Below are 57,671 nucleotides of genomic sequence, written 5' to 3' on the forward strand. Positions count from 1 at the left end.
GAACACAGACCGATCAACGTCACATCCACACCCCGCGCCGCCGCACCCCGCGCGAACGCCACCGACAGACCCGGCGACGACGGACGCATGTCATGCCCGACCACGATCGCCCCAGCCCCCGTGACCTCGACGAACGCCGCACCGAACAGCTCCGCCAACGACTCGTCCCACTCGTCCGGCACGACACCACGCACGTCATACGCCTTGACGATGTTCGAAAGATCGGGCATTTCCACTCCTTCATGGGGTGACCGGCTGTGCTCCGGACGCTACCCGCCGCCCTGCCCGACACGGCCCGCCCACGCCCCATCCCGTTGAGGCTTTGGCAGATAGCCGTCACCCCGGTGCCGCCCCGCCCCTCTCCCGGTACCACCCCGCCGCCGGGCCGATCCGGCTCAGCGGGCCGGGCCCCGGTGTGATCCCGGCGAGTTCCCAGGCCGCGTCCGCGCGGTACCAGTGGTCCCGGGCCAGCAGCGTGAACTGACGTTCGCTCACCCAGCCCGGGGTGGCGGCCAGCGCGTCCAGGCACCTGTGCCACGGCCGGTCCTCCGCGGGCAGCGCCGGCAGTATTCGGTGCGCGGCGAGCACGTCCATGATGTCCCGGTTGCGCACCGGCTCCGGGTGGTGGGCGTGCAGGACACCCGTCGTATCGGCCGCGGCGCCGTCGCCGAGGGCGAAGGCGACGATGAGCCGCGCCAGGTCGTCGACGTCGACGAAGGAGGCCAGCCCCTCCCCTCCGTCCCACCGCGCCGGTACGCGCCGGAAGGCGTCGACGAGGGCCGGTACGGCCCACCGGTCGCCCCGTCCGAGCACCAGGCCCGCGCGCAGGACCAGGCCCCCGGCATCGAGCACGGGCCCCTCCCCCGCCAGCCGTCCGGCGCTGGCCGGCGAGACCGGGGCGGGTGTCAGCTCAGCCACGTCCTGCCCCCGGTGCGGTCCCGGTCCGTAGACGGCGCAGGTCGACAGGTGGACGATCCGCCCCACTCCGGCCCGTCGGGCCTCGGCCACCAGGGCTGCGGCACCGGCGGAGTTGACCGCGGCGCACCGGTCGGCGTCCGGTCCGATGTAGGAGGCCAGCGACAGCAGGACGTCCGCGCCCTCGCACACCCCGCGCAGGGACTGCTCGTCGGCCAGGTCCGCGTCCATCCAGCGCACGCCGTACGGGGCCGCGGGGGGCGGCGTACGCGATGTCGCGCGCACCACGGCCCGCGGGTCCTGCGCGGCCAGTCGGCGCAGCACGGCCGACCCCACGAAGCCCGTCGCGCCGGTGACGACGACATGGCGGGTGCTCAAGCCCGCTTCTCCGAACCCGACTTTGTCTCGTTCCCGGATGCGTTCTTCGGCTCGTTCCTGGGCTTCTGCTCGGCGGGCGGCAGCGTCAGGCGCAGTCCGCCGCGGATGGCGTCGGCGGCCACCGCGGGCAGCAGGTACCGCCACAGCGAGGCGATCCGCTGCGGCAGGTCCGCCCGTCCGGTGGACGCCTGGGAGAAGAGCTGAGCCCCGGTGAACGAGCTGACCAGCACCCAGGCGAGTTCGTGGTCGTCCACGTCCGGCTGGAGCTCCCCCTTGGCCCGGGCGAAGCGCAGCTGCTGGCGGAACTCCAGGACCCAGGCCTGGTAGGCGACGTCGTCGCGCAGGCCGAACTCGCCCTGCTCCACGGCCAGTCGTACGCCGGCCCGGAGCACCGGATTGTGCTGGAGCTGCTCGGCGAGGTAGAGCGTGATGTCCACCAGGTGCTGCAGGCCGTCCTCCCCTGCGGGGAACTCCAGGCCGTCCCCCTGGCCGACCATGACGGCGTAGGCGAGTTCCTCCTTCGAGCTGAAGTGGAAGTACATGCCGCCCTGCGTGACGTCCGCGCGCTTCATGATCTTGCTGATGCTGGCCCCGCTGAAACCGAACTCGTCGAAGACCTCGGCCGCGGCGCGCAGGATGGCAGCTTTGGTCTGAACTGCCCTGAGTTGGGGCGCGCGTTGCTGCTTCCGTTCTGACATGAGCACCTAACTAATCTCGACAAAAAAAACGAACATCCTTTATTTTAGGACCTGCGCCGAACAAGCACCAGCTCATGTCCGACGTCCAGGGGGGCTCAACCATGACTCTGTCAACTGATCACTCCGCCTCACCCATCGCCGCGCTCAGCAGCGCCTTACCGCGGGAGTACGTACACAAGAGCGCACACTCGGAAGTCCTACTCACCGGGTGGCGCACCGTCGCGCCGGACGAATACGTCGTCAGCGCCCAATGGCCCCGCACCCACAGCTTCTACACGCCGGACGGCGGCCACCACGATCCCCTGCTCCTCGCCGAGTCGGTCCGCCAGGCCATCCCGCTCCTGAGCCACGTCGCGTACGAAGTCCCCTTCGGTCACCGCCAGATCTGGGACACCTTCAGCTACTCGACCAACCCCGAGGCTCTCGCCGTCGGTTCGACTCCGGCCGACATCGCACTCCACATCCGCTGCTCCGGCATTTCGCGGCGCGGCCGAAGACTCGCGGGCCTCACCATGCACGTGACCGCCACCCGCGACGGAGAGTTCCTGGGCACCGCCGAGGCGGGCTTCACCAATCAGCCGGAGGCCGTCTACCAGCGGCTGCGCGGCAGGAACGCGGACCTCGACGAGGTGGCCGCCCGCACCATCCCGCTGCCGCCGCCGCTGACGCCCCGCCGGGTGGGCCGCGACCGCTTCCACGACGTGGTCCTCTCCCCCACCAGCTCCACGCGGCGCGCCCAGCTCCGGGCCGACGTCAACCACCCGATCCTCTTCGACCACCCCGTCGACCACGCCCCCGGCATGCTGCTCCTGGAGGCCGTGCGGCAGGCCGCGTACCGTTCCGCCTTCCCCCGACGGGGAGTCCTCACCGATATGGAGATCCGCTTCTTCCGCTACGCGGAGCTGACCTCGGCCTGCTGGATCGAGACCGTCCCGACCGCCGGTGAGCCGGCCACGCCGGACCGCCATCCCGTACGCGTGGTCGCCAGCCAGAACGGCGAGGTCGTCTTCACCGCCACCGCGACGATCAACGCCACGGCGCCCGCACCCCTCCGCGTCCCCGCGACGCCCTGACCGCTCGGTGAGGCACTCGGCTCATGAGCGCGCCGGCTCATGAGCCCCCGCCGCACCGGCCCGTCCGCTCCGGAAGAACGGCGAAGGCGCCTGCTCGGGTCCGTACCCGACAGGCGCCTTCGTTCCTTCACGGCCGTCGCCGTCACCGTCCCGGTCGCCACCGACGTCGCCGGTGCCGGTGCCGGTGCCGGTGCCGCTGCCGCTGCCGCTGCCGCTGCCGGTCAGACCTTCCTGACCACGCTGGACTTCAGCTGCATGGGGCCGAAGCCCTCGATCCTGCAGTCGATGTCATGGCCGTCGACACCCTCCACCAGGCGGATGTTGCGCACCTTGGTGCCCGCCTTGATGCCGCTCGGGCTGCCCTTGACCTTCAGGCCCTTGACGACCGTCACCGTGTCGCCGTCCGCCAGCACGTTGCCCACCGCGTCCTTGATCACCCGCTCCTCGGCGGCGCCGCCCGACTCACCGGACCCGCCGGAGGCGTGCGGCCACTCGTGCCCGCACTCGGGGCAGACCAGGAGCGCCCCCATCTCGTAGGTGTACGCGCCCGCGCATTCGGGGCAGGGAGGCAAGGGGTTCTCAGTCACCCCGCGAGTATATTTCAGGCCCGTCTCCGCAGGTCGGCGAGCGGTCCAGGGCCCTCAGGCCCTGCAGGAGCAGGGACAGCCCGAATTCGAAGTGCGCCGCGAAGTCCTCACTCGTGAGCGCGGGCAGCGCGGCAGCGAGCTGCGGATACCGCTCGGGATCGGCCGCCAGGCGCAGGCGCTCGAGGTCCGCCGCCCCCTCACCCCCCACCGACTGGAGCGCGGCCTGCTCCTCCAGCGTGTGGCCGATGGTCAGGTGGGCCACCGCCATCAGCGTGCGCGCCGCCTCCTGCGCGCCGAATCCGGCCGTGCGCAGCACGCCGATGACCGCCTCGGCGAAGCCGAGGGTGTGGGGCCCGGTCGCATGGGTGCCCGCGTAGACCCGTGCGCCGTCCCGGCGGGCGAGCAGCGCCGTGCGCATGCCCCGGGCGAGGGAGGCCAGCTGCTCGCTCCAGTCGCCGTCGGTCCTCGTCGCCGCGAGGTCGGCCAGCATGCGTTCCGCCATCGCGGTCAGCAGGTCGCCCTTGGTGGCGAAGTACCGGTACAGCGCGCCGGCCTGGACGTCCATCGCGTCGGCGAGGCGCCGCATCGTCAGCGCGTCGAGGCCGACTTCGTCGAGGAGTTCCAGTGCCGTGTCGACCGTCCGGGTGCGGTCGAGGCGGGCCGGGCGGCCACGGGCGGGGGTTGACGGGGAGCTCATGGTCCTCACTATAGTGAACAACGTTCACGTGAACGCTGTTCACTAATTATGGGAGGCATCACCGATGGATACCGACGTGATCGTGGTGGGTTCGGGGCCGACCGGGCTGCTGCTCGCCTGCGAGCTGGCACTGGCCGGCGTGCAGACCCTGGTCGTCGAGCGGCGCACCCGCCCGCAGCAGGACTCCCGGGCGCTGACCCTGCATCCGCGCAGCCTCGAAGTGATGGATCTGCGCGGCCTCGCCCCGCGCTTCCTCGGGCTCGGCCGGATCCTGCCCGGCTGGCACTTCGCCGCCCTCGACACCCCCCTGGACTTCGCCGCCCTGGACAGCCGCCGGGCGCACACCCTGTTCCTGACCCAGGCGCGTACCGAGGAGCTGCTGGCGCAGCGGGCGCACGAGCTGGGGGTGGAGATACGCCGCGGGCACACGCTCACCGGCCTGCGGCAGAGCGAGGACGGGGTCGAGGCGGAGGTGCACGGGCCGGACGACGGACCTGCCGGAGCCCGGCAGATCCTCCGCGCCGCGTACCTGGTGGGGTGCGACGGCGGGCGCAGCACCGTCCGGGAAGCTGCCGGAATCGACTTCCCCGGCACCGACGAGACCCTGACCGGGGTGCTCGGGGACTTCGCCACCATCACCGCCGGCCCCGAGGACCTGGCCGGCGCCCGCGGCGCGGGCGTGCTCGCCGTCCCGCTGGAGGGCGGGCTCACCCGCTTCGTGTACATCGACCCGGAGCGGATGCGGACACCGGCGCGGGTACCGGTGACGCTGGAGGAGTTCCGCGGCGCGCTGGTCCGGATCTGCGGCTCCGACTTCGGGGTCGACCGGCCCCGATGGCTCTCGCGCTTCGGCAATGCCACCCGGCTGGCGGCCTCCTACCGCTCCGGCCGCGTCCTCCTGGCCGGCGACGCCGCCCACATCCACTTCCCGGCCGCGGGCCAGGGCCTCAACACCGGGCTCCAGGACGCCATGAACCTCGGCTGGAAACTGGCCGCGGAGGTGAAGGGCTGGGCTCCTCCCGGCCTCCTCGACACCTACCACACCGAGCGCCACCCCGTCGGCCGGGCCGTCACCGAGAACACCGAGGTGCAGACGCTGCTGGCGGAGCTGCCGCTCGTGGACCGCTACCGCCGGCCGGCCGCCGCCCTGCGCGGCCTCTTCGAGGAACTGCTGAAGATGCCCGAGGTCAACCGCCGGTTCGCCGAGCAGGTCTCCGCGCTCGGCACCGCCTACCCGGCCACCGCCCCCGGCGCCGATCCGCTGGTCGGCCGCAGGATGCCCGACATCGCCCTGAGCGCGGCCGGTTCGGGCGCGACACGGGCGTACGAGCTCCTGCACCGGGGCGGCTTCGTCCTGCTCCGCCTCGCCGGTGCGCGGGACCCGCACCCGCACCCGTACGAGGCCCCCGGCCGGTACCCGCACCTCAGCGCCGTCACCGCCCACGCACGCGAGGAGCACCCGGAGCTCGACGGGGTCCGCGAGATCCTGATCCGCCCCGACGGGCACATCGCCTGGGCCACCCGGAGCGACGACGCCGGTGAACGCCGTACCGGCCGCGACGCGGCGCTCACCGCATGGACGTCGCCGACCGGGGCACCCTGCCCGTCATGACGGGCGGCCGGTGGAACCGCCGAGGAGGGTGAGGGCGCGGGCACTCGGGCTGTCCGGTTCGGCGTGGTAGACCACCAGCTGCTGGCCCGGCGCCCCGCGCACGTCGAAGGACTGGAAGGTGAGCGAGAGCCGGCCGACGTCGGGGTGGTCGAGTTCCTTGGTCTCGTAGGTCTTGCCCCGGACGCCGTGTGCGGACCACAGCGCGGCGAAGTCCTGGCTGACCGAACCGAGTTCGCGGACCAGGGCGCGCAGCCGCGGGTAGCGCGGGTCGAGGCCGGTCGCGTGGCGCAGCCCGGCCACCACCGCCTCGGCCGCGCGGTCCGGGTGGACGAAGAACCGGCGGGCCGCGGGGTCGAGGAAGGTCATCCGGGCGAGGTTGTCCCGCCGCGCGAACGGGGAGAAGAGCGCGTCGGCCATCGCGTTGGCCGCCAGGAAGTCGGTGGCGGGGTTGAGGACGAACGCCGGGGTGCCCGTGTACCCGTCCAGCAGTTGCCTCAGGGCGGCCCCGACGGCCTCCCGCGGCTGCGGCCGGTCACCGTCGGGCGCGGCACCCGCCAGCCTGAACAGGTGTTCCCGCGCGGCCTCGTCCATGCGCAGGGCGGCGCTGATCGCGTCGAGGACCTGCGAGGAGGGACCGCGCTCGCGCCCCTGCTCCAGCCGGGCGTAGTAGTCGCTGCTCATTCCGGCCAGAACGGCGACCTCCTCGCGGCGCAGCCCCGCCACGCGGCGGTGTCCGTAGGAGGCGATTCCCACGTCCCCGGGCCGCAGGTGAGCGCGCCGGGCACGCAGGAAGTCTCCGAGATCGCTGCTGGTCACACCTTCAGATTAGAAGGCGGCTCCGCGTGGCGGAACTGCCGTTCCTCATTGGCGCGTTCCCGCTCGTTCCGGCACCCCTCCGACCTGATGATCTTGCGTAGGCTCGGGTTCGACCGACCCGACCTGCCCGGCCGACCTGCCCGGCCGACCCGACCTGCCCGGCCGATCGGCACCGGCCGATCGAGACCCACGGACCGGATTCCGCCCCCCACCGGAGGAGCATCGTGCCCCAGCCCATGAACCGACGACTCGCCCTCGGCGCAGCCTTGTTGGCGGTGATGGCCGCCGTGGCTCCGGCGGCCACCGCCCATGCCGCCCCGACCACCCCCGACCTCGACGCGCTGACCCAGGCGCTGCGGAACACGACCGCTGCCGGAGCGCCGGGCGCCATGGCCCGTTTCAGCGGCCCCGACGGGGTCAGCGTCAAGACGGTCGGCGTGCGCGACAAGATCACGGGGTCGGCGATGGACGCCCGGGCCCGCTTCCGGATCGGGAGCGTCACCAAGACGTTCACCTCCGTCGTCCTGCTGCAGCTGGTGGACGAGGGCAAGGTCGATCCGGACACCTCCGTCAACCGGTACCTCCCCGGGCTGCTCCCCGACGACCGGATCACGGTGCGTCACCTGCTGAGCCACCGCAGCGGGCTGTCGGACTACACCAATGCCATGTTCGAGCACACCGTGCCGGGCTTCGAGGCCGTACGCAACCGGGTGTTCGGCTACCAGGAGCTGGTGAACCTCTCGCTCGCCGAACCGCGGACGAACGAGCCCGGCGCCGCGTACGCGTACTCGAACACCAACTTCGTCGTCCTCGGCATGCTCATCGAGAAGGCCACCGGCAACGCCGTGGCCAAGGAGTACGAGCGGCGCATCTTCAAGCCGCTGAAACTGCGCAACACCTCCTATGTGCACCCCGGGACACAGATCAGGGGTCCGCACGCGCACGGCTACCTCCACCCCGACGAGGCGGGCGCCCCGCTGGTCGACTCCACCGAGCAGACGGTGTCGTGGGCCCAGTCCGCGGGGGCGGTGATCTCCGATCCGGCCGACCTGAACACCTTCACGTCCGCGCTGCTCGGCGGCCGGCTGCTGCCCGCGCGCCTGCTGGACGCCATGCTCACCGTGACCCCGACCGACACCACGAACACCCGGTTCTACGGGCTCGGCCTGCGCCGCTACGACCTGTCGTGCGGCACTTCGGTCTACGGGCACACGGGCACCGTGCAGGGCTTCTACACCTACGCCTTCTCCACCCGCGACGGGCGCCGCAGTCTCGCGGCGATGGCGAACACCTCGAACCGGGGGCAGGCCAACACGGCCCTCGGCGGCACCCTCGAAGCCGCGTTCTGCGGGAAGCCGGCCCCGAAGGCCACGGCGCGCGGGTTCGGCATCGCCCCGGCCGAGATGGACCTGCCGGAACGCAACGCGCGCTGACCTCACGGGCGGGCGAGCGGAGGCAGCTCCCGTCTGACGAATCATCAGGTCATCTGTCCCGGACTATTGACTCTGTCGGCGGCAGTCGGGATTCTCGTCCCACCGTTGTGGGGTCCATGACAAGCCACGCCTGTGGCCGTGGCTTGTCATGACCCCCGGCGGATCCGTTCCTCGACCGCGCCATCCGGCTGACCTAAGACGTGAGTGATGACCATTTCTCGACACACGCACCACAGGCGTAGGCCCCTGGCGGTCCTGTCATTGCTCCTCGCCGTGGTGGCCATGGTGCTCGGCCCCGTACCCAGTTCCGCCGCCGACCCCGGCTGGTGGAACCCGAGCGCGCGGCCAGCACCCGACTCCGACATCAACGTCACGGGCGAGCCCTTCAAGGGGACCGACGCCCAGGGACGGGTCCGGGGCTTCGTCGACGCGCACGACCACATCATGTCCAACGAGGGCTTCGGCGGCCGTCTCATCTGCGGCAAGCCGTTCTCCGAGGCGGGGGTGGCCGACGCGCTCAAGGACTGTCCCGAGCACTACCCCGACGGCACGCTCGCCATCTTCGACTTCATCACCAAGGGCGGGGACGGCAAGCACGACCCGAACGGCTGGCCGACCTTCAAGGACTGGCCCGCCCACGACTCGCTGACCCACCAGCAGAACTACTACGCCTGGGTCGAGCGCGCCTGGCGCGGCGGCCAGCGCGTACTCGTGAACGACCTCGTGACCAACGGGGTCATCTGCTCGGTCTACTTCTTCAAGGACCGCGGCTGCGACGAGATGACCGCCATCCGGCTCGAAGCGCAGAAGACGTACGACATGCAGGCCTACATCGACAAGATGTACGGCGGCCCGGGCAAGGGCTGGTTCCGGATCGTCACGGACTCCGCGCAGGCCCGCGACGTCATCCAGCAGGGCAAGCTGGCCGTGGTCCTCGGGGTCGAGACCTCCGAACCCTTCGGCTGCAAGCAGATCCTGGACATCTCGCAGTGCAGCAAGCAGGACATCGACCGCGGGCTGGACGAGCTGTACCGCCTCGGCGTGCGCAGCATGTTCCTGTGCCACAAGTTCGACAACGCCCTGTGCGGGGTGCGCTTCGACGAGGGCGCCCTCGGCACCGCCATCAACGTGGGCCAGTTCCTTTCCACCGGGACCTTCTGGAAGACGGAGAAGTGCACCGGCCCGCAGCACGACAACCCCATCGGACTCGCGGCGGCCGCACCCGCGGTGCAGAGCAAACTCCCCGCGGGGGTGGCGGTCCCCTCCTACGCCGGCGACGCCCAGTGCAACACGCGCGGGCTCACGGAACTCGGTGAGTACGCGGTGCGCGGCATGATGAAGCGCAAGATGATGCTCGAGGTCGACCACATGAGCGTGAAGGCCGCGGGCCGGGCCTTCGACATCCTGGAGTCCGAGTCGTACCCGGGTGTGATCTCCTCGCACAGCTGGATGGACATGGACTGGACCGAGCGGGTCTACAAGCTCGGCGGTTTCATCGCCTCGTACATGAGCGGAGCCGAGGGCTTCAGTGCCGAGGCGAAGCGGACGGACGCGCTGCGCGACAAGTACAACGTCGGCTACGGGTACGGCACCGACATGAACGGCGTCGGCGGCTGGCCCGGACCGCGCGGGGCCGACACGCCCAACCCGGTGCGCTACCCGTTCCGCAGCACCGACGGCGGCTCGGTCATCGACAAGCAGACCACCGGTTCGCGCACCTGGGACCTCAACACCGACGGCGCCGCGCACTACGGTCTGGTCCCCGACTGGATCGAGGACATCCGGCTCGTCGGCGGCCAGGGCGTGGTGGACGACCTGTTCAAGGGCGCCGAGTCCTACCTGACCACCTGGGGGAACTCCGAGAAGCACAGGTCCGGCGTGAACCTGGCCGCGGGCTCCTCGGCGTCGGCGTCGAGCGCGGAGTGGTGGAACCCCTTCGTGAACTTCTCGCCGGGCCGGGCCGTGGACGGGGACTCGGGCAGCCGCTGGGCGAGCGAATGGAACGACAACCAGTGGCTGCGCATCGACCTCGGGTCCGCGAACCGGGTGGGGCGCATCACCCTGGACTGGGAGGCCGCGTACGGCAAGGCGTACCGCATCGAGGTCTCCACGGACGATACGAACTGGCAGACGGTCTGGTCCACGACCGCCAGTGACGGCGGCCTGGACACGGCCCGCTTCTCCGGGGTGCCGGCGCGCTACGTCCGCGTCCAGGGACTCCAGCGGGCCACCCAGTGGGGGTACTCGCTCCACGAGGTCGGCGTCTACAGCGGCTGACGCCGCCGGGGCGGGTGCACGAGTGGCCGGGGCCGGCCGGATCTGCTGATCCGGCCGGCCCTCCCGCCTTCCCCGGCCCCGGCCCCGGATCCACCGCGCACCATCAGCCACACCGCACAGCACGACCGAAAGGAAGAACCATGGCACGGATGCCCTCGGCCGAGCGGCGCAGACAGTTGACCGAGGCCGCGATCCGCGCCATGACCCGCGACGGCGTCGCCGCGACGACGACCAGGTCGATCTGCGCCGAGGCGGGGGTGTCCCTGAGCGTCTTCCACTACTGCTTCGACTCCAAGCAGGCCCTGCTCGAATCCGTCATCGCGGCGATCACCGAACACAGCGTCACGCTGGTACGGGAGGCGATCCAGCCGAGGGCCACCCTCCGGGAGACCGTCCGAGCGGGTTTCCAGGCGTACTGGGACCACGTGTCCGACCACCCCGGCGAGCACATGCTCACCTACGAACTCACCCAGTACGCGCTGCGCCGGCCGGGCTTCGAGCACCTGTCGCGGCGACAGTACGAGCGGTACTGCGACACCTACACCGAGCTGATCGAACAGCTCCGCCACCACATGGCCCTCGAACTCCGCGTACCCGTGATCGTGTTGGCCCGCTATCTGGCCGCCATGACCGACGGGCTGACGCTGAACCACCTCGTCCTCGGCGACGACCGGATCTCGGCGGACATCCTCGACATGATCACCGACCATGTCGCGGGCCTCATCGGTGAGCGGCCAGATTCAGCCATGGCGTGAATTGCATCACTACCGGCCGAGTTGTGTCCTGCTTGTCCGTTTGCGAGATCGAACTGCCTGGTCAGGGCGCTACGTTGCAGCTCTCTGTATCGAGATCACTCGATGATCCACCGAAAGACCGAGGAAGTATGGCTACTCGTTTCTCCGCGGCACGACGCCGTGGGAGAGGGCCCTGGGGTACCTCGCACTGGATAGCGGGCGGGGCGGCCCTCATCGTGACCGCCACCCTGCTCCAGAGCTCGAACACGGCGGGCGCGGCTCCGGCCGGGTCCGCGGCCAAGACCGGCAAGGTGACCGAAGAACTCAATCTCCCGCGTGCCCGGGTGGCCGCGCGCACGGCCGGCCACCGCGTGGAGGCCGTCTCGGAGCGGTCCGAGACCGCCACGACGTGGGTGAACCCGAACGGCACGCTCACGACCGAAGTGGCCGCCGGGCCGATTCGGTTCTACGACCAGCAGGCGCGCGGCTGGCGAAGCGTCGATGTGAACCTGGGCCGCGGCTCGGACGGTTCCGTGGCGTCCAAGGCCCACCCGCAGGGCCTGAAGCTGGCCGCGGGCAGCCTGCCGCGCATGGCCAAGGCCGCTCCCTCGGCCGCACCGTCGGCGAGCTTCATCAGCACCGACCTGGTCACCCTCGGCGAGGGCGACCAGCAGATCACCCTCCAGTGGAAGGGCGCCCTGCCGACCCCGAAGCTCGACGGGGCCCGCGCCGAATACACCGACGCCGTCCCCGGCGGTGACGTCGTCATCGAGGCCACCCGCAGCGGCTTCGAGCAGTTCGTCGAGCTGAAGCAGCGGCCGGCCGGCGGGAACTACTCGTACACCCTGCCGCTGGTGGCCAAGGGCCTGAAGGTGGAACAGCAGGCCGACGGAGGCGTGCAGTTCACCGACCGCAGGAGCAAGCGGACCGCCGTCATGCCGGCGCCGGTGATGTGGGACTCCACGGTCGACCCGGTCTCCGGCGAGCACACCCGCAAGGTGCCCGTGGCGATGAAGGTCGTCCAGGGCAGGGGCACGGTCGACCTGGTCGTCACCCCGGACGCGAAGTTCCTCGCGGACCCGGCCACCAAGTACCCCGTGACGGTGGACCCCTCCACTTCGTCGCTGGGCAGCGTCTTCGACACCTACGTCCAGCAGGGCGAGACCGTCGACTGGTCGAACGACACCGAGCTCGACCTCGGCAACCCGGGCACGAAGAACGGCGACGGCACCTTCCGTACGGCGCGTTCCTTCATCACCTGGAACACCGCGCCCATCGCGGACGCGCTGGTCTCCGAAGCCAAGCTGTCGCTGTTCAACTTCCACTCCGGGAACACCGACTGCGTCGCGCAACCGTGGGAGGTCTGGAGCTCCGGAGCCCCGAGCACGGCGTCCCGCTGGACGAACCAGCCCGCCATGGGCACCAAGTACGCCACCTCCACCGAGACCCGGGGCAACCCCGGCTGCGCCTCGGCACCGGACGGCTGGATCAACGCGGACGTGACCACCCTCGTGCAGACGTGGGCCTCCGCGAAGGCGCCGCTGTCCAGCATGGGTCTGCGGGCCACCTCGGAGTCGGTCGTCGGGCAGTGGAAGCGCGTCAACTCCGCGAACGCCACGGCCAATCCGCCGAAGCTGACGGTGACCTACAACTACCGTCCGCAGACCGGCACCAAGCAGGAGGCCGGCCCTCCGTTCATCCAGGACAAGACCCCCGCCTGGCGTGTCGAGACGACGACGCCGACCCTGCGCGACACGTTCGCGGACAAGGACGGCGACACGGTCAACGGCACCTTCCAGATCTTCGACGCGGCCACCAACACCCAGGTCGGCAACACCCTGGTCTCGCCGTACGTACCCGCCGGCACCCCGGCATCGGTCGTCGTACCCGCGGGCGTGCTCCAGCACGGGCGCATGTACCGCTTCCGCACCTCGCCGTACGACGGCACGCACTACAGCAACAGCTGGTCCCCCTGGTCCAACTGGACCACCTTCACGGTCAGCCCGCTGCCCGACGCCCCGCAGGACCTCCAGGCCGGCGCCCAGCAGACGCTGACGCCGATCCTGTCCGCGGTCACCATGTCCCCCGCGCAGACCCGGGTGAAGGCCGAGTTCTCGCTGAAGGACGCGGCCGGAAACCCGGTCCCCGGTCTTGCGATGCCCGCCGTGAGTGTGGAGAGCGGGAGCCGGGCCGCGCTGGAGATCCCGGAGGGCAAGCTCACGGACGGCGCGACGTACCGTTGGTCCGTACGGGCCTGTGACACCGTCGGGTGCTCGCCCTGGTCGGCCGAACAGAGCCTGACGGTCCGCCTCCAGCCGCTGCCCCAGATGCCCGCCACGCAGTCCCTGACCCTCACCGGCGCCGCCCTCGCGGGCACGTCCGCCCCGACCGACTGCGACACGCCCGGCTGCGCCACGCCCCCGGCCGACCAGCTGCGGATCGGTACCGCGGACGGACACCTCTGGGCAACGCACCTGAAGGCGGACCTCTCCGCGCTCCCGGCGGGGGCCCGGGTCACCTCGGCCAAGCTGTCACTGACCCGGTCCGACTGCGCCACGCAGTGCGTGGCGCAGAAGCCGAGCGTGTACGAGCTCTCCACCGCCTGGACCGCGGCGCAGAGCGGCAAGGACCTCCTCGCCGCGGCCGGCGACGAGAGCTACGTCACGGACACCGCCCTGGCGGAGGTCGACTTCGGCATGCTGGTGCAGTCATGGATCGATCGAGGCACCAACCAGGGCATAGCCCTTACGGTTCCCGGTACCGCGGCGGCGGCCTCGTACCACTCGGGTACGGTCACGGACACCGCCAAGCGGCCCGGGCTGACCATCGAGTACCTGCCGCCGATCGCCCCCGGCGCGGTCAACGACGTCGTCGCCACCGCCGGTGACGCGGGCCTGCTCGCCACGTGGAACCCGCCCACCGACACCGGCTCGAACGGCGAGACCACGTACGTGGCGAAGGCCGAGAAGAGCGACGGCACCGTGGTCGCCACCTCGGAGGGCACCGTACCGCGCGCCGTCTTCACCGGCCTGGACAACGCCCTCTCCTACCGGGTCGCCGTGACGGCGAAGAACGCCGTGGGCAGCAGCCCGGTGTCCCGCAGTGCGCCGGTTCAGGGCTCCTCCGTGCCCGGGGGAACCGCGCGCTACAAGGACTACGTCCAGGCGTACCTGAGCGCCCGCAACAAGGTCATGACGGGGGTGAGTCTCACCGCGGAGGAAGCCGCCGCCGAATCCCCGCACGCTGAGGTCTTCAGGGACCTGCTCGGCGTGCAGGAGGACCCCGTGGTCGGGACGCGCGAGGGCCTGGAAACGCAGAACCAGGCCTACATCGGTGCGTCCTCGGCCCTTGCGGACACCACGGTCCTGAGCGGCGCGGCCGGCCGGGTACTCGTACGGAGCACCGTCATCCAGACGGTGACCATGCGGGTCGACGGGGTCGACGAGGTCTCGGAGAACCGGATCTACCGGAGGTTCGTCTTCAACGTCGTCGCAGGCGCGGCGAAGCTGGAGAGCGAGTCCGACGACATCGAAGCCGGGCAGACCCTGTCCACCACGGCTGCGGCGGTCTCCCAGGTCACCGCCACTTCGGCCGAGGCCCCGGAGGTGCCGACGGGCATCGACCCCATCGCGCTCGGCACCGACGGCTTCCCGCTGGCGGGCGGGTCCGAGGCCGGCGTCCGTACGGCCGCGTACGTCAATGGTTCGGGGACCGCGAGCTGGGCCCTGACCCACGCCTATGACAAGGTCGAGTACTGGAACAACGACTGCGCCAACTTCGTGTCGAAGTCGCTCTACTACGGCGGTGGCATGAAGATGCGCACCGGCTGGTACAGGAACAGCAACGTCTGGTGGCGGAACCCGACCTTCAGCTGGATGCCGAGGGAGAGCCGCACCTGGGCCGGAGCCCAAGGGCTCTTCACGCACCTGTTCAACTACCGCCAGCCGGGCTACGTCAACCGCTCGTACAATCTGCGCCCCGGAGACGTTCTGTTCTTCAAGTACAGGGGTGACAACATCTACAACCACACGGCCGTGGTGCGCGGCATCCAGGGCGGTACCGTCAAGATCGCCCAGCACGGGTACTCGCCGCTCAGCACCCTGCCCGAGATCATCGCCAGGAACAACGGAAAGATCGTGGAGATCGGCGCCCTGAGGCCGAGGTCCCGGTGAGGCCGGCACCGGCTCTCCGAGCCGCGCTCGTGTCCGCCGTGGCGCTCGGCGTGCTGACGGCCTGCTCCGGGGACGTCACCTCCGAAGAGGCGGACTACATCGGGGACTACAGCAGTCATCCGCCACTCAAGGTCGTCGGGTATCCGTCCACGGGATCGCTGGGGATCACCCAGCAGGTGGTGTGGCGGATCGCCGACGGAAAGGCCGAGGAGCTGGCACTGCTCGCGTCCGACGAGCGGGGCGAGGGCGTAGCCGAGAAGACCGCCAAGAACTGGATCGATGCATTCCGCAAGGGCGCCGGCGGCCCGGTGACCGCGGAGTTCTACGACGAGGGCTCCTACCGGCAGACCGTCGTGCTCTACCTGCACGGCAGCGGCCAGATCAAGGAGATCTACGTCCGTGCCGCGCGCGTGGCCGACAAGGAGGCCTGGGGTGTGAACCTGGCCGAGCCGGACCCCGGTGAAGCCACCGCCGTCGGGCCGTGGGTGCCGAAGACCCCGGGTGAGCTCGGCTCCAAGATGGTGCCGTGACCTGAACCGGTCTCGAAGGCCGAAGGGCGCCGTCCCGTGGATCACTCCACGGGACGGCGCCCTTCGGCGTGGTGCGTGCGTCAGGCGCGGTCCAGCAGGGTGGTCAGGACCTCGTGGAGGACCGCTTCCGGGTCCGCCACGGCCTGGGCCGAGCGCCACGCCACGAAACCGTCGGGGCGCACGAGGACCGCACCCTGCGGGGTCGTGCCGTGCACCTCGGTCCAGTCGCCGCCGTTCGCGGGGATCAGATCGGCCTCCGGTCCGGTGCCGATCGCGTACGCGTCCAGGGACAGGCCCAGTTGTTCCGCGACGGACCGGGCCGCGGCGCGCCACGGCGTGCCCTCGGAGCTGAGCAGGACGAAGGAACGCTCGTACAGGTCCACGCTGGACTTCGGCTCCGGGTCCCCCGGTCCGCAGAGCCACATGTGCGGTGCGCGGCTGCCGGGCTCGCCGGTGAGCCGCATCCGTTCGGGCACGACGGGCTGGTCCGGGTCGGCTCCCAGCACCGCGCCCCGGGGGTAGCGGTAGCCCATCGCCACCGAGAGGACCCCGCCCTGCCGGCCGCCGCCACCGCGCGGCGCGGCGTCCGGATCCGGTTCGGGTTCGGTCGCGGGCAGGATCTCGGGGTCGGGCTCGTACCCCGGGTGGCTGTGCTCCGCGGACCGGGCCGAGGCGCGCTCGCTCGTCGCCCGGGCCACCGGAAGCCGCTCGGCCTCGTAGGTCTGCAGCAGCCCCGGCCCGGCCGAACCGCCCAGCACCGCGGCGAGCTTCCAGGCGAGGTTGTGGGCGTCCTGGATGCCGGTGTTGGAGCCGAAGGCCCCGGTGGGGGACATCTCGTGGGCCGCGTCACCGGCCAGGAAGACCCGGCCGGCCCCGTACCGCTCGGCGACCCGCTCGGCCGCGTGCCACGGGGCCTTCCCGGTGATCTCGACGTCCAGGTCGGGTGCGCCGACGGCCCGCCGGATGTGCTCGACGCACCGCTCGTCGGTGAAGTCCTCCAGCGTCTCGCCCTGGTCGGGGTGCCAGGGCGCGTGGAAGACCCACCGCTCGGCATTGTCGACCGGCAGCAGGGCACCGTCGGCGTCGGGCTTGGTCAGGTAGCACACGATGAAGCGCCGGTCGCCGACCACGTGGGCGAGCATCCGGGACCGGAAGGTGATGCTCACGTTGTGGAACAGGTCCCCGGAACCGCTCTGGCCGATCCGCAGCTCCTCGCGCACCGGACTGCGCGGCCCGTCTGCGGCGACGAGGTAGTCCGCGCGCACCGTGCTGTGCTCCCCGGTGTCCCGGTTCTTCACGACTGCGGTGACCCCGCCCGGGTCCTGGTCGAAGGAGAGGAGTTCGGTGGAGAACCGCAGGTCGGCCCCCAGGGAAGGGGTCACGGACATCAGGACCGGCTCGATGTCGTTCTGGCTGCACAGGCACCAGGACGACGGGCTGAAGCGCCCGAGCGCGCCACCCGGGTCGATCTCCTCGAAGAGCCACTCCTGATCGTCCCCGGTCAGCGAGCCGCCCTGGAGGATGCCGTGGTTGTCCGCCAGGACCGAGGCGGCGTCCCGGATCCGGTGCTCTACCTGGGCCACCCGGAACAGCTCCATCGTCCGAACGTTGATACCGCGTCCGCGTGGGTGCAGGGAGGTACCCGCGTGCTTCTCGACCACCATGTGCCTGATGCCATGCCGGCCGAGGAAGAGCGAGGTGCACAGACCCACCAGCGAGCCGCCCACGATGAGGACCGGGACGTGGTGGTCGACGTTTTCCTTCATGTTCCTTCCATGCCCTGTGCGAGGGGGGTTCCCTCGCTCGTTCACCCGCTTGGTTCTCTCATCTCGCGCCGCAGGGATTACGGGACAACGATCGGGTTCGGGTGGCGCCGCCCCGTGGCGACCGTGTGGTCTCGAAGGAGTGTGAACGATGACAACCTTGTCGGAACGGATATCCCAGTCCGCCTTCGACGGCTCGAGGCTTCGGGTCGTACTGCTGCTGGATCTGTACGACGGAGCGCAGAACCAGTTTCTGGAGGTGTACGAACATCTGCGCAAGCAGGTGTCCTCCGTCCCCGGACACATCAGCGACGAGTTGTGCCAGTCGATCGAGAATCCGTCGCAGTGGCTCATCACCAGTGAGTGGGAGAGCGCACCGCGGTTCTTGGCCTGGGTCAACAGCGAGGAACACGTCGCCTCGGTGCAGCCGCTCCACGGCTGCGTACGGGACACCCGATCGCTGCGTTTCAGCGTGCTGCGGGAGACCGGCAAGGGACCGGACCCCGGCCTCTCCTCCCACACCGTCCCGCTCGGCGCCTTCCCCTCCGCCTCCGCCTCCGCCTCCGCGGGGGCCGCGGACCGGGCCCGGGGGCGTCTTCAGGTGGCTCCGCGACGCGGGGACGGCATCGTCCGCCACGCGCTCACCTTCACCGTCAAGCCGGGCAGCGAGCCCGTGGTGGCGGAACTACTGGCCGGGTACACCTCCCCGCAGGCCCAGGTCGACGAGACGACGCGGCTGCGCCGCACCTCGCTGTTCATGCACGGCAACCGGGTCGTGCGGGCGGTCGAGGTGGAGGGCGACCTCCTCGCGGCACTGCGCCACGTGGCCCGCCAGCCCGAGGTGCGGGCGCTGGAGGAGGCCATCAACCCGTACCTGGAGCAGGACCGGGATCTCAGCGATCCCGGATCGGCCCGGATGTTCTTCACCCGGGCGGCGCTCCCGGCGGTGCACCACGTGGCCGCGGGTGGCCGCGAGCCCGCGGACGTCGGGCGGCATGCCCTCTTCTACCCGGCCAAGGACGGGTGCGGCATGGCGCTCGCCCGGCTGCTGGCCGGGCAGGACGAGGCGGCCGTGGACGACCCCACGTGCCCCGTCGAGGCCAGCACCGTCTTCCAGCGCGACGACATCGTCGTGCGGCTCCTCGATCTGCGCGGCCCGCTCGACGCGCGGCCCGCGTTGGCCCTCGGCGTCGAGGGCAGCCACAAGGCCGCCGTGCTCGCCCGGCTGCTCGACAGCGCCAAGGACGGCGTCCCCACCACCGACCAGGAGATCTCACGCTTCCTCGCGCGCTCTGAAATGCGCCTGATCACCGACCGGCGCACGCCGGTCCAAGCATGAGGAGTTGTCCGTCATGACCGCTCGACTGACCATGGAAGAACTGGCCGCTCTGATGAAGAAGGGGGCCGGCATCACCGTCGACCCCGCGGCGATGGCGAGCCGCCCCGACTCGGGCTTCGACGAGTGGGGGCTCGACTCCCTGGGACTCCTCGGCATCGTCGGTGAGCTGGAGAACCGCCACAGCCGGCCGCTGCCCGCCGACGCGGACCGTTGCAAGTCGCCGCGCGAGTTCCTCGACCTCGTCAACAACGCCCTGGCGGCCTGAAGCCGACGCGCCCCGGGCCCACGCGGCGCCCCGGGCGCACCGGACACGTCCCCGAGACCGGCTCCCTGCCGGTCTCGAGGCGTGTGCGGCCCGACGGCCCCCGCCGCCGGTCCTATGCCGGCGGGCATCAACCGGGCACGGTGCACTCGAACGCGTGCAGGTACGCGTTCACCGGCCGGATCTCCCCGATCACCAGCCCGGCGTCCGCCATGCGGGCGCAGAGGCTGGCCTTGGTGTGCTTCGCGCCGCCGACGTTCAGCAGCAGCAACAGGTCCATCGCCGTGGTGAACTTCATCGACGGGCTGTCGTCGACCAGGTTCTCGATGATGACGACCCTGGATCCGGGGCGGGCCGCCCCGACGACGTTGCGCAGCGTCCTGCGGGTGCTCTCGTCGTCCCATTCGAGGATGTTCTTGATGATGTACATGTCGGCGTCGACCGGGATGGCCTCACGGCAGTCCCCGGGAACGATCTCGGCCCGGGCGGCGAGCTCGCCGCCCTCCCGCAGCCGGGGGTCCGCCTTGGCCGCGACACCCGGCAGGTCGAGCAGGACGCCCCGTACCGTCGGGTGCTTCTCCAGCAGGCTCGCCAGGACGTGTCCCTGGCCGCCGCCGATGTCCGCGACCACCGAGATCCCGGTGAGGTCGAGCAGCTCCGCGACGTCCAGTGCCGACTGCATGCTGGAGGTGGTCATGGCCCGGTTGAAGACGTGGGCCGACTCGTGCGCGTCCTGGTGCAGGTAGTCGAAGAACCCCTTGCCGTACAGCTCCTGGAAGACGCTGCCGCCGGAGCGGACGGCGTCGTCGAGCCGTGGCCAGGCCTGCCAGGTCCAGGGTTCGGTGCACCACAGGGCGATGTAGCGCAGGCTGTGCGGGTCGTCCTCGCGCAGCAGTCGGGACATCTCGGTGTGGACGAACTGTCCGTCCTCCGTCTCCGCGAAGATCCCGTAGCAGGACAGGGCGCGGAGCAGCCGCTGGAGGGGCAGCGGCTCGGCCTCGACCGCGGCCGCGAGCTCGGCCGCGGTGGTGGGCGACTCCCCGAGGGCGTCGGCCACTCCCAGGCGGGCCGCCGCTCGTACGGCGGCGGCGCAGGCGGCGCCGAAGACGAGTTCCCGCATGCGCATGGCGGGCTGGGGCGTGTGCTGGGGGGCCGGGATCGGGGTGGGGGTGGGACTTACCGTGGTCATGAGGCCTCGATTCTGCTGATCAGGGTGGTCACGCGTCAGCACATCCCGGCCGGTACGGAGGATTCGCACCGGTTGTTGAGGAACCGGTTGCCCGATCCGGTGCCCTGGTTGGCCAGGTCCGCCGGCTTGTTGTCCCTCACCTCGTTGTCCTGGATGACGTTGTCGGTGTTCGTCGCGCCCACGAAGCTCTTGAAGAGCAGGATTCCGCCCGACAGCGGGGAGGCTCCGACGTTGCCGCGGATGGAGTTCGCCCGCACGACCGTCTGCTCCGCCCCGGTGAGGACGATGCCGACGCCCTGAATGTCGGGGAGGCGGCTGTTGCCCTTGCAGAACTTGTTGTTCTCGTGGATCCGGTTGTTGCGGATGGTCATGTCTCCGGCGCCGGGCTCGCCCTCGTCGCCGACGACGAAGATGCCGCCGCAGTTGCCGGTGGCGGTGTTGCCGTAGACCGCCAGGTTCCGGACCCGCCTGACCGTGACGCCGATGCGGTTTCCGGTCAGCGTGTTCCTGCGGATCACGGCGCCCAGGGTGTCGGTGGCACCGCCCTCGCGGTCGACGGTGTTGGCGATGAAGAGGCCCGACTCGGCGTTGTCACGCGCGGTGTTGTCGCGGAAGAGCCCACGGGTGGACCTCTCCTGGGCGATGCCCCACGTGCCGTTGTTCTCGGCGATCACCCGCTGGACGCTGAGCCGGTCGGTGTGGGAGGCCCAGATGCCGTTGCGCTTGAAGCCGGAGACGGTCAGCGAGCGGATGTCCACGCCGACGACGGGCTGCTCGGCCGTTCCCATGACGCAGATGCCGGTGTCGGCCTGCGAGCAGGTGAGGGCCCGTCCGTTCGCCGCCGCGCCGGGCGCCGCCGCTGCCCCGGGCGCGACCGGTGCCCCCGTCGCGCCGGGTTCCGGGGGCGTCACGGGCGTGACCGGGGTGACCGGGGTGCCCGGGTTGACGGGGGTGCCCGGGTTGACCGGGTTGACCGGGGTGGTGGCCTTGACCGGCGGCTTGATCACCGTACGGGCGCCGAAGCCCCGCAGGGTAACCCTCTTGGTGATCAGCACGTTCTCGTAGTAGGTGCCGGGCATCACGGTGATGATGTCGCCCGGCCTGGCGAAGTTCACCGCTTCCTGGATCGAGTCGCCCGGGAGCACCCGGCGTCCGGCAGCGGCGGCGGAGGGCGTGAGTACGCCGAGACCTGCGGCCATGACGACTGCGATGCACGTGAGGGACTTGATTTGTCGGTTCGTCACGAACCCGAAGTTATGGGCCATGACGACCTCTCGCCACACCGTGTGAGCGGATGGACACATCCCGTGGGCAAACGGGCGCATTTTCGCGTCCGGAGGAGTGGATAGTCGTACTCCGGACGACGGCCGAACGGGGTGACGCCCGATCAGCACCGGCCCTACGGCGTGTCGCCCGGCCCGGACGGACCCCGCGGGCCCGTCACACCCCGACGAGCGTCGCGGCGCCGAACGAGACGTCGAAGCGGTCGCACCAGATGGTGACGCTGGTGAAATCGGCCACCTTCACGTCGGCCGGGACCGGGTAGTTCTGGTCCCCCTTGTTGCCCTTGAGCTTGCCGAGGCTGGTGTACCTGCCGTCGTCGAAGACGCGCCAGCCCGCCACGCCCTCCTTCACCGGAGCATCGGTCAGCCACACCCTGAGATCCGGGCCGTTGCTGGTGTCGAGGTTCGTCAGCCGCAGCGTGTGGGACCCGTCGGGGAGCCGGATGAGCTCCACCTCGCCGGTGGTGCTGTGCTCGTGGCTGATCAGGGTCCCGCGGGCCACGGTCACCGGGGCGGCGGGGGCGGCGCCGGGCACGGCCGCGGCCGCCCCGGGCTCCGACGGCGCGACGGCGACCGGGAGCGCCTCGCGGACGGTCTCGTCCTGCCACAACTTCCACGGCTGCAGCCAGTACAGCCCCGCCGCGAGCACCACCGTCACCGCGATCGATGCTCCGGCCCACAGCCGTCCGCGTCGCCTTGTCCCTGTCACTGACGATCCCTCTTCCCCACTCGTTCTCTCCTCGGTGATTCAACGCGGTCGCGCCGCCGTGCGCCATGCCCGCTCCGATGACGAAAGTCTTACGTCCGCCGACCGGGCCGTTGCCCACTGCCCGTCGTCCGCCCAGGTGGCGGGGGGTTTCCCGGGCCGGCAGGGGTTGGGCAACGGGCAACCCGTCGACCCCGGTGCATGGCCGGGGCAGGCTGAAGCCGTCAGCACGAGGCAAGCACCACAAGGGGAAATCATGCGCAAGATGTTCCGCGGCGCCGCCGCGCTCGCCACCTCCGTCGTCGCCGTTCTCGCGCTCAGCGGCACGGTCGAGGCGAAGCCGGCCGACGCGTGGGCCGGCTGCCCGGATGGGGCGGTCTGCATCTACCCTCAGAACCAGAACCCGGCCGTCAAGCCGACGCACGTCTTCTACGCCTACGGGGCGCACAACCTGAGCAACCAGTTCGGGAACCACTGGGTGCTCAACAACCAGTACGGCGGTGCGACCGCAAATCTGTGCAAGGGCTCCGGAGGCCGGGACTGCGGCAGCAACATCGCCGCCAAGACCGGTGTCTACGCCGATCTCACGCCCATCAACTCGGTCCGGCTCAACCCCTAGCGGACCCCCGTCACGGCAGCGTGCGGAGCCCCCGTCCGGGCAGCTCCGCACGCTCGTGTGCTGGTCATATCGGCTCGAAGAGGCGGCCGGCCACCCCACCCCCGCTGTACCCTGGGCGCTGCCTGACCGCTGCCTGGGTGCGCATGGCCATGGGGGATGTCTTGGGGGATCCGGACCGCCGGCGAAAGACCGGTCACCAGCACGAGTCCGACGACGCCGCGATGCCTTTTCCCGCTCAGTTGCGACGTCTGCGGGTGCAACGCGGCCTGTCCCTCGCGGACCTCGCACGGCAGACGCACTACAGCAAGGGCTACCTCAGCAAGATCGAGACCGGCTCGAAGCGCGTCACCGTCGACGTCGCGCGGCGCTGCGACGACGTACTGCGGGCGGGCGGTGAACTTCTGCGGATGGTCCGGGAAACGGGTCCGCGCGGCAATGAGGACGGCGGGGGCGCACCGGGTGGCGCCGGTGCGCACGCCGGGTCGCAGGCGGACGGCGAGTGCCCCTACCGCGGCCTGCCCGCCTTCACCGCGCGGGAAGCGCGGTGGTTCTTCGGGCGGGAGCGGGCGACGGCCGAGCTGACCGAACGGGTCTTCGAGCGGGTCGGCCACGGGCCGCTGATGCTCCTCGCCCCGTCGGGCGCCGGCAAGTCCTCCCTGCTGAACGCCGGTCTCGTACCGGCGCTGCGGCGCGGCGACTTCCCGATGCCCGGCTCCGACACCTGGCCGGTGCTGCGGTTCACGCCCACCGCGCATCCGCTGGAGGAGCTGCTGGACTGCGCCGCGGAGGTCCTGGGCGGTGATCCGGGGCTCACCGCGGGAGAGGTGCGGGACCGGCCGGACGCGCTGCTCGAGGCCGTCCGGCGGCTGGCGGGCCCTCCCCCGGCGGACGGCCCGGCCCGGACGCCCCGGCCGCCTCGTCCGGTGCTGCTCGTCGACCAGTTCGAGGAGCTGTTCACCCTCTGCTGCGACGAGGACGAGCGGCGCGCATTCGTCCGGGTGCTCTGCGCGCTGGCGGGCGCGCGTCCCGAGCCGGACGGCTCCGCCCCGGACGGGCTCGCCCCGGACGGTCCCGATCCCGCTGCCCTCAACCCTGCCGTCGTGGTGCTCGGCGTACGGGCCGACTTCTCCGGGAACTGCGTGGACCTGCCGGAACTGGCGCCGGTCTTCACGGGAGGGCTGTTCGTCCTGCCCCCGATGTCCTTGGCGGAGCTGCGGGAGTCGATCACCCGGCCGGCGGAACTCGCCGGTCTCACCCTCGAACCGGGCCTGTTCCCGCTGCTGCTGCGCGACGTCGGCCTGCGCGACGATCCGCCCGACCTGACCCCCTCCGGGGTGCTCCCGCTGGTTTCCCACGCCCTGCTGGCCACCTGGCGCCAGCGTGAGGGCGCCACCCTGACCGTGGCCGGGTACGAGCGCACCGGCGGCATCCAGGGCGCGATCGCCCGTACCGCGGAGGAGGTGTTCACCCGCCTGTACCCGGCCGAACAGAACACGCTCCGCCGCGTCCTGGTGCGACTGGTGCACGTGGCCGACGGTACGGGGGCCACCCGGCGCCGGATGAGCCGTACCGCCCTGATGGAACAACTGGCCGACGCGGGCCCGGCCGCGGCCGCGCTCGACACCTTCGTCCGGGCCCGCCTGATCACCATGGACAGCGACAGCGTCGAGATCACCCACGAGGCGCTGCTGCACGCCTGGCCGCGGCTGCGCGGCTGGATCCGCGCCGACCGGGCCGGGCTCCTGATCCACCAGCAACTGGCCCACGCCGCCGCAGAATGGGAGCGCGAGGGCCGCGATCCGTCGGCGCTGCACCGCGGGACCCGGCTGGACACCGCGCGGGCCTGGGCCGACGAGCACGACGGCAGGAGCCGGCTCGGCTCCCTGGAGGCCGCCTTCCTGCGGGCGAGCCAGGAGGCGCACGACAGCCGGGAGCGGCAGGCCGGGCGCCAGGTGCGGCTGAGGCAGTGGATGCTGGCCACGCTCGTCGTCCTGCTGGTCCTCGCCGTGGGGGCCGGGGGCCTCGCCCACCAGCAGCGCGCGGGCGCCCTCGGCCAGGAGCGCGTCGCACGGTCGCGGGCGCTCGCCCTGCAGTCGGCGGCGCTGGCCTCGGGCCGGCCCGAGGCTTCGATGCTGCTCGCCGGGGAGGCGTACCGGGCGTCCGCGACGAGCGAGGCGCGCGGTGCTCTGCTGAGCACCCAGTCCCAGCCGTTCATCGCCCGCCTGGGCGGGCACGGCGGCCCGGTCAACGCGGTGGCCTTCGCGCCGGGCAACGACACGCTGGCGACGGCCGGTTCCGACGGGACGGTGATGCTGCGGCGGGTGTCCGACCGCCGGACGACGGCGACCTTCCGGCTGCCCGGCCGGGTGCGCGCGGTGGCCTTCAGCCCCGACGGCCGGATGCTCGCGGCCACGTCGACGGACGGGCCGGCCCGGCTCTGGGACACCGCCGGCGGTGGCGGCACGCAGCTCCCGGCGAGTACGGCGGGTGCCCGGGCCGTGGCCTTCGCACCCGACGGGCGGACCCTGGCCGTCGCCGGCGCCGACGGGACGATCGGGTTGTGGGACGCCGCCGGGGACCACGGCGCGATCGCCTCCCTCACCGGTCATACCGGGCGGGTCAACGCACTGGCGTACGCCGCCGACGGCCGGACGCTGGTGTCGGCCGGCGCCGACCGGACCGTACGGCTGTGGGACCCGGCGGAGGCGCGTCCGCAGGCCGTCCTCACCGGGCACACCGACGAGGTGCTGGGCGCGGCCTTCGCCCCGGACGGCCGTACGGTCGCCACCGGGGGCGTCGACCGCACCGTACGGCTCTGGGACGTGGCGGGCCGCAGGACGACCGCCACGCTCACCGGGCACAGCGACGACGTCAACGGTGTCGCCTACACGCCGGACGGAACGACGGTCGTCAGCGCGGGCGGCGACGGCACGACCCGGCTGTGGGACGTGGCCGGGGGCCGGGCGGCGGCGACGCTCGCCGGGCACACCGACTACGTCCTCGGGGTGGCCGTGGACAGCCGCGGCGCGGTGCTGGCCACCGCCGGGTTCGACCAGTCGGTGGTGCTGTGGGACCTGCGGGGCGGGGCGCTGACCTCACGGCCGTTCACGGAGATCTGGCACGCGGCGTACAGCCCGGACGGCAAGCGGCTGGCGACTGCGGAGGCCGATCACTCGGTGCGGCTGTGGGACGTTGCGGAGCGCCGGGTCCTGGCCACGTTCGCGGGGCACAGCGAGACGGTGTTCTCGGTGGCGTTCGCGCCCGACGGGCGGACGCTGGCCTCGGCCGGTTCCGACGGCGCCATCCGGCTCTGGGACACGGCGGACCGTGGGCGCTCGGCGGCCCTCACCGGGCAGGGCGGCACCGTCTTCGCGGTGGCCTTCTCCCCGGACGGACGGACGCTGGCCTCGGCCGGGTCGGACGGCACGGTGCGGCTGTGGGACGTGGCGGGGCGCCGTCCGCTCGCCGTCCTGGCCGGTCACACGGACTTCGCCAACGACGTGGTGTTCAGCCCCGACGGGGGCACCCTGGCGAGCGCCGGGGACGATCTGACGGTCCGGCTGTGGGACGTGGCGGGGCGCCGTCCGGTGACCGTGCTCACCGGCCACCGGGGTGCGGTGCGCGGTGTGGCCTTCAGCCCGGACGGCCGGACGCTGGCGAGCAGCGGCAACGACGGGACGGTACGGCTGTGGGACGCGCGGCGGCACCGCTTCGAGGCGGCGCTGTCCGGGCACACGGGCTCGGCGCGCGGGATCGCCTTCTCCCCCGACGGCCGGACCCTCGCGAGCAGCGGCAACGACCGTACGGTCCGGCTGTGGGACGTGGCCGGGCGCCGGGCGGTGGCGGCGCTGTCCGGTCACGCGAATGCGGTGTGGGGCGTCGTGTTCGCCCCGGACGGGCGGACGGTGGCCAGCAGCAGTACGGACGGCACCGTGCGGCTGTGGGACCTGGACGTCGGGGCGCGGCTGGCGGCGATCGGCCGACTGCGGGAGACGGCCGGCTCCGAGGGGCAGGACGGGGGTCCGCCCCTCGGGGTCAGGCGTTCGCGATGACGAGCAGGGTGCGGGCCGCGTCCGGGCCCGACAGACGGCAGCGGTGCGGGACTTCGCCCCGGTGGTGGGCGCTCTGGCCGGCGCGCAGGGTGAGCGGCTCCTCGCCCTCGACCTCCAGGACGATCTCGCCCTCCAGGACGTAGAGGAAGTCCTCGCCGGGGTGCTCGAACCAGCCGCGCTCGCCCCGGCCGGGCTCGAAGTGGTGCTCGTATGCCTCCATCAAGGTGCTGCGCCCGCCGGGGATGAGCACCTGGGCGACCTGCCCCGCGGTCTCGTCGACCCGGATGACCTGGGGGTCGCTCTCGTGGGTGACGGCACCGGGCCGGCCGGGCGGCCGCAGGAAGGTGCCCGGGGTGACGTCCAGGGCCTCGGCTATGCGGTAGATCGAGCTGAGGCTGGGCGTGGCGAGTCCGCGTTCCAGCTGGCTGAGGAAGGGCTGGGAGAGGCCCGATCGGGTGGCGAGCACGGCCATGGAGACGCCGCGCTGTTTGCGGCAGCCGCGGATCACCCGTCCGACCTCGATCGCTTCGGGCGTGGGTTCGGGGCGAGACACGCAGGTGAACGTACCTCATCGTGCATGCGGCGCCGGGGGGCCGCGACAGGTTTCGCACTGCCGCAACACTCCCTTCATAAGCGTAGTCAATTATTGACCTCACTTATCAGCGCGTCCGGAACGAGCTCCGGAACGAACTCCCGAACGAGCGAGGAGCCGCCCCGTGCACGCCACCCCCTCACCCCCCGGCCGGGGCCTCGCCGGACTCGGCCCGGCCCTGGGCACGGCCGGCGTCGTCCTCGCCCTCTGGTACCTGCTGGCCCACTCCGGCAGCGTGGCCCCGGGACTGCTCCCCACGCCCGGCCGGACCGCGGCCGCCCTGGCGGACAGCGCCCGCAGCGGCGCCCTGGCCGCCGACCTCGGGGCCAGCCTGAGCCGGGCCGGACAGGGCTTCGCGCTGGGCGCCGTCATCGGCAGCGCGCTCGGCTTCACCACCGGCTACCTGCCGGTGGTGTCCGCCGCCGTCACCCCGGTGGTGTCCTTCCTGCGGCCGATCCCGGCCATCGCGCTGGTCCCGCTCGCCACCGCCTGGTTCGGCATCGGCGAGAGCGCCAAGCGGCTGCTCATCGCCTACGCCGTGCTGCTCGCCGTCTGGCTGTACGTCCACGACGGGGTGTCCCGGGTGCCGGTCTCCCATCTGCGCGCGGCCCGGTCGCTGGGGGCCCCGCTGCGCCGCCGGTTCACCGAGGTACTGCTGCCCGCCGCCGCTCCCGCCGTGCTCGCGGCGCTGCGCTACGGGGCCTCGGTGGCCCTGCTCGCGCTGGTGGCGGCCGAACTCGGCGGTGCGGACAGCGGGTTGGCGTACCGGCTCCAGGTGGACGGCCAGTTCCTGCGGGTGGACCGGATGTTCGCGGGGCTGCTCGTACTCGGGCTGCTCGGGGTGACCGTGGACCTGGTCCTGGCCGCCGTGGGCCGCCGGTTCGTGCACTGGAGCGCGTCATGAGCCTGGGGGTACGACTGGAGGCGCTGTCGGCGGGGTACGGGAGCGCCGCCCCGGTGCTGGAGCTCACCGACCTGGAGTTCCCGCCGGGCTCCTTCACGGCGCTGCTCGGGCCCAGCGGGTGCGGCAAGTCCACGGTCCTGGGCCTGGTGGCGGGATTCGTCCGGCCCACCGCGGGACGGGTGACGGCGGGGTCCGAGCCGGTGCGCGGGCCCGGCCCGGAGCGGGGTGTCGTCTTCCAGCACTATGCGCTGTTCCCGTGGCGCACGGCCCGCGGCAACGTCGAGTTCGCCCTCAAGCGGCTCGGCCTGCCGCGTGCCGAGCGCCGCAGGCGCGCCCTCGCGGCGCTGGCCGAGGTGGGGCTCGCGGAGGGCGCGCAGAAGTACCCCGCCCAGCTCTCGGGCGGGATGCAGCAGCGGGTGGCGCTGGCCCGGGCGCTCGCCGCCGAACCCGAAGTGCTCTTGATGGACGAGCCGTTCGGGGCGCTGGACGCATTGACCCGGACCCGGATGCAGAGCCTGCTGCGGGAGCTGTGGCAGCGCCGCGGCACCACCGTCCTGTTCGTCACGCACGACATCGACGAGGCGCTGGCGCTGGCCGGACGCGTGATCGTCCTCGGCGGGAGCCCCGGGCGGGTGCTCGCCGACCACGCGGTGCCCGCCGGACCGCCCGATCCCGACCTGCGGGCCCTGATCGCACGCCACCTCGGTTCCGAATGAACCACGCCCCACGACCACGCCCCACGACCACGCCCCTGTCCAGGAAAGGACCGTTCACCTTGCTCAGATCCCGTGCGGTGGCCGCCGTACTGCTCGCCGCCCTGCTCACCCCGCTCGCCACGGCCTGCGCCGGCTCCCCGTCCGGTACGGCCACCGGCGGCCGCCCGGCCGTCACCCTCGCCGCGAGCGACTTCCTCGGTGGCGCCCCCGTCCACGTGGCCGAGGAGGGCGGCCTCTGGTCCACCGAGGGCGTCCGGGCCACCGTCACGACGCAACCCACCGGACGGGACGCCCTGAACGCCGTTCTCGGCGGCCAGGCCCAGCTGGGCGTTGTCGGCGATCTGCCCGCCGTGACGGCCGCGTTGGGCGGGCGCGAGCTGCGGGTCGTCGCCGACCTGTCCCGGTTCTCCGACTGGCGGCTGCTCACCCGGACCGACCGGCGGATCACCGGCTTCGCCGCGCTGAAGGGCCGCAGGGTCGGGGTCCCGCAGGGGACGAACGTGGAGTACGCCCTGTCGCGCATGCTCGCGTCGGTGCAGCTGACGGCGGCGGACGTGACGGTGGTCAACCTCGCCCCGAACCAGGTCACTTCGGCCCTGGCCCGCGGGGACATCGACGCCGGGGTCACCTTCCCCAGCTTCTACGACGCCGCGCGCACCGCCCTCGGCGGCTCCTACGCCGAGCTGCCCTTCACCGGCTACACGGCCAGGACCCTCCTCGTCGCCGGACCCTCCGCGACCGAGGAGAGCACCACCGCGGTAATGCGCACGCTGCTGCGCGCCCAGCGCGAGCTCGGCTCCGACCCGGCCCGTGCGCGCAAGGCCGTACTGACCCAGTCCAAGGGCGCGCTCCAAGCCGCCTACGTCGACGCCTACCAGCCGCGCTACACGTACGGCGCCACCCTCTCCCCCGAGCTGCTGGCGCAGTTGGAGGAGGAGGCGGCCTGGGCGAAGGCCGCCCAGAACCTGCCGGGCGCCGCCGACCGCGCCGCGCTGCTGGGGTACCTGAACCGCGGACCCCTGGCGGCGGCCGACCCGGCCGCCGTCACCGTCCGCTGAGACACGCCGACCCCTTTGCGCCCCGCCCGCCCCACCGCCACCGCCACCGCCACTCCAATTCCCCAGGAGATCTTCATGACCGTCGACCAGAACACCCTGCGCCGCCGCGGCGTCGGCCTGATCGCCCACGACCCCGAGCGCAGCCACGGCGGCCTGACCCTCTACACGCCGATCACCAGCGCCGGTGAGATCCACCTCGTCGACATCGAGGGCCGGCCGGTGCACACCTGGAACTCGCCCCACCCGCCCGGCCGTCAGGCCCAGCTCCTACCGGGCGGCAACCTCTTCTACGCGGCCAAGGACACCACCGGCCCGACCCTCTTCCCCATCTGGGACGTCTACCACGGCGGCATCTTCCAGGAGCTGGCCCCCGACTCCACGGTGCTCCGCGAGGTCCGGCACCCCTTCCACCACCACGACGCCTCGGTCCTGCGCAACGGCAACCTGCTCATCGGGGCGGTCGAGCCGCTGGCCCCGGCCGACGCCGCCCGGATCCGGGGCGGCATCCCCGGATCCGAGGCGCCCGGCGGGGTGATCTACGGGGACGTGGTGTACGAGCTGACCTGGGACGGGGAGATCGTGTGGCGCTGGGCCGCCATCGAGCACCTCGACCCGGAGGAGGTGCCGCTGAACCGGCACTTCGCCCGCAATCACTGGCCGATGGCCAACACCGTCAACGAGAGCGCCGACGGCTCGATCGTGGTGGGCTTCCGCAGCGCGTCCACCACCGTGTCGGTCGACCGCGCCGACGGGTCCGTGCGGTGGCGCATCGGCCCGGACGTGCTGGCCCAGCAGCACCACCCGCACGAACTGCCCGGCGGCACCCTGCTGGTCTTCGACAACGGCACCTACCGCGACACCACCTCGGTGCCGTACTCGCGGGTGCTGGAGCTCGACCCGCACACCGGCGAGGAGGTGTGGTCGTACAAGGACAACCCGCCGCAGAACTTCTTCAGCCCGTACATGTCCAGCGCGCAGCGTCTGCCGGGCGGGAACACCTTCGTGGCGGAAGGATCCTTCGGCCGGCTCTTCGAGGTCACTCCGGAGGGGGACGTCGTGTGGGAGTTCGTGGTGCCGCAGTTCCGGTCCTTCGGTGAGGGCGTGGGCCTGGAGTCGTCGGCGGGCGCCCAGAACTCGGTCTTCCGCGCCTACCGGTACGCCGCCGCGGAGATCCCCTGGCTCTGACGGACGCGAGTTGACGAAGTAACCGACAGGACTCGGCCATTCTTTGGCCGAAATTCCTTTGCAGAAAATGTTGTTGAGAACCCTCCGATGGCTAGTACGATTTACACCGAACATGTGCCCTTGGCAACCATCGACCCGGACCTCGACCATCCAGTTCTGCCGCCAAAGACACATGCCGCACTGCTGTTTGTTCACCGACACCGTCAGGTGCACGGCCGAGGTCACAAACCTTGACGGGCGGGATACGGACGGCGCACGCCACAGCGCGCCCTCCGTCCCCCGCCGGGCAACAACTAGGGGAGTATTTTTCGTGTCTCACATGCGCAAGATCGTCGTTGCAGCCATCGCCGTTTCCCTGACCACGGTCTCGATTACGGCCAGCGCTTCGGCAGACCCCTCCAAGGACTCGAAGGCCCAGGTCTCGGCCGCCGAGGCCGGCATCACCGGCACCTGGTACAACCAGCTCGGCTCGACCTTCATCGTGACCGCGGGCGCCGACGGCGCCCTGACCGGAACCTACGAGTCGGCCGTCGGCAACGCCGAGAGCCGCTACGTCCTGACCGGTCGTTACGACAGCGCCCCGGCCACCGACGGCAGCGGCACCGCCCTCGGTTGGACGGTGGCCTGGAAGAATAACTACCGCAACGCCCACTCCGCGACCACGTGGAGCGGCCAGTACGTCGGCGGCGCCGAGGCGAGGATCAACACCCAGTGGCTGCTGACCTCCGGCACCACCGAGGCCAACGCCTGGAAGTCCACGCTGGTCGGCCACGACACCTTCACCAAGGTGAAGCCGTCCGCCGCCTCCATCGACGCGGCGAAGAAGGCCGGCGTCAACAACGGCAACCCGCTCGACGCCGTTCAGCAGTAGTCGCGTCCCGGCACCGGCGGGTGCCGGGACGTCGGCCCGCACGCGTGCGGGCCGTCCGGAGGCGCGCCTTCGGACGGCCCGCCGTCCGCGGCCCCGCCCCGGGCGGCGTCCGCGCGGGACGCGGCTCACACAGGTGCTTCCCCGACCGGTATTCAGCGCGATCACCAGGGCTTGATACTTGAACGGGGGAAGGTGGAATTGACGTGATGTTGGCAATGCCCGTTGACAGTGTGGATCTGTTCGATCAGGGATACGCGCTCGACCCGTATCCGGCGATGGCGGCACTCCGGGAAAGCGAACCCGTGAAGTTCGACGAGAACACGGGACTTTGGCTGATCAGCCGATACGAAGACGTGCGGTCCATTCTGCTCGATCCGGAGAATTTCCTTCCGGACAATGCGATCGACGCGATCGGACGATTCTCGGTACAGACGCTGCGTGTCCTCGCGAGAGTCAAGTTCGACCTCCCGCAAACGCTTGCAAACAACGGCGCGGACAGCCACGCCGGCTATCGGCGCATCATGACCAAGCTGCTCAACGTCCAGGCCGTGAGCGCCTCGGTACCGATGGTCGAGAAGGTCGTGGCGGAGGCGCTCGACGACGTCGAGCGGCGGCTCGCCGCCGACGGCGCGTGCGATCTGGCGACGACCATCGCGCGGGACGTCCCCTTCCGGGTGATGCTGCGGCTGCTCGGTCTGGAATCGGCCATCGACGTGGACATCGACACCCTGGCCCGCTGGAGCGACGCCTCCCTGGAACTGTTCTGGGGGCGGCCGCGGGGCGAGCGGGAGGTGGCGCTGGCCCGCGAGGCCGCCGCGTTCTACTCCTGGCTCACCGACCTGGTCTCGCAGCCGGCACCCGAGGCGGGCACGCTGCTCGGCGCGCTCGGCGCGCACCGGCTGCCGGACGGGGAGCCGCTGGGCGTGACCCAGAAGGCGGCGGTGGTCTACTTCATGATCATCGCGGGTCAGATGACGACCACCCAGATGCTGAGCACCATGTACCGCAGGGCACTGCGGGAGCCCGGTCTGTGGCAGCGGTTCGCCGCCGAACCGGCGACCGTGGCGCCCTGGACCGAGGAGGTGCTGCGGCGGGATCCGCCGATCACCACCTGGCGCCGGGTCACCGGCCGACCGATGACCCTGTCCGGCGTGGAGCTCCCGGCGGGTGCGCCGCTGCTGCTGATGCTGTCGTCCACCGGCTCGGACACCGAGGTCTTCGAGAATCCCGAACAGCTCTGCCCGTACCGGTCCAACGTGCGCAAGCACCTGTCCTTCGGCATCGGGCGGCACCGCTGCTCCGGGGCCGAACTGGCCCGGATGGAGGCGGATGTGGTGATGCGGATGACGGCCGCCCGTCTGCCGGACCTGCGGCTCTCGGACGGGACCTCGCCGCGGATGCTGGCCCTGCTCTCGTTCCGCGCCCCGCTGCAGGTGCTGGTGGAGCGCGGCTGACCGGCCGTACGGGGCCGGCCGCCGCGGCGGCGGACCGGGTGCGCCTTCACAGCACCTCCCGCATGCCGTGGCGGCCGTCCAGCAGGAGGCTCCGTACCCGCCCGTGGTCGATCTTCCCGCTGGAGGTGTGGGGCAGCTCGTCGGCCTCGAAGAGCCGCCGGGGGCACTTCTGCCGCGACACGTGGGCCGAGGCCCGCTCGCGTACCTCCCCGAGGCCCAGACGGGCCCCGGGCCGCCATCTGACCACGGCGCACACCAGGTCGCCCCAGTGCTCGTCGGGCAGCCCGACGACGGCGGCCTCGGCGATCTCCTCCAGCCGGAGCAGGGCGGCGGTGACCTCCTCCGGGTACACGTTGAGCCCGCCGCTGATCAGCATCCCCTGCTTCCTGCCGACGAGGTGCAGATAGCCGCGCTCGTCGACGCGCCCGATGTCCCCGACGGTGAACCAGCCCTCGCCGTCGGGTGCTTCGACGTGGTCGGTGGACAGGTAGCGGGTGAAGAGCATGTCGCTGCGCACGTGGACCTGGCCGGGCTCGTTCACGCCGACCTCCTCGCCCGAGGGCGAGCGCAGCGAGAGCTCCACGCCGGCCACCGGCCTCCCGACCGACTCCCGCGGACCCTCGTCGTCGCCGTGGAGCACGGATACGAGGCTGAGTTCCGTCGAGCCGTAGAACTCCACGGCATCGGCGTTCGGGAAGAGGTCCGCGGCGGTCGCACGGCTGGCCGGTGACCATTTCGCGCCGACCGACAGCAGCGAGCGCACTCCGGGGAAGCGGCGTCCCGGCTGCCGGCGCGCGTGTTCGAGCAGTGCCTGGAACATGGTCGGCACGAGGTAGAGCCGGGTGACTCCGTCCCGCTCGACGTGGTCGAGTGCGCGTCCCGCGTCGAAGGCGGGCATGAGGCGGACGGTCGCGCCGGCGTTCAGCCCGTGCACCAGCCCGAAGAGGAAGTGCGAGTGCGCGAGCGAGCCGGGCAGCAGCACCGTGTCGCCGGTGCCGATGCCGAACTCGGCGGTGTAGCGGTCGAAGGTGCGCAGCCAGGAGCGGTGCGAGCGGACGACCCCCTTGGGCCGGCCGGTGCTCCCCGAGGTGAAGCCGACGTAGAAGGGCGCGCCGTGCGGCACCTCGGCGAAACCCTCAAGACGGTCGGGTTCCTGACGCTGCTCCTGGTACGGGCGCAGCCACGCTTCGAGGCCGCCTTCCGCCACCTGCACGAGGGCGGCCGGGGGCAGGAGCCGCGCGAGCGGCCCTTCGGCGCTCTCGCAGAACAGCCGGGCGGGAGGTGCATCGGAAAGGACCGCGGCCAGTTCGGCGGCGCTCCACGCGGGGTCGAGGACCATCACCGGGATGCCGGCGACGGCGGCTCCCAGGAAGATCCGCGGGAACTCCTCGCGGTTGCCCAGGAGTACGGCGACGCGTATCCCGGGGCCGGGAGCGGGGCCGAACTCGGCGCGCAGGGCCCGGGCGACGGCGAGCGCGCCGCGCCGCAGCGCGTCGTAGCTCCACCGCCGCCCGGCTGCGTCACCGATGGCGAGGGCGGCCCGGTCGGGTGACTGCGTGGCGTTCGAGAGGAACCCACCGGCGATCGTCATGACGGTCTCCCTCACTCGGCCCGGGCCGTTCGCGCGTCTCCGGGCAACTGCCTTACCAGGGGCTGTGCTTGACCACCACATCGATCGCCCGGTCGATCTCCGCCTCGGTCAGGTCGGCGCGCGAGGTGAGCCGGATGCGGGAGAACCGGTCGGGTACCGACGGCGGGCGGAAGCACGCCACCTTGAGGCCGTCGTCCAGGCAGTCCTGTGCCCACTGCGCGGTCAGCGCCGCGGAGGGCCCGCGTACGGACACCACCGCGGCCTGCGCCTCGGTCACCGGCAGTCCGGCGGCCGCCAGGCGTTCGGCGAGGGCCACCGCCACGGCGCGGGTCCGGGCCGGACGGTCCGGCTCGGCGCGCAGGACCCGCAGCGCCGCCAGGGCGCCGGCGGCGGAGGCGGGGGCGAGCCCGGTGTCGAACAGGAAGCTCCGGGCCATGTTCATGACGTGGTCGATCACCCGGCGGGGGCCGATCACCGCGCCGCCCTGGGCGCCCAGGGACTTCGACAGGGTGATGGTGGTGACGACGTCGGGAAGGCCGGCCAGCCCGGCGGCGGCGACCGCGCCCTCGCCCCGCTCGCCGATGACACCGAACCCGTGCGCGTCGTCGACGAGCAGGCCCGCGCCGTGGCGGCGGCAGGCGTCGAGGACGGCCCCGAGGTCGACGAGGTCGCCGTCGACCGAGAACACCGACTCGGTCACCGCCACTGCGCGCTGCTGTTCCCGTGCGGCGAGCACCCGCTCCAGTGCCTGCGGATCGGCGTGCTCGACGTCGACCACGTCCGCGCCCGACAGCCGGTAGCCGTCGATCAGGGAGGCGTGGTTGAACGCGTCGGAGGCGATCAGCGTGCCGGGGCGGGCCACTACGGTCACCGCGCCGAGGTTGGCCAGGTAACCGGAGGAGAAGACCAGTGCGGCCTCCGCCCCGCTGAACTCGGCCAGTTCGCGCTCCAGCTCGGCGTGCACCTCGGTGGTGCCGGTCGCCAGGCGGGAGCCGGTCGATCCCGCGCCCCAGGTCAGTGACGCGTCGGCCACCGCGCGGACCACGTCGGGGTGGCGGGTGAGGCCGAGGTAGTCGTTGCCGCCGAAATCGATCACGTTCGGCCGGGGGCCGCGGACCTGGATCCGGCGGGTGAGGCCCGCCCGGTCCCGGCGCCGCGTGCTGTCGTCGATCCACGCGAACACGTCGTGCGGATCGCTCTTTCGCTCTGCTGCCATCGCTTCGCTCCGAACCTATCCGGCGGGGCCGAGGACCAGGACGCCGTTGTGGCCGCCGAATCCGAAGGACTGGGTGAGGGCCGGCCCGGGCTGCCAGGTGCGGCCCTCGCCGGTGACCACGTCCACGGCGAGCGCCGGGTCGACGGTGGTGAGGCCGATGGTCGGCGGGATCCGTCCGTGCCGCATGGACAGCAGCACCGCGACGGCCTCCAGCGCACCGCCGGCGCCGAACGCGTGGCCGGTCGCCCCCTTGGTGGAAGTCACCGGCGGGCACTCGTCGAACACCGACAGGATGGCTCTGGTCTCCGCCTCGTCGTTGCGCAGGGTGCCCGTGCCGTGTGCGTTGATCTGCCGTACGTCCTGGGGGCGCACGCCCGCGTCCTCCAGGGCGAGGCGGATGCACCGGGCGGCGTCGCCGCCGCCGGGGGCGGGCATGGTGATGTCGTGGGCATCGGCCGTGCTGGCCGAGCCGAGGATCTCGCCGTGGATGGTGGCGCCGCGGGCCACCGCCGTGTCCCAGTCCTCCAGCACGAGCACCGCGGCGCCCTCGGCGATGGCGAAGCCGTCGCGTTCCGCGTCGAAGGGCCGGGTGCGGCCGGTGGAGGACAGGGCCCGCATGTTGGTGAACCCGGCGACAATGGTGGGCGTGATGGCGGCCTCGGTGCCTCCGGCGAGCATCCGGTCGCAGGTGCCGTCGGCGATCATCCGTGCGGCGTGCCCGATGGCGTGGGTGGCCGCGGCGCAGGCGGTCTCCAGGCTCTCGCACGGGCCCCGCCAGCCCTGGCGCATGGCGACCGTCGCCGCGGCGGCGTTGGCCATCATCATGGGCACGAGGAACGGGGAGACCCGCCGCCCGCCGCGCTCGTGGTGGATGACGCTCTGCCGTTCGAAGGTGCTGACGCCGGCGAGGGCCGTGGCGACGACGACCCCGCTGCGTTCGGCGTCGACCTCGGTGAGGCCTGCGTCGCGGTGGGCCATGTCGGCGGCCGCGACGGCGAACTGGGTGAACCGGTCGGTGTGCCGGGCCTCCCGGAGCTCCATCCAGGGCGACGGATCCCACTCCGCCAGTTCCCGGTGTCCGTCCGGGGGCGCCCGGAAGAGGCCTTCCCAGAAGGCTTCCGCCCCCGTGCCGCAGGCACTCACGACACCGATTCCGGTGACCGCGACGCGGCGTCCCCCGCTGCCCTTGCCGTTCATCACGCGACCAGCGAGAGGATCAGTCGGTGCAGGTCGTCGACGGTCCGGATCTCCTCCACGGACTCGTCGGGCACCGAGATGCCGAACTCTTCCTCGATGGCCATGACCAGCTCCACTTGGATGAGACTGCTGGCTCCGAGGTCCTCGGACAGGCTCGCGTCCGGGGTCACGGACTCGGGCTTGACCTGCAGGACGTCCACCGTGCAGGTGGTGAGGCGGTCGAAAACGTCGTCGTTAGCCACGGGTGGCCAACCTCCCCCAAAATGAAATGAATTGTTTGTGTTTCATACTGTTCCGGCTCCCGATCGGCCGTGTCGACGCCGGAAGGCCGGGAGTCTTCGAGGTCATACCTCGCGCACGGGCTCCGGCAGCGCGCCGACGGGCGCGTGCCCGGCCCGGTCCCTGTGCCCCGCGCGGACCCTCGGCAGGACGACGAGGGCCAGGGCGATCAGCTCCAGACACGCGCCCGCCCAGGCCAGGGCGGCCGGCGAGAGCCGGTCGAGCACGGCGCCGCCGACCGCGCCGCCCAGGGCCACGCCGAGGTACGACGCGGAACTGTTGACGGAAATGGCCACGCTCGGCGCCGTCGGCGCCAGGTCGAGCACGCGGTGGATGGCGGTGGGCGGTTCGGCCCAGTAGAGCGTGCCCCAGGCGACGGTCACCGCGAGGAACACCAGCCCCACGACCGTCGATCCGGAGGCGAACCAGCTCGCGAGCACGGCCAGCAGCACCATGGACACCACCACGCCCGACACCGCACCGGTGAAGGTGCGTTCGGCCCCGATGCGGTCGCTGAGCCGGCCGCCGACCGCATTGCCGAAGGCACCCGCCACACCGAACACCAGCAGGACGATGCTCACCATCGCGTCGTCCATGCCCGTCGTGGCTCGGGTGAAGGCGGCCAGGTAGGTGAAGACGGTGAAACAGCCCGCCACCGCGAACAGGTTGGCCAGGACGGACAGCAGGACCGGACGCTGCGCACCGATCCGCAGCCGGTCGCGCATGCTGATCACCGGCGGCTGCGGCACGGCGGGAAGCACCAGGAACAGCCCGATGAACACGGGCACGGCCAGCACCACGACCAGCGCCAAGGTGAGGCGCCAGCTGCCGAGTTGCCCGACCAGCGTACCTCCGGGCACCCCGAACGCGGTGGCCACGGTGAGCCCGCCGATGATCAGGGAGACCGCGCGGCCCCGGTACCGCTCCCCCGCGAGCGCGGTCGCGGTGGCCGCGGCCGTGTTCATGTAGAGGGCGGCGCTGATCCCGGCCAGGATCCGGGCCGCCATCAGTACCCCGTAGGTCGGCGCGAGGGCGCCCAGCACGTTGGCGAGCAGGAAGGCCAGCATCGAGCCGCGCAGCATGACCCGCCGGGACAGGCCGGCGGTCAGGGTCATCAGCACCGGGGCGCTGATCGCGTAGCTCAGGGCGAAGGCCGTGACGAGCTGTCCGGCCACCGGTTCGGACACGTCCAGTTCCCCGGCGATACGCGGAAGAATCCCACTGATGACAAAGCCGTCGGTGCCGACGGCAAAGGAGCCGATGGCGAGAAGCGCCAGAATCACCTTGTGGGGCATGACGCCTCCCGGGGACCCTGCGCGGGATCACGCATGTCAGGATCGTGAATTTTCCCAGCTCCCCTTTCAGGTCGAGCCGGTCTCGTGAACCGGCTTTACGAACGGGGTTGTTCGGATCAACGTACCAGCAATCAAGTCACGACAATAACGGCATTAACGTGAGGGCGATCACCTTGATCAATGGCCAGAAATCACCGCTATACCGACCGAGTCGATCAGGAAGGGAAGTCGATTTCAAGTCAAACCCCACTCCCCCGAAGTAGATGTGGCTTGAATGCATCGGGTCGGTCGTTATATTCGGACCGCTTTGTCGGCGCCTGATTCCGGCGAAGCGTCTCCAAGAGGACGAACCGTCAGGAGGATTCGGATCCCATGTCTTCAGCCATGCCGCCGCCCCTGGACCCCGAGCAACTCGTCGCCCTCGACCGGGCCCACGTATGGCATCCCTACGCCCCCATGCCGGGGCGCACCGACCCGGTGGTGGTCGAGTCCGCCTCGGGCGTCCGGCTGCGCCTCGCGCGGCCCGCCGAGGGCGCCGACGAGCTCATCGACGGCATGTCCTCGTGGTGGGCGGCCGTCCACGGCTACGGGCACCCGGTGCTGGACGAGGCGGTGCGCGACCAGCTCGGCAGGATGAGCCACGTGATGTTCGGCGGCATCACCCACGAGCCCGCCGTACGGCTGGCCGCGAAGCTCGTCGAGATCACCCCCGACCCGCTCCGGCACGTATTCCTGTCCGACTCCGGATCGGTCTCCGTCGAGGTCGCGGTCAAGATGTGCCTGCAGTACTGGCGCTCCCTCGGCCGCCCGGCGAAGCGCCGCCTGCTGACCTGGCGGGGCGGCTACCACGGAGACACCTTCCAGACGATGGCCGTGTGCGACCCGGACGGCGGGATGCACAGCGCCTGGGCGGGCCTGCTGCCGGACCAGGTGTTCGCGGACCGCCCGCCGGCCGGCTTCGACGCCGGTGTGGACCAGGAGTACGCCGCCCACCTGGCCGATCTCCTGGAACGGCACGCGCACGAGCTGGCCGCCGTGATCGTGGAGCCGGTGGTGCAGGGCACGGGCGGGATGCGCTTCCACTCCCCCGGCTACCTGCGGCTGCTGCGCGAGCTCGCCGACGCACACGACGTGCTGCTGATCTTCGACGAGGTGGCGACCGGATTCGGCCGCACCGGCGCGCTGTTCGCCGCCGACCACGCCGGCGTCACCCCCGACGTCATGTGCCTGGGCAAATCCCTGACCGGCGGGTACCTGTCCATGGCCGCCACGCTCTGCACCCCCCGGATCGCCGACGGCATCTCGCGCGGCGAGCTTCCCGTCCTCGCGCACGGACCGACCTTCATGGGCAACCCGCTGGCCGCCGCCGTGGCCAACGCCTCCATCGAGCTGCTGATCCGGGGCGACTGGCGCACACAGGTCAAGCGGATCGAGGCGGAGCTGCGGACGAATCTGGAGCCGGCCCGGGCGCTGCCCGGCGTGGTCGACGTCCGGGTGCTCGGCGCCATCGGCGTGGTCCAGCTCGACCACGACGTGGACGTGGCCGCGGCCTCCCGGGCCGCGATGCGCGCGGGCGTGTGGCTGCGCCCCTACCGCGACATGGTCTACTCCATGCCCCCGTTCATCACGGGTGACGAGGATCTGGCCCGGATCGCGGGCGGTGTCCTGGCGGCCGTGGAGGCGGGCTGACACGACCTCAGTACTGAATACAGCATTCCGTTCTGATGCCCCGCCAACTGACTCGAGTAACAACTCATCGCGTTACCACAGGTCGCAAGTGGGTTGAGTCACACGGGGGTGCGTATTCGGCCCGGCATGGCTAGCATCGAACGCTGGAACGGCCTTCTCGGACCGGCGCACCGACCACACGACCAGTCCGTGCTCCCGGGAAGATCCGAGCTGTGACAGACATTACGGGGGCCAGAAGATGTCAGTTTCATCCGCATAGCCATGCTCATCCGCCTGAGCATGCCGACGTGCGCTCAATTCAGCGCCATCGATTCACATCACCGATGAATCACCACCGATAGAAGAGTCGGTCAGCCGGATCACTGTGCCCAAAAGGCCGTTCCGGCCATCAAGGAGCTCGACCACATCGTGATAGACCTGCGGATCCTTCTCGTAGACAACTATGACTCCTACACGTGGAACCTCTTCCAGCTGATCTGGAAGGTTGCAGGCGTGCCTCCCGTCGTCGTTCGGAACGACGAGGCGACGGCGGACGAACTGCTGAGACAGGACTTCACCCACGTAGTGATCTCCCCCGGCCCGGGCACCGCGGCCAGGGACGAGGACTTCGGGCTCTGCCGGGCCCTGCTGGAACAGGCGACCGTGCCCGTCCTCGGCGTCTGCCTCGGCCACCAGGGCCTGGCGCTGGCCTTCGGCGGCGACGTCCGGCACGCGCCGGAGATCGTGCACGGGCAGACCAGCGCGATCACCCATACCGGAACCGGTGTCTTCGCCGGCATCCCGCAGGGCTTCCGGGCCGTGCGCTACCACTCCCTCGCCGTCACCGAACCGCTGCCGGCCGACCTCGTCGCGACGGCCTGGTCCGAGGGCGGTCTGCTGATGGGGCTTCAGCACCGCGAACGACCGCTGCACGGAGTGCAGTTCCACCCCGAGTCGGTGGACAGCGAGTACGGCGAGGAGATCATCGCCAACTTCCTCGGCATCGCGCCCGCGCTCCGCCGGAGCGAACTCGACGTCGAGCTCGACACCGAAGGCCTGTTCCTGCGCGCCTTCGCCGAGAGCCCGTACAGCTTCTGGCTCGACAGCTCGCGCACGGCCTACGGGATGGGCCGCTACAGCTACCTCGGCGCCTGCGCCGGGGACGGACTGGAGGTGCTCCGCGCCTACGCGGGCGCCGGCATCGTCGAACGCGAGACCCACGAGGCCATGGAACGCCTCTCCGGCACGGTCTTCGAGCACCTGCGGGCGGGGCTCGCGACCACCCCCGTGGCGGCCGGCGCCTCGCCCGTGCCGTTCGCGGGAGGCTACCTCGGCTACCTCGGCTACGGCGTCAAGGGGAGCGTCGGCATCGGCCGTCCGGGCAGCGGCGAGCGGCCGGACGCGGAGCTGCTGCGCGTCGACCGCTTCGTGGCCTACGACCACGAGGCCGACCGGCGCTACCTGATCACGGTGGGCCTCTCCGCCGAGGAGCACGACGCCTGGTGCGAGGAGGTACGCGCGCTCGCGCGGCGCCCCCTGGTGCCGCGCCCCCGGCGGGAGACCGCACCGGCCGTGCTGGAGCCCGGCGTCGACCGGGAGACGTACCTGAAGCACTTCGACACCGTGCAGCAGTGGCTGCGGGACGGCGACTCGTACGAGGCCTGCTACACGTACCAGATCAGCGGTACCAGCGAGGCCGACCCCCTGGAGACCTACCTGCGGCTGCGGGCGACCAATCCGGCCCCCTACGCCGCGTACGTGCGCCTCGGCGAGCGCTCGCTCCTGAGCTCCTCGCCGGAGCGGTTCATCACGGTGGCGGGCAACGGCGAGGTCGAGGCGAAGCCGATCAAGGGCACCGCTCCGCGGCACGCCGACCCGGTGGCCGACGAGGCCGCCCGCGCGGCCCTGGAGACCGACCGCAAGATCCGCAGCGAGAACCTGATGATCGCGGACCTGCTCCGCAACGACCTCGGCCAGGTCTGCGACACGGGCACGGTGCACGTGCCCAGGCTGATGGCGGCCGAGTCGTACGCCACCGTGCACCAGCTCGTCACCACGGTGCGCGGACGGCTGCGCGCCGACCGCGGGGCGGTCGACTGCGTGGAGGCGCTCTTCCCCGGCGGTTCGATGACCGGGGCGCCCAAGAAGCGCACGGTGGAGCTGCTGGACGAACTGGAGCCGGAGGAGCGCGGGGTGTACTCCGGCAGCCTCGGGTTCTTCGGCTTCGACGGGGCGGCGGACCAGTCCATCGTCATCCGCACCATCGTCTGGGAGGGCAACCGCGTGCGCATCGGCGTGGGCGGGGCGCTCATCGTGCTCTCCGACGGCGAGGAGGAGTTCCAGGAGACGCGGCTCAAGGCCCGCGCGCTGCTGCGGGTCCTGGGCGTCGAGGAGCTGGACGAGGCCACATCGGGAACGGCTGCAACGGGAACGGCTGCGAGGTACCAGGGATGAGCACGCTCGAATTCGAGACCGGTCCGGCGAAGCCGGAGGAGGCACCGGCCGTCGCGGAGGCGGTCACGGCCCTCCTGCGGGAACTGCGCCAGGACGACAACCACACCATCCCCGGGCTGGACGGGGCCGTGGACGCGGCCATCGCCGGCCGGGACGGCACCGGAGTGCTGGTCGCGCGGGACGCACAGGGCCGCGTGGTCGGCGTGCTGGGGTACACGACCCAGACCGCCCTGCGGCTCGCCGCCCCGTACCGGCACGTCCAGGAGCTGTGGGTGGAGCCGGCGCTGCGCTCCCGGGGCGTCGCGGCCCTGCTGCTGGAGGCCCTCGACGGGCTGTGCGCCGCCGACGGGGTCCGACGGGTCGAAGTCTGCCTGCCCGCTGAGGAGTTCCCCGCGTTCCCGCGGACCCGGGCGTTCTACGAGCGTTCCGGTTTCCGCGTCATCGGCCCGCGCGTGATCAAGGATCTGTCATGACGCTGCATGTGGTGATACCCGAGGAGTCCCAGGCGCTGCCGTTCACGGTGGAGCCGTCCGGTGCCCAGGTGGCCAGCAAGGAGATCCCCGAGCGGATCCACGAGATCCTGGCCGGTCTGCTCGACGGCGGCGCGGTCGCGGCCCCGCTCGGTGCGGACGGCCTCGCCCGCGCCGAGCGGCTGGTCGGCGCCGTCCACGACAAGGAACTGCTGGACCACCTGCGCCACGGGGTGCCGGAGGGCGCGGAGTCGGTGCTCGACAGCGCGTTCGCGGGCCCCGGCCTGGAGCAGGAGACCCCGGTCACCCGCGGGGTGTGGCCCGCGGCGCTGGGGGCGGCGGCCGCGGCAGTCCGGGCGGCCGAGTTGACGGCACGCCACGGGGAGAACAGCTACGCCCTGGTGCGGCCCCCGGGCCACCACGCGGGTCCCGGCTGGTACGGCGGCTACTGCTTCGTCAACAACGCCGTCGTCGCCGCGCGGACCCTCCAGGAGGAGGGCGTGTCCCGGGTCGGCATCCTCGACGTCGACTACCACCTGGGCAACGGCACCCTCGCCCTCGTGCAGGGCGATCCCACGGTTCCGTTCGCCTCGGTGCACTCCAGCGACCCGAAGGACTTCCCGTACGTCTTCGAGCCGGGGCCGGGTCTCTTCGGTGTCCGGTCCGACCCGACCCGGGAGGGCTTCCTGGCGCTCGTCGCGGACGCCCTGGCCCACCTGCGCCGCGAGAACGCCGCGGCGCTGGTCGTCTCGGTCGGCTACGACGTGCTCGCGGGCGACCCGCACGGCTCCTGGACCCTGGCACCGGAGGTGTTCGGGCCCGTCGCCGCGCTCATCGCCGAGCAGCGGCTGCCCACCGTCTTCGTCCAGGAGGGCGGATACGGACTCCCGTCCCTGCGCGGCGCCGCACGCGCCCTGGCATTGGAGGCCTCATGACGAACGCGACCCCCGAAAGCCTGCTCCAGCCGTTCCGGGAGCGGCTGGAAGCACTGGACCAGCAGCTGGCCGAGCTGGTCGCGGCACGCCTGGCCATCTGCTGCGAGGTGGCCGAGGTCAAGCGGGCCAAAGGCATTCCGATGATGCAGCCGCACCGGGTCACCGCGGTCCGCGAGGCTTACGCGGCCCGCGGCGAACGGCTGGACCTGTCACCCGACTTCATGCGCTCACTGGCGACCCTGCTCATCGACGAGGCGTGCCGCCTGGAGGACGAGATCATCGACGCTCCCGCGGCTGCCACCGCGGAGGCACTGCGATGACCCTCACCTTCACCACCCTCGGTCCCGAGGGAAGCTGCCACGAGAACGCCGTGCAGCACTACTTCGGGTTCCAGGGCATCGAGGACGACGCGAAGATCGACCTCACCATCGACCTGCACGAGGGGCTCGAACGGGTGCGCCGCGGCGAGTCCGACTACCTCGTGCAGTGCAGCGCGCACCCCGAGGTGCACCTGCTCACCGAGCGGTACTTCAGCGAGGTCCACGTGGCGGACACCTTCGTGTATCCCACCAAGGAACTGGTGCTGCTCAGCCGCGCCGACGTGGAGCGGCCGAGGTCGCTGGGCCTGGTCCCGGCGACCGCCGGCTACGTGGACGTGTCGCAGTGGGAGGAGGTCGTTCCCGTGGCGTCCAAGCCCGTGGTGGGCGCCGGGCTGCTGGCCGGGGCCTACGAGTCCGGCCTGACGCACCTGGAGTACCTGGAGAAGTCGAACGGCGCGCTGCGCCTGGACCGCTACATCGGCGCGGTGACCACCACCTGGGTCGTCTACGGACGCCGTCCGAGGTTCTCGGGCGAAGTGATCGGCACCAAGTGCCGCGAGTACCTGTTGGGAGAGGGCGCATGAGCGGGACCGAATCCCCGGCGCGGAAGATCCGCGTCTGTGACACCACGCTCCGCGACGGTGAGCAGACCTGCGGAGTGGCCTTCCAGGTCGAGGAGAAGGTGAAGATCGCCCGCCTCCTGGACGAGATGGGCGTCGACGTCATCGACGCCGGGTTCCCGGCCTCCTCCCAGGCCGACCAGGACGCCGTGCGCGGCATGGCCGAGCTGGGCCTGAACGCCCGTGTGGTGGCGTTCTGCCGGCCGAACCGCAGCGAGATCGATCTCGCCAGGGCGTGCGGCGCCGACTCCATCTACACCTTCGTGCCGACCTCCGACGTGCACATGCGGGTCAAGTTCGGCGGTACGGACAGCGCGGTGCGCGACCGGCTGAAGCGGGAGATGGCCGACGGCATCGCCTACGCCAAGGGCCTCGGCATGTACGTCGGCTGCGGCTCCGAGGACGCCACCCGGACCTCGTACGACTACCTGGAGGAGGTCCTCGTACTCGCCCAGGAGAGCGGCGCCGACCTGGTCGGCGTCGCGGACACGGTCGGCTCCACGACCCCCGACGCCTTCCGCTCGCTCATCCAGCGGCTGCGCTCGCAGATCCACGTGACGCTCTCGCTGCACTGCCACAACGACTTCGGTCTGGCCACGGCCAACACGGTGGCGGGCATCCTGGGCGGCGCCGACGAGGTGCAGTGCACCGTCAACGGCCTCGGCGAGCGGGCGGGCAATGCCTCCCTGGAGGAGGTGACGGTGGCCCTCACCCAGCTGTACGGCTTCGAGACCGATGTCGACCTGTCCCGGCTCAAGCCCATGTCGGAGCTGATCGCCGGCCTGTCGGGCATCGAGGTCAGCCCGATGAAGCCGATCGTCGGCGGGAACGCCTTCTCGCACGAGTCGGGCCTGCACGTGTCCTCGGTGATGAAGGACTCCACCGCCTACGAGCCGCTGCGGCCCGAACTGGTGGGCCACACACGGCGGATCGTCATGGGCAAGCACTCCGGCAAGGGGATCATCTCCCACGTCCTGGACGCGCACGGGCTCGCGTACGACGACGAGGTCCTCGGCGCGGTGCTCCGCGAGGTCAAGGAGGTCTCGGTGCTGTCGAAGTCCAGCGTCACCGAGGCGCAGGTCGTGGAGATCCACCGCAAGCGAACGGCCCTGGTGGTATGAGCACGGAGCAGGCACAGGCACAGGCACAGGACACCTCCGCCTGGTTCGAGGACCAGGCGTTCTGGAACGACTTCTACCCGCACCTCTTCTCCCCGGAGCGTGCCGCGCAGGCGGTGCGCATCGTGGAGCGGTCCCCGCTGTTCCGCTTCCCGGCCGGGTCACGTGTGCTCGACCTGTGCTGCGGGCCCGGCCTGTTCACCGTGCCGCTGGCCCGCGCGGGCCACACGGTCACCGGGGTGGACCTCAGCGCCCCGATGCTCTCGCGCGCCCGGACTCACTGCCGGGAGGCGGGCGTCGAGGCCCGGTTCGTGGAGGCGGAGATGCTCGGCTTCGCCGAACCGGGCGCGTTCGACGCCGTCGTCAACATGTTCACCTCGTTCGGGTACTACGACCGGCACGAGGACAACCTCCAGGTGCTGCGCAACACGCACACCAGCCTCGCGCCGGGCGGGACCCTGCTGATCGACGTCGTCGGCAAGGAGATCCTCGCGCGGCTCGACGAGCGCGTGTCCCTCTCCGAGCGGGACGGGAAGCTCCTTGTGCAGCGCGACACCGTGCTCGACGACTGGACCCGGCTGCGCAGCGACTGGTACTCGATCGAGGGTTCGCACGCGGCGACCGGTTCGATGACCCTGTTCCTCTACAGCGCCGGCGAGCTGCGGGACATGCTGGGCGCCGCCGGTTTCACCGACGTGCGCTTCCACGGGGACTACGACGGCGCGCCGTACGACCACCGGGCCGAGCGCCTGATCGCGGTCGCCACGAAGGGCGTGGACGTCCGTGGGAACTGAGGTCGCCGTCGTACGGTCGACAGCGGAAGTCGACCGCGAGGAGTGGGACGCGCTCGTCCCCCGGGCGCAGGTGTACCTCTCCCACGACTGGCTGCGCGCGGTCGAGGAGTGCTTCGGCTTCGAGCTGGTCCTGTTCCTGCTGCGGGACGGGGAGCGCGCGGTGGCCGCGGTGCAGGGCCTGCTGGTCCGGGACCCGGACGCGTTCCCGTACCACGATCCGACGGGCGCGCTCTTCGGCGACTACGAGATCGACCACCTCACCCGGGCCCTGGCCCGCGACCGGTCCCCGCAGGAGTCCGCCGAGGCGGCGGCCCTGCTCGCCGCCGTCGTGCGCACGGAGGCCGGCCACACGCGTGCGGCCGGCTATCCGGCTCTGGTGATGACCAGTCCCTACGGGTATGCGAGTGGTGTCCTCACCCTGCCGGGCATCGACCGGCGGGCGGCGATCGGCGAACTCCTCGCCGGGGTGCAGGAGTTCTGCCGGGACGAGGCGATCCCCTCGCAGTCCTTCCTGTGGGAGTCCGGCGCCGACGGGGACCTGCACCGCGCCCTCGCCGACCACGGCTACCTGGAGTTCCTCTCCGACCTGGAGTACGACCTCGACACGGGGCCCTGCACCTCGCTGGAGGAGTACCTGGGCACCCTGGAGCGCAAGCGCCGCAATGTCGCGCGGGCCGAGATCCGCAAGTTCGCCGAGGGCGGGATGCGGGTCGAGCGGATCACGGACCCGGACCCGGCGGTGATCGCCCGCTGCGCCGAACTCTCCGAGGGACAGCAGAAGAAGTACGGGCTGCCGGTCGACCGGGCTTCGATGGAACGGCTGTTCACCGCGCTCCTCGGCGCCCCGCGACTGTCTCCCGCGCTGTACGTGGTGCACCGCGAGGAGACGGCGGGGGCCGACTTCGGGGGCTTCCTGCTGTGCCTGGAGGCGGACGGCGTCCTGCACCCCAAGTTCCTCGGCTTCGACGACGCCGCCGTCGGGGCCACGTACTCCTACTTCAACCTCGTCTTCTACCACCTCGTCGAACTGGCCGTCGGCGGTGGCTCCCACCGCATCGCGTACGGCATGGGTTCGGCGGACGCGAAGCGGCTGCGCGGCTGCCGTCCCACGGCGGTGCGCGGCTGGATCCGGTTCTCCTCACCGGCGGCGCAGCGGCGGATCGAGCCGTACGTCGCCGTCTTCGACTGCCTCAAGAAACAGCTTCTCGGTAACCAGGATGGACGCGTTCTGCGATGACACTCGTACGACAGCTCTTCGAGCACAAACTCGGCCGTCCCGTCAGCACCGGCGAGGTCGTGGACCTGCCGTTCGACCTGTGCTGGGGCAGCGAGATGACCGTCAAGTGGGCCCTGGACATCCTGCGGGACTCCGGCTTCGACGACGAGTACATCGCCGCGGGCCTCGCCGCGCAGCGTGAGCGGACGGCCTTCGTCTTCGACCACGTCGTGCCCACCCACACCGCTTCGATGGCCTCGATCCTCGTCGAGCTGCGCCGGTTCGCCCGGGAGCACGGCATCAAGGTCTTCGACGTCGGCTACGACGGCGGCATCCAGCACAAGATCCTCATCGAGCAGGGGCTGATCCGCCCCGGCGACGTGGCGGTCGGTGCCGACTCGCACAGCTGCACCGCGGGCGCCATCGGCTCCCTCGCCACCGGCATCGGCTCCACCGACCTGGCCGTGGCGCTGGTCCGGGGCAGCGTCTGGATGCGGGTGCCCGAGGCGACGCTGGTCCGCTTCCGCGGGAGCCTGCGCCCGCACGTGCAGGGCAAGGACGTGGCGCTGTACCTGTGCGGCCTGATCGGGGTGCACGGCGCGGTCTACCGCAGTCTGGAGTTCGGCGGCCCCGGCCTCGCCTCCCTGGCGATCACCGACCGGCTGTCGCTGAGCAACATGGCGGTGGAGATGGGCGCCAAGTACGGCCTGTTCCCCACGGACGGGGTGCTCGCCGACTACCTCGGCGACGAGGTCGCCTACCCCGCCTTCGCCATCGACGAGGACGACGCCGAGTACGTGGACGTGATCGACGTCGACCTGGGCCTGATCGAGCCCACCGTCGCGCTGCCGTTCTCCCCCGACAACGCCGTCGGCACGCACCAGTTGCAGCATCTGCTGCGCCACTGGGACGAGTACGAGGGCCGCAAGGACCTGATGACCGGGGTGGCGCCGCTGGCCCGGCGTGCCGACGCGAACGGAGAGATCCCGGTCGACCAGGTCTTCATCGGCTCCTGCACCAACGGGCACCTGGAGGACCTGCGGGTCGTCGCGGACGTCCTGCGGGGCAAGCGCGTCAAGGAGGGGGTGCGGACCATCGTCATCCCGGCCTCCCAGAAGGCCTACCGGGCGGCGATGAAGGAGGGTCTCATCGACGTCCTCCTGGAGGCCGGGTGCTACGTGGAGTCCTCCAGCTGCGGGCCCTGCATCGGCATCAAGTCCGGTGTCCTCGGCAAGGGCGAGGTCGCGATCTTCACCTCCAACCGCAACTTCCGGGGCCGCTGCGGCGACGTGGACGCCAGTGTCGTCCTGGCCAGCCCCGCCATCGCGGCGCGGGCCGCACTGACCGGGATGCTCGCCCCCATCGGGGACCGCAGCGACTACTACGCCGACGAGGATGCGGTGCGCACCGGCATCGAGGAGCTGTTCGCGCTGCACGCGGCGCGCGAGGGCCGGGCGCCGGGGACCGGCGCGCAGGACGACGCACCCGTGGCGGCCCCGGACGCCGTGGCGGCGGCCGGCACCGGAAGCCTGGCCTGGGTCTTCGGCGACCACATCAACACCGATGTGATCCTGCCGGGCGTCTTCTGCCAGATCCCGGACCCGGCCGAGTACAAGAAGCACATCATGGCCCACGCGGGCAACCAGCCGTTCCTGGACCACTACGTGGGCACCGGGCACGATCTGAGCGGCTCGGTGATCGTGGGCGGGATGAACTTCGGCTGCGGTTCCTCCCGGGAGAACGCCCCGATGGGCATCAAGGCCTCGGGCGCGCCGTTCGTCGTCGCGCACAGCTTCGCGCGGATCTTCTTCCGCAACGCCCTCAACATCGGCCTGCGGCTGGTCGAGGTCGGCGACTTCGCCTACGAGATCCGGGAGGGCGACCGGCTGGTCGTCGACGACGAGCGCGGCGAACTGGTCAACGTGACCCGGGGCACCTCCGCGCCCATCACCCCGCCCTCCGCGTTCGAGCGCGAGCTGCTGACCGCGGGCGGTCTCGTGGCGTACGCCGGCGAGCAGGTCCGGGCGGAGGCGTCGGCCGGATGAGTACCCTCGCGGTCATCCCGGGCGACGGCATCGGTCCCGAGGTCATGGCCGAGGTGCTGAAGGTGCACGCGGTGGTCGAGGACGCCTTCGGCACGGGGCTGAAGACCGAGGTGCTGCCCTACAGCGCCGACTGGTTCCTGGAGCACGGGGACGTCGAGATCGACATCCCTGCGATCGGCCGTACCTACGGCGCGGTACTGCTCGGCGCCCTCGGCGACCCCCGCATCCCGGACAACCGGCACGCGATCCGGATCATCGGCGGGCTGCGCCAGCAGCTCGAACTGAGCGTCAACCTGCGCCCGGTCCGGCTGCGCACCCTGGCCCACTGCCCCCTCAAGCACGTGCGCGACGTGGGGGACGTGGACCTGGTCGTGGTGCGGGAGAACACGGAGGACGTGTACGTGGGGGTCGGCGGCACGGTCCGCGGCGGCCGCCCCGGCCATGTCGCCATGGAGGTCGGCGTCCACACCCGGTGGGCCGTGGACCGGGCCCTCGAGGCCGCCTTCGAGCTCGCCCGCTCCCGCCCGCGCCACCGGCTCACCCTGGTGGACAAGAGCAATGCGATGCCGAGCGCCGGCCCGCTGTGGCAGAGCCGGTTCCGTGCCCTGGCCGCGTCCTACCCGGACGTGGCGTGCGACCACCTGTACGTCGACGCCGCCGCCATGGAGCTGATCCGCAACCCGGCCCGGTTCGACGTGGTGGTGGCGAGCAATCTCTTCGGGGACATCCTCAGCGACGAGGCCTCCATGCTCGCGGGCGGGCTCGGGGTCGCGCCCTCGGCGAGCTACGACCCCGAGGACACCTCGTTCTTCGGCGTGTTCGAGGCGGTGCACGGCAGTGCGCCGGACATCGCCGGCACCGGCCGGGCCAACCCGCTCGCCTCGGTGATGAGTTACTCCCTGATGCTGGACCGGATGGGGTTGCGCGCGGCGCACCGCGCCGTGGAACGCGCCGTCGACGAGGTACTGCGCGGGGACCTGCTGACACCCGATCTGGGCGGCACCGCACGCACCGACGAGGTGGGCGACCTGATATGCCGGGCGATCGCCCGGCGCGACAAGGACCGATGATGAACGAACCAGCGAAGCTCATGTGGTGGCAGGGCACCATGGTCCCCGCCGGCGACACCGCGCTGACCCTCGCCAACCACAGCCTCCACTACGGACTCTGTGTCTTCGAGGGCATCTCCGCCTTCCCCTCCGGGGACGAGGGCCACCACATCTTCCGGCTCCAGGAGCACATGACCCGGTTCGCCGAGTCCTGCCGCCTGGTGGGGACCTCCCTCGCACAGTCCCCCGCCGAGCTCGCCGCCGCCTGCCACGAGACGCTGACCGCCAACGGGCTGCGCCGGGCCTACCTGCGTCCCCTGGCCTTCCTCGGCGACGGGGTGCTCGGCCTGGCCGCGCCCGGAGCGCAGGCCCAGGTGGCCGTCCTGGCCTTCGACGTCTCGGGCTTCGACGCGGCGATCCGCGCGCAGCAGCCGCGGCTGGCCCTGTCCGAGGTCGCCCGGCTGAGCCCGCACGCCTACCCGACCAAGGCGAAGGCGTCGGCCGGCTACCTCAACTCCCGGATCGCCTGGCTGGACGCCCAGGAACGCGGCTGCGACGACGCGCTGATGCTGGACGACACCGGCGCCGTCGCCGAGTGCACCGTGCAGAACGTCTTCGGGGTGCGCGGCCGCACCCTGCTGGTGCCCGACTCGCCCGCCGCACTGGACGGGATCACCCTGGACTCGGTCATCGAGCTGGCCGGCGACCTCGGGTACGTGGTGGACCGCGGGCCGCTGGCCCCGGCGGACCTCCTGGCCTGCGACGCGCTGTGCGTGGCGAGCACCGCCGGTGGTGTGCGCCCCGTACGCAGCGTGGACGCGACGGTGTTCGACACGGACAACCCCGTGGTGGCCGAGATCGTACGGGCCTACCGGCAGGCGGAGCTGGGGCTGCTGCCCGGCTACGCGAAGTGGGTGTCGGCCGGATGAGCGAGGCGCTCGTCGTCGATCTGTACGCCACCCTCCCCGGGGAGGTGCGCGGGCGGATCGACGCGCTCGGCCGGGAGCACTGGCGCCGGGCGCACGCCGGAGTGCCGCGTCTCGCGGACTCCTGGTGCCCGACCCGGCCCCTGATGCTGGGCGCCGAGGCCTACGAGCTGGTCGGCGCGGTCGCCGACCGTGCGGCGGCCCTGGCGCTCGACGCGTGCCTGCGCCGGGTGACGACGGCCGGTGAACTGCTGGCCGCCCTCTCCATGCCGCGGGAGCAGTTCCCGCTGCTGGATCCGGCGGAGCCGCTGGGTCCCCAGCTGCTGACGTCCCTGCGCGCCGACGTGATGGTCGAGCGCGGCGTGCCCAAGGTCGTCGAGCTCAACATCGACGGGGCGATCGGCGGGGCCATCGAGGCCGACCTGATCGCCGGGCAGTTCCACGAGCTCTACGCCGGCCCGGCGCCCGCCGGGGAGAGTCCGTCGGGGAGCCCGCTGCGCACTCCGCCCTCCGCGGTCGACGCGTTCTTCACCGAGCTGGTCTCCTTCCTCGGTCTGGCCGACGGCAGCACGCTCGTGGTGCCCGTCTTCCGCGAGGACGGCCTCGATTACCTGGCCGACCTGGACGACTTCATCTCCTTCCTCGCCCCCATGGGCGTACGGGGCAAGGCGCACGGCATCACCGTCGTCGGGTATCCGCTCGACCGGCTGACCCTCGACGACCGGCAGCGGCTGCGCGCCGGCGAGCAGGTCGCGCACGGGGTGTTCCGGCTCTTCCTGCCCGTCGAGCAGGCGGGCCCGGGGCTCGACGCCCTGGGCGGCGCCCTGCGGGCGGGCACCACCCGGATGTACACCCCTGAGGCGACCAGCCCCGTCAGCGACAAGCGGGTGCTGGCCTGGCTCTGGGAGGACCTGGAACTGCTGGCCCCGGCCGACCGGGACTTCGTACGCCGCCACGTGCCGCACACCGTGATCGCCGGGGCCGGGGCACTGGGCGAGGACCGGACGTCCCTGGTGATCAAGCCCGGGGACGGCTACGGCGGCGCCGGGGTGACCATGGGCCGCTCGGCGACCGAGGAGGAGTGGCGGGAACTGGTGCTGCGGGCCGCCGATCAGGGCGACCACGTCCTCCAGCGGGTGGTGGACGGCGACCTCGTCACCCTGGAATTCGCGCACGAGACCACCGGCGAGATCCGCAGCGCCGCCGTGCCCTGCGTGCTGGGGCCGATGATGTACGGCCGTGCGCTGTCGGGCGTCTATGTCCGGCACGCCACGCCCAAGCCCGGGGAACTCATCAACACGCACCAGGGCGCTGCCTCCAACAGCGTGCTGATCGTGGAGAGTCCGACGGTCCGGCAGTGAGCGTCGACGGCACCCGCGCCCCCACGCTGCGCGACCCGCTGCGGCAGCGGAACTTCCGCTGCCTGGCGGGCGGGCGCATGGCCACGTACTTCGCCAATGCCATGGCGCCCATCGTGCTCTCCTTCGCGGTGCTCGACCTGACCGGCTCGTTGATCGACCTGGGGATCGTGGTCGGGGCGCGGTCGGTGGCCAATGTGGCACTGCTGCTGTTCGGCGGCGTGATCGCCGACCGGTTGCCGCGCCGGCTGGTGCTCCAGGGGTCGAGCGTGGCCGCCGGGCTGGCCCAGGCGGTGATCGCGGCGAGCGTGCTGCTGGGCTTCGCGTCCATCCCGGTGCTGGTCGTCATCAGCGTCATCAACGGCATGGTGTCGGCGGTCTCGCTGCCCGCGGCCGCCGCCCTCGTACCGCAGACCGTACCGTCCGGCATGATCCGGCCCGCGAACGCGCTCGTCCGGATGGCCGTCAACGCGGGCATGGTCCTCGGCGCCTCGACCGGCGGGATCGTCGTCGGCTTCGCGGGGCCGGGCTGGGGCATCGCCGTCAACGCGGCCGTCTTCCTGCTCGCGGGGCTCAGCTTCGCCGGGCTGCGGGTGGCGAAGACGCCGTCGGCGGCGGGCGGACCGGCCCGGCCGCTGGCGGAACTGCGCGAGGGCTGGTCGGAGTTCACCTCACGGTCCTGGGTGTGGGTGGTGGTGCTCCAGTTCCTGGTCATCAACGCGGTGGTCGCCGGTGGGCTGCAGGTCCTCGGGCCCACCATCGCCGACCAGTCCTTCGGCCGGACCACCTGGGGACTGCTGCTCGCCGCGCAGACGGCCGGCGCGTTCGCGGGCGGCATCATCGCGGCCCGCACCCAGCCCCGGCACGCCCTGCGGATCGGGGCGGCCGTCGGCGCGTTCGAGGCGGTGCCGCTGCTGGCCCTCGCGACCACCTCGCACACGGCCCTGCTGCTGGCGGCGATGTTCATCAACGGTGTGGCGCTCGAACAACTCGCCGTCGCCTGGGACGTGTCCCTGCAGGAGAACATTCCTCCCGAGCGACTCGCCCGCGTGTACTCCTACGACGCGCTCGGCTCGTTCGTGGCCATCCCGATCGGCGAGGTGGCGGCCGGCCCGATCGCGCTCCACGTGGGCATCGACACCACGCTCGTGGCGGGCGCCGTCCTGGTCGTCACGGCCACCGGCCTCGCGCTGTGCAGCGCCGGCGTGCGCGGCCTGACCGTCAGACCCTCCGCACCTCGGCTGCCGGCCGGGGACGCGGCCACATGACCACCATCGCACCGACAGCAGGAACAGCACCGCACACAGGGGGATCACCATGCCGCACGGCATATCTCTTATCGACAAACCGGGCTGGTACGCGGGGGAACCGTACCCGGCCGGCGCGCTGGAGCACATGGCCGCGCTGCCCGCGGCCCAGCAGCCCGACTGGGCGGACCACCCGGAGCTCGGGCCGGTCGTCGGCGAACTGCGCGCCGCGCCGGGGCTGGTCGGCCCCCGCGACATCAGCAGGTTCGGTCGCCTGATCACCGAGGCCGCACAGGGCAACGTGAGCATCCTGCAGGCCGGGGACTGCGCCGAGGACCCGGCGGACAGCACGCCCGAAGCAGTGCGCGACAAGGTCCGCATGCTCGACGTCCTCGCCTCGGCGCTCTCGGAGATCACCGGGAGGCCGACCGTCCGGGTGGGCCGCATGGCCGGCCAGTACGCCAAGCCGCGCTCCCGGCCGACCGAGCGCCACGGGAACCGTGAACTACCGGTCTTCCGGGGCCATATGGTGAACCGGCCGGAGCCGGACCCGGCGGCCCGCGCACACGACCCGCGCCGGCTCGTGGACTGCTACCGGGCCGCGCACGCGGTGTACCAGACCCTGCGCACGGACACCGGCTGGGACTTCCGGAACACCTGGACCAGCCACGAGGCGCTCGTCCTGGACTACGAGCTCCCGCTGATCCGGGGCGACGGGCCGGGCCGGGCGTTCCTCTCGTCCACGCACTGGCCCTGGATCGGCGAGCGGACCCGCTCCGCCGGCGGGGCCCATGTGCGCCTGCTCTCCTCGGTGGACAATCCGGTGGCCTGCAAGGTCGGGCCGTCGACGACCCCGGCGGAGCTCTTCGAACTGTGCGCCCTGCTCGACCCGGAACGCCGGCCCGGCCGGCTGACCCTGATCGCCCGTCAGGGCGCCGGCCGGGTGCGGCAGAACCTCCCCGCCCTGGTCGAGGCCGTGCGCCGGGCCGGGCACCCCGTGGTCTGGATGTGCGACCCGATGCACGGCAACACCGTGACCGCCCCGGACGGTCGCAAGACCCGCCTCGTCGAGGAGATCGTCGGGGAGGTCGAGGGCTTCCTGTACGCGGTGGAGTCCGGCCGCGGGACCGCCGGGGGGCTCCACCTGGAGGCCACCCCCGACCGGGTGCTGGAGTGCGTCCTCGACACCGGGGCCGTGTCCGGGCTCGCCGGCCGGACCAGACCGCTGTGCGACCCCCGGCTGAACGTGGAACAGGCGCTCGACGTGGTCTCCGCCTGGCGCGCCTGACCACCCCCGCCCCACCTGCACCAGCCGGTGCTTCCAGACCATCACACACGGGGGAACATCCGCCATGAACGATCATCCCGACCGGTCGGTCCGTGCCCTGCGCGGCCTGTCCGTGGACCATCCCGCGCCCTACGGCATCCCGCGCCCTACGGCATCCCGGGCCTGATCCGGGTCGCGAGCGAGCGCACTCCCGAGGCGGTCGCGAGTGGTCTGCGGCTGCTCGTCGGCGCGGGCGCCCTGTGGACGCCGCTCAACTCCGCGGCCGGATGGCGTAATCCGGCCGATTCCTGACGGTGGGGCCGACCGGCACGACGGTCGCGGCGAGGAGCAGTTCCGGGCCGCCCGCCCAGCGTCCTTCGTAGTGGAGGGGCACGGGCGGCTCCCCGTCCCCTTCGGCGATCACGGGGATCGCGGCCGTCCCATCGGCCCCACGCGTCCCACCCGTCATACCCGTCTCGATGAGCTCGGCGCGGAAGGTTCCGGCCGCCCGGTCGAAGGAGACCGACGCGTCCCCGAAACCCAGCCGGCGCCGCGTCATCGGGAACCACGCCTTGTACACGGACTCCTTCACGCAGAAAAGCAGCCGGTCCCAGTGCACCTGCGGACACTCGGCGGTGAGGGCGGCCAGCCGCTCCAGCTCCTCGGCGCGGGCGATGGCCTCCAGCACCCG

48 protein-coding genes and 2 pseudogenes (1 of these 50 running past the window's edge) are annotated in these 57,671 nt (G+C 71.7%); 33 read left to right on the top strand and 17 right to left on the bottom strand.

Annotated features, from left to right (window positions below):
* The 3 genes and pseudogenes from manB to IE257_RS32890 all read right to left on the bottom strand — a co-directional run.
* A pseudogene (gene manB / locus IE257_RS32880) lies at positions 1-230 on the bottom strand (phosphomannomutase/phosphoglucomutase); the annotation flags it as partial.
* Positions 231-336: 106 nt separating this feature from the next.
* Positions 337-1,293, bottom strand: coding sequence for an NAD-dependent epimerase/dehydratase family protein (locus tag IE257_RS32885; protein WP_189973497.1), 957 nt, complete (start codon positions 1,291-1,293; stop codon positions 337-339).
* On the bottom strand, positions 1,290-1,991 hold the full coding sequence (locus tag IE257_RS32890; RefSeq protein WP_189973498.1) for a ScbR family autoregulator-binding transcription factor: 702 nt from the start codon (positions 1,989-1,991) through the stop codon (positions 1,290-1,292). The genes IE257_RS32885 and IE257_RS32890 overlap by 4 nt, the downstream gene beginning before the upstream one ends.
* Positions 1,992-2,092: 101 nt before the next feature.
* Here IE257_RS32890 and IE257_RS32895 point away from each other — a divergent pair, with 101 nt between their 5' ends.
* Entirely contained in the window at positions 2,093-3,064 is a 972-nt protein-coding gene (locus tag IE257_RS32895; protein WP_189973499.1) for a ScbA/BarX family gamma-butyrolactone biosynthesis protein, read from the top strand.
* 221 nt (positions 3,065-3,285) lie between these two features.
* Here the strand turns inward: IE257_RS32895 and IE257_RS32900 are convergent, their stop codons facing one another.
* Together IE257_RS32900 and IE257_RS32905 are read right to left on the bottom strand one after the other, a co-directional pair.
* Positions 3,286-3,651: a zinc ribbon domain-containing protein YjdM gene (locus IE257_RS32900; protein WP_189973500.1), complete on the bottom strand. Its 366-nt coding sequence runs from the start codon at positions 3,649-3,651 to the stop codon at positions 3,286-3,288.
* Complete coding sequence (locus IE257_RS32905) at positions 3,644-4,348, bottom strand: TetR/AcrR family transcriptional regulator (RefSeq protein ID WP_189973501.1); 705 nt, start codon at positions 4,346-4,348, stop codon at positions 3,644-3,646. Before IE257_RS32905 ends, IE257_RS32900 begins: the two co-directional genes overlap by 8 nt.
* Positions 4,349-4,412: 64 nt before the next feature.
* Here IE257_RS32905 and IE257_RS32910 point away from each other — a divergent pair, with 64 nt between their 5' ends.
* On the top strand, positions 4,413-5,960 hold the full coding sequence (locus IE257_RS32910) for a monooxygenase (protein ID WP_189973502.1): 1,548 nt from the start codon (positions 4,413-4,415) through the stop codon (positions 5,958-5,960).
* Here the strand turns inward: IE257_RS32910 and IE257_RS32915 are convergent.
* On the bottom strand, positions 5,955-6,776 hold the full coding sequence (locus tag IE257_RS32915) for a helix-turn-helix transcriptional regulator (RefSeq protein ID WP_189973503.1): 822 nt from the start codon (positions 6,774-6,776) through the stop codon (positions 5,955-5,957). The genes IE257_RS32910 and IE257_RS32915 overlap by 6 nt on opposite strands.
* A gap of 236 nt (positions 6,777-7,012) precedes the next feature.
* Here IE257_RS32915 and IE257_RS32920 point away from each other — a divergent pair, with 236 nt between their 5' ends.
* The 6 genes and pseudogenes from IE257_RS32920 (at position 7,013) to IE257_RS32940 (ending at position 15,922) form a co-directional block, all read left to right on the top strand.
* Positions 7,013-8,209 (top strand): serine hydrolase domain-containing protein, encoded by a 1,197-nt coding sequence (locus tag IE257_RS32920; RefSeq protein ID WP_189973504.1) that lies wholly within the window; start codon positions 7,013-7,015, stop codon positions 8,207-8,209.
* 207 nt (positions 8,210-8,416) lie between these two features.
* Positions 8,417-10,486, top strand: a complete 2,070-nt coding sequence (locus IE257_RS32925; RefSeq protein WP_189973505.1) for a galactose-binding domain-containing protein — start codon at positions 8,417-8,419, stop codon at positions 10,484-10,486.
* Positions 10,487-10,626: 140 nt separating this feature from the next.
* Positions 10,627-11,241, top strand: coding sequence for a TetR/AcrR family transcriptional regulator (locus IE257_RS32930; protein ID WP_189973506.1), 615 nt, complete (start codon positions 10,627-10,629; stop codon positions 11,239-11,241).
* 215 nt (positions 11,242-11,456) lie between these two features.
* Positions 11,457-13,226, top strand: a pseudogene (locus IE257_RS38690) (DNRLRE domain-containing protein); the annotation flags it as partial.
* 321 nt (positions 13,227-13,547) lie between these two features.
* Positions 13,548-15,392 carry an amidase domain-containing protein gene (locus IE257_RS38695; RefSeq protein WP_229920813.1) on the top strand — a complete coding sequence of 615 codons (1,845 nt, stop codon included), beginning with the start codon at positions 13,548-13,550 and terminating at the stop codon, positions 15,390-15,392.
* A gap of 29 nt (positions 15,393-15,421) precedes the next feature.
* On the top strand, positions 15,422-15,922 hold the full coding sequence (locus IE257_RS32940; RefSeq protein ID WP_189973508.1) for a hypothetical protein: 501 nt from the start codon (positions 15,422-15,424) through the stop codon (positions 15,920-15,922).
* A gap of 80 nt (positions 15,923-16,002) precedes the next feature.
* Here IE257_RS32940 and IE257_RS32945 read toward each other — a convergent pair whose 3' ends face one another.
* Positions 16,003-17,688, bottom strand: a complete 1,686-nt coding sequence (locus IE257_RS32945) for an FAD-dependent oxidoreductase (protein WP_189973509.1) — start codon at positions 17,686-17,688, stop codon at positions 16,003-16,005.
* 148 nt (positions 17,689-17,836) lie between these two features.
* Between IE257_RS32945 and IE257_RS32950 the strand changes: the two genes are divergently transcribed.
* Together IE257_RS32950 and IE257_RS32955 are read left to right on the top strand one after the other, a co-directional pair.
* A complete protein-coding gene (locus IE257_RS32950; protein WP_189973510.1) occupies positions 17,837-19,024 on the top strand; it encodes a SchA/CurD-like domain-containing protein in 1,188 nt (395 codons plus the stop codon).
* Between the two features lie 13 nt (positions 19,025-19,037).
* Complete coding sequence (locus tag IE257_RS32955) at positions 19,038-19,289, top strand: acyl carrier protein (RefSeq protein WP_052873145.1); 252 nt, start codon at positions 19,038-19,040, stop codon at positions 19,287-19,289.
* A 127-nt stretch (positions 19,290-19,416) separates the two neighbouring features.
* Here the strand turns inward: IE257_RS32955 and IE257_RS32960 are convergent, their stop codons facing one another.
* The 3 genes from IE257_RS32960 to IE257_RS32970 all read right to left on the bottom strand — a co-directional run bounded on the left by IE257_RS32960 (position 19,417) and on the right by IE257_RS32970 (position 22,467).
* The gene (locus IE257_RS32960) at positions 19,417-20,475 is read right to left on the bottom strand and encodes a methyltransferase (RefSeq protein WP_189973511.1); all 1,059 of its coding nucleotides are present in this window, start codon (positions 20,473-20,475) and stop codon (positions 19,417-19,419) included.
* Positions 20,476-20,510: 35 nt separating this feature from the next.
* Positions 20,511-21,719, bottom strand: coding sequence for a right-handed parallel beta-helix repeat-containing protein (locus IE257_RS32965; protein ID WP_372453144.1), 1,209 nt, complete (start codon positions 21,717-21,719; stop codon positions 20,511-20,513).
* Between the two features lie 196 nt (positions 21,720-21,915).
* Entirely contained in the window at positions 21,916-22,467 is a 552-nt protein-coding gene (locus tag IE257_RS32970) for a DM13 domain-containing protein (protein ID WP_189973512.1), read from the bottom strand.
* 253 nt (positions 22,468-22,720) lie between these two features.
* Here IE257_RS32970 and IE257_RS32975 point away from each other — a divergent pair, with 253 nt between their 5' ends.
* Positions 22,721-23,083, top strand: coding sequence for a hypothetical protein (locus IE257_RS32975; RefSeq protein ID WP_189973513.1), 363 nt, complete (start codon positions 22,721-22,723; stop codon positions 23,081-23,083).
* Between the two features lie 221 nt (positions 23,084-23,304).
* Entirely contained in the window at positions 23,305-27,135 is a 3,831-nt protein-coding gene (locus tag IE257_RS32980; protein ID WP_229920798.1) for an nSTAND1 domain-containing NTPase, read from the top strand.
* Here the strand turns inward: IE257_RS32980 and IE257_RS32985 are convergent.
* Positions 27,119-27,688 carry a helix-turn-helix domain-containing protein gene (locus tag IE257_RS32985; RefSeq protein ID WP_189973515.1) on the bottom strand — a complete coding sequence of 190 codons (570 nt, stop codon included), beginning with the start codon at positions 27,686-27,688 and terminating at the stop codon, positions 27,119-27,121. The two genes, IE257_RS32980 and IE257_RS32985, sit on opposite strands and share 17 nt — an antisense overlap.
* 163 nt (positions 27,689-27,851) lie before the next feature.
* Between IE257_RS32985 and IE257_RS32990 the strand changes: the two genes are divergently transcribed.
* From IE257_RS32990 to IE257_RS33015, 6 genes are all read left to right on the top strand, one after another.
* Complete coding sequence (locus IE257_RS32990; RefSeq protein WP_189973516.1) at positions 27,852-28,631, top strand: ABC transporter permease; 780 nt, start codon at positions 27,852-27,854, stop codon at positions 28,629-28,631.
* On the top strand, positions 28,628-29,347 hold the full coding sequence (locus IE257_RS32995) for an ABC transporter ATP-binding protein (protein WP_189973517.1): 720 nt from the start codon (positions 28,628-28,630) through the stop codon (positions 29,345-29,347). Before IE257_RS32990 ends, IE257_RS32995 begins: the two co-directional genes overlap by 4 nt.
* Before the next feature lie 59 nt (positions 29,348-29,406).
* A complete protein-coding gene (locus IE257_RS33000; RefSeq protein ID WP_229920799.1) occupies positions 29,407-30,405 on the top strand; it encodes an ABC transporter substrate-binding protein in 999 nt (332 codons plus the stop codon).
* A 75-nt stretch (positions 30,406-30,480) separates the two neighbouring features.
* On the top strand, positions 30,481-31,590 hold the full coding sequence (locus tag IE257_RS33005) for an aryl-sulfate sulfotransferase (protein ID WP_189973519.1): 1,110 nt from the start codon (positions 30,481-30,483) through the stop codon (positions 31,588-31,590).
* A 319-nt stretch (positions 31,591-31,909) separates the two neighbouring features.
* Positions 31,910-32,461 (top strand): streptavidin, encoded by a 552-nt coding sequence (locus tag IE257_RS33010; RefSeq protein WP_229920816.1) that lies wholly within the window; start codon positions 31,910-31,912, stop codon positions 32,459-32,461.
* A gap of 521 nt (positions 32,462-32,982) precedes the next feature.
* On the top strand, positions 32,983-33,915 hold the full coding sequence (locus IE257_RS33015) for a cytochrome P450 (protein WP_229920800.1): 933 nt from the start codon (positions 32,983-32,985) through the stop codon (positions 33,913-33,915).
* Positions 33,916-33,961: 46 nt separating this feature from the next.
* On the opposite strand, the gene IE257_RS33020 is transcribed toward IE257_RS33015, so the two are convergent.
* The 5 genes from IE257_RS33020 to IE257_RS33040 all read right to left on the bottom strand — a co-directional run bounded on the left by IE257_RS33020 (position 33,962) and on the right by IE257_RS33040 (position 39,493).
* A complete protein-coding gene (locus IE257_RS33020; RefSeq protein ID WP_189973521.1) occupies positions 33,962-35,506 on the bottom strand; it encodes an AMP-binding protein in 1,545 nt (514 codons plus the stop codon).
* Between the two features lie 52 nt (positions 35,507-35,558).
* The gene (locus IE257_RS33025; RefSeq protein WP_189973522.1) at positions 35,559-36,722 is read right to left on the bottom strand and encodes an 8-amino-7-oxononanoate synthase; all 1,164 of its coding nucleotides are present in this window, start codon (positions 36,720-36,722) and stop codon (positions 35,559-35,561) included.
* A gap of 15 nt (positions 36,723-36,737) precedes the next feature.
* Positions 36,738-37,919: a beta-ketoacyl-[acyl-carrier-protein] synthase family protein gene (locus tag IE257_RS33030; protein ID WP_189973634.1), complete on the bottom strand. Its 1,182-nt coding sequence runs from the start codon at positions 37,917-37,919 to the stop codon at positions 36,738-36,740.
* The gene (acpP, locus tag IE257_RS33035) at positions 37,919-38,161 is read right to left on the bottom strand and encodes an acyl carrier protein (RefSeq protein ID WP_189973523.1); all 243 of its coding nucleotides are present in this window, start codon (positions 38,159-38,161) and stop codon (positions 37,919-37,921) included. Before acpP ends, IE257_RS33030 begins: the two co-directional genes overlap by 1 nt.
* Positions 38,162-38,263: 102 nt before the next feature.
* The gene (locus IE257_RS33040; RefSeq protein WP_189973524.1) at positions 38,264-39,493 is read right to left on the bottom strand and encodes an MFS transporter; all 1,230 of its coding nucleotides are present in this window, start codon (positions 39,491-39,493) and stop codon (positions 38,264-38,266) included.
* A gap of 384 nt (positions 39,494-39,877) precedes the next feature.
* Between IE257_RS33040 and IE257_RS33045 the strand changes: the two genes are divergently transcribed.
* The 15 genes from IE257_RS33045 (at position 39,878) to IE257_RS33115 (ending at position 57,001) form a co-directional block, all read left to right on the top strand.
* The gene (locus IE257_RS33045) at positions 39,878-41,182 is read left to right on the top strand and encodes an adenosylmethionine--8-amino-7-oxononanoate transaminase (protein ID WP_189973635.1); all 1,305 of its coding nucleotides are present in this window, start codon (positions 39,878-39,880) and stop codon (positions 41,180-41,182) included.
* Positions 41,183-41,590: 408 nt separating this feature from the next.
* Positions 41,591-43,615 carry an aminodeoxychorismate synthase component I gene (pabB, locus tag IE257_RS33050; RefSeq protein ID WP_229920801.1) on the top strand — a complete coding sequence of 675 codons (2,025 nt, stop codon included), beginning with the start codon at positions 41,591-41,593 and terminating at the stop codon, positions 43,613-43,615.
* Positions 43,612-44,088: a GNAT family N-acetyltransferase gene (locus IE257_RS33055; RefSeq protein WP_189973525.1), complete on the top strand. Its 477-nt coding sequence runs from the start codon at positions 43,612-43,614 to the stop codon at positions 44,086-44,088. Before pabB ends, IE257_RS33055 begins: the two co-directional genes overlap by 4 nt.
* A complete protein-coding gene (locus IE257_RS33060) occupies positions 44,085-45,020 on the top strand; it encodes an arginase family protein (RefSeq protein WP_189973526.1) in 936 nt (311 codons plus the stop codon). The genes IE257_RS33055 and IE257_RS33060 overlap by 4 nt, the downstream gene beginning before the upstream one ends.
* Positions 45,017-45,340, top strand: a complete 324-nt coding sequence (locus IE257_RS33065; protein ID WP_189973527.1) for a chorismate mutase — start codon at positions 45,017-45,019, stop codon at positions 45,338-45,340. Before IE257_RS33060 ends, IE257_RS33065 begins: the two co-directional genes overlap by 4 nt.
* Positions 45,337-45,924: a hypothetical protein gene (locus IE257_RS33070; RefSeq protein WP_189973528.1), complete on the top strand. Its 588-nt coding sequence runs from the start codon at positions 45,337-45,339 to the stop codon at positions 45,922-45,924. The genes IE257_RS33065 and IE257_RS33070 overlap by 4 nt, the downstream gene beginning before the upstream one ends.
* Entirely contained in the window at positions 45,921-47,081 is a 1,161-nt protein-coding gene (locus IE257_RS33075; RefSeq protein ID WP_189973529.1) for a LeuA family protein, read from the top strand. Before IE257_RS33070 ends, IE257_RS33075 begins: the two co-directional genes overlap by 4 nt.
* Complete coding sequence (locus IE257_RS33080) at positions 47,078-47,872, top strand: class I SAM-dependent methyltransferase (RefSeq protein WP_189973530.1); 795 nt, start codon at positions 47,078-47,080, stop codon at positions 47,870-47,872. The genes IE257_RS33075 and IE257_RS33080 overlap by 4 nt, the downstream gene beginning before the upstream one ends.
* Entirely contained in the window at positions 47,862-49,109 is a 1,248-nt protein-coding gene (locus IE257_RS33085; RefSeq protein ID WP_189973531.1) for a GNAT family N-acetyltransferase, read from the top strand. The genes IE257_RS33080 and IE257_RS33085 overlap by 11 nt, the downstream gene beginning before the upstream one ends.
* Positions 49,106-51,133 carry a LeuD/DmdB family oxidoreductase small subunit gene (locus IE257_RS33090; protein WP_189973532.1) on the top strand — a complete coding sequence of 676 codons (2,028 nt, stop codon included), beginning with the start codon at positions 49,106-49,108 and terminating at the stop codon, positions 51,131-51,133. Before IE257_RS33085 ends, IE257_RS33090 begins: the two co-directional genes overlap by 4 nt.
* On the top strand, positions 51,130-52,203 hold the full coding sequence (locus IE257_RS33095) for an isocitrate/isopropylmalate dehydrogenase family protein (RefSeq protein WP_189973533.1): 1,074 nt from the start codon (positions 51,130-51,132) through the stop codon (positions 52,201-52,203). The genes IE257_RS33090 and IE257_RS33095 overlap by 4 nt, the downstream gene beginning before the upstream one ends.
* A complete protein-coding gene (locus tag IE257_RS33100; protein ID WP_209468442.1) occupies positions 52,203-53,111 on the top strand; it encodes an aminotransferase class IV in 909 nt (302 codons plus the stop codon). The genes IE257_RS33095 and IE257_RS33100 overlap by 1 nt, the downstream gene beginning before the upstream one ends.
* Entirely contained in the window at positions 53,108-54,469 is a 1,362-nt protein-coding gene (locus tag IE257_RS33105) for a hypothetical protein (RefSeq protein ID WP_189973535.1), read from the top strand. Before IE257_RS33100 ends, IE257_RS33105 begins: the two co-directional genes overlap by 4 nt.
* Positions 54,466-55,734 carry an MFS transporter gene (locus IE257_RS33110; protein ID WP_229920802.1) on the top strand — a complete coding sequence of 423 codons (1,269 nt, stop codon included), beginning with the start codon at positions 54,466-54,468 and terminating at the stop codon, positions 55,732-55,734. The genes IE257_RS33105 and IE257_RS33110 overlap by 4 nt, the downstream gene beginning before the upstream one ends.
* A 49-nt stretch (positions 55,735-55,783) precedes the next feature.
* Positions 55,784-57,001, top strand: coding sequence for a 3-deoxy-7-phosphoheptulonate synthase (locus IE257_RS33115; protein ID WP_229920803.1), 1,218 nt, complete (start codon positions 55,784-55,786; stop codon positions 56,999-57,001).
* 250 nt (positions 57,002-57,251) lie between these two features.
* On the opposite strand, the gene IE257_RS33120 is transcribed toward IE257_RS33115, so the two are convergent.
* Positions 57,252-57,671, bottom strand: partial view of a 4'-phosphopantetheinyl transferase family protein gene (locus IE257_RS33120; protein ID WP_189973536.1) — the 3' portion only. It continues 345 nt past the right edge of the window; 420 of the gene's 765 nt are visible here — the last part of the coding sequence; its start codon lies beyond the right edge, outside the window; its stop codon occupies positions 57,252-57,254.

Origin of the sequence: Streptomyces avidinii, from assembly GCF_014650695.1 — a bacterium.
Lineage (GTDB): Bacteria > Actinomycetota > Actinomycetes > Streptomycetales > Streptomycetaceae > Streptomyces > Streptomyces avidinii.

What these genes read in the sequence shown, in the direction of transcription:
- IE257_RS33060 (WP_189973526.1), top strand. Translation starts at nt 44,085, where the DNA reads ATGACGCTGCATGTGGTGATACCCGAGGAGTCCCAGGCGCTGCCGTTC.
- IE257_RS33030 (WP_189973634.1), bottom strand. Translation starts at nt 37,919, where the DNA reads ATGAACGGCAAGGGCAGCGGGGGACGCCGCGTCGCGGTCACCGGAATC.
- IE257_RS33005 (WP_189973519.1), top strand. Translation starts at nt 30,481, where the DNA reads ATGACCGTCGACCAGAACACCCTGCGCCGCCGCGGCGTCGGCCTGATC.
- IE257_RS32895 (WP_189973499.1), top strand. Translation starts at nt 2,093, where the DNA reads ATGACTCTGTCAACTGATCACTCCGCCTCACCCATCGCCGCGCTCAGC.
- IE257_RS32945 (WP_189973509.1), bottom strand. Translation starts at nt 17,688, where the DNA reads ATGAAGGAAAACGTCGACCACCACGTCCCGGTCCTCATCGTGGGCGGC.
- IE257_RS32930 (WP_189973506.1), top strand. Translation starts at nt 10,627, where the DNA reads ATGGCACGGATGCCCTCGGCCGAGCGGCGCAGACAGTTGACCGAGGCC.
- IE257_RS33080 (WP_189973530.1), top strand. Translation starts at nt 47,078, where the DNA reads ATGAGCACGGAGCAGGCACAGGCACAGGCACAGGACACCTCCGCCTGG.
- IE257_RS33090 (WP_189973532.1), top strand. Translation starts at nt 49,106, where the DNA reads ATGACACTCGTACGACAGCTCTTCGAGCACAAACTCGGCCGTCCCGTC.
- IE257_RS32890 (WP_189973498.1), bottom strand. Translation starts at nt 1,991, where the DNA reads ATGTCAGAACGGAAGCAGCAACGCGCGCCCCAACTCAGGGCAGTTCAG.
- IE257_RS33065 (WP_189973527.1), top strand. Translation starts at nt 45,017, where the DNA reads ATGACGAACGCGACCCCCGAAAGCCTGCTCCAGCCGTTCCGGGAGCGG.
- IE257_RS33045 (WP_189973635.1), top strand. Translation starts at nt 39,878, where the DNA reads ATGCCGCCGCCCCTGGACCCCGAGCAACTCGTCGCCCTCGACCGGGCC.
- IE257_RS32960 (WP_189973511.1), bottom strand. Translation starts at nt 20,475, where the DNA reads ATGACCACGGTAAGTCCCACCCCCACCCCGATCCCGGCCCCCCAGCAC.
- IE257_RS32955 (WP_052873145.1), top strand. Translation starts at nt 19,038, where the DNA reads ATGACCGCTCGACTGACCATGGAAGAACTGGCCGCTCTGATGAAGAAG.
- IE257_RS33020 (WP_189973521.1), bottom strand. Translation starts at nt 35,506, where the DNA reads ATGACGATCGCCGGTGGGTTCCTCTCGAACGCCACGCAGTCACCCGAC.
- IE257_RS33010 (WP_229920816.1), top strand. Translation starts at nt 31,910, where the DNA reads ATGCGCAAGATCGTCGTTGCAGCCATCGCCGTTTCCCTGACCACGGTC.
- IE257_RS32950 (WP_189973510.1), top strand. Translation starts at nt 17,837, where the DNA reads ATGACAACCTTGTCGGAACGGATATCCCAGTCCGCCTTCGACGGCTCG.
- IE257_RS33015 (WP_229920800.1), top strand. Translation starts at nt 32,983, where the DNA reads ATGACCAAGCTGCTCAACGTCCAGGCCGTGAGCGCCTCGGTACCGATG.
- IE257_RS33040 (WP_189973524.1), bottom strand. Translation starts at nt 39,493, where the DNA reads ATGCCCCACAAGGTGATTCTGGCGCTTCTCGCCATCGGCTCCTTTGCC.
- IE257_RS33025 (WP_189973522.1), bottom strand. Translation starts at nt 36,722, where the DNA reads ATGGCAGCAGAGCGAAAGAGCGATCCGCACGACGTGTTCGCGTGGATC.
- IE257_RS32980 (WP_229920798.1), top strand. Translation starts at nt 23,305, where the DNA reads ATGCCTTTTCCCGCTCAGTTGCGACGTCTGCGGGTGCAACGCGGCCTG.
- IE257_RS33100 (WP_209468442.1), top strand. Translation starts at nt 52,203, where the DNA reads ATGAACGAACCAGCGAAGCTCATGTGGTGGCAGGGCACCATGGTCCCC.
- IE257_RS32920 (WP_189973504.1), top strand. Translation starts at nt 7,013, where the DNA reads ATGAACCGACGACTCGCCCTCGGCGCAGCCTTGTTGGCGGTGATGGCC.
- IE257_RS33115 (WP_229920803.1), top strand. Translation starts at nt 55,784, where the DNA reads ATGCCGCACGGCATATCTCTTATCGACAAACCGGGCTGGTACGCGGGG.
- IE257_RS33055 (WP_189973525.1), top strand. Translation starts at nt 43,612, where the DNA reads ATGAGCACGCTCGAATTCGAGACCGGTCCGGCGAAGCCGGAGGAGGCA.
- IE257_RS33070 (WP_189973528.1), top strand. Translation starts at nt 45,337, where the DNA reads ATGACCCTCACCTTCACCACCCTCGGTCCCGAGGGAAGCTGCCACGAG.
- IE257_RS32925 (WP_189973505.1), top strand. Translation starts at nt 8,417, where the DNA reads ATGACCATTTCTCGACACACGCACCACAGGCGTAGGCCCCTGGCGGTC.
- IE257_RS33075 (WP_189973529.1), top strand. Translation starts at nt 45,921, where the DNA reads ATGAGCGGGACCGAATCCCCGGCGCGGAAGATCCGCGTCTGTGACACC.
- IE257_RS32975 (WP_189973513.1), top strand. Translation starts at nt 22,721, where the DNA reads ATGCGCAAGATGTTCCGCGGCGCCGCCGCGCTCGCCACCTCCGTCGTC.
- IE257_RS33105 (WP_189973535.1), top strand. Translation starts at nt 53,108, where the DNA reads ATGAGCGAGGCGCTCGTCGTCGATCTGTACGCCACCCTCCCCGGGGAG.
- IE257_RS38695 (WP_229920813.1), top strand. Translation starts at nt 13,548, where the DNA reads ATGCCCGCCACGCAGTCCCTGACCCTCACCGGCGCCGCCCTCGCGGGC.
- IE257_RS32905 (WP_189973501.1), bottom strand. Translation starts at nt 4,348, where the DNA reads ATGAGCTCCCCGTCAACCCCCGCCCGTGGCCGCCCGGCCCGCCTCGAC.
- IE257_RS32910 (WP_189973502.1), top strand. Translation starts at nt 4,413, where the DNA reads ATGGATACCGACGTGATCGTGGTGGGTTCGGGGCCGACCGGGCTGCTG.
- IE257_RS32995 (WP_189973517.1), top strand. Translation starts at nt 28,628, where the DNA reads ATGAGCCTGGGGGTACGACTGGAGGCGCTGTCGGCGGGGTACGGGAGC.
- IE257_RS33095 (WP_189973533.1), top strand. Translation starts at nt 51,130, where the DNA reads ATGAGTACCCTCGCGGTCATCCCGGGCGACGGCATCGGTCCCGAGGTC.